Source organism: Armatimonadota bacterium (genome assembly GCA_037138755.1).
Classification (GTDB): domain Bacteria; phylum Armatimonadota; class Fimbriimonadia; order Fimbriimonadales; family Fimbriimonadaceae; genus Fimbriimonas.
Window position 1 is genome coordinate 286,208 of sequence record JBAXHT010000003.1, and the last position, 56,431, is coordinate 342,638.

Annotated in this window: 59 protein-coding genes (2 of these 59 cut by a window edge); 27 read left to right on the top strand and 32 right to left on the bottom strand. The window is 54.4% G+C overall.

Translation table 11 applies throughout. From position 1 onward, the window contains the following. Together WCK51_13660 and leuD are read right to left on the bottom strand one after the other, a co-directional pair. Positions 1-248, bottom strand: the 5' end (the start) of a protein-coding gene (locus WCK51_13660; protein MEI7577933.1) for a DUF192 domain-containing protein. The gene continues 301 nt to the left of window position 1, outside the view; the window shows 248 of its 549 coding nt (coding positions 1-248); it begins with the start codon at positions 246-248; its stop codon lies beyond the left edge, outside the window. Next, complete coding sequence (leuD, locus tag WCK51_13665) at positions 245-844, bottom strand: 3-isopropylmalate dehydratase small subunit (GenBank protein MEI7577934.1); 600 nt, start codon at positions 842-844, stop codon at positions 245-247. Before leuD ends, WCK51_13660 begins: the two co-directional genes overlap by 4 nt. Before the next feature lie 49 nt (positions 845-893). Between leuD and trpE the strand changes: the two genes are divergently transcribed. Next, positions 894-2,360 (top strand): anthranilate synthase component I, encoded by a 1,467-nt coding sequence (gene trpE, locus WCK51_13670; protein MEI7577935.1) that lies wholly within the window; start codon positions 894-896, stop codon positions 2,358-2,360. 50 nt (positions 2,361-2,410) lie between these two features. Here the strand turns inward: trpE and WCK51_13675 are convergent, their stop codons facing one another. After that, positions 2,411-3,895, bottom strand: coding sequence for a carboxypeptidase M32 (locus tag WCK51_13675; protein ID MEI7577936.1), 1,485 nt, complete (start codon positions 3,893-3,895; stop codon positions 2,411-2,413). Positions 3,896-3,992: 97 nt separating this feature from the next. Here WCK51_13675 and WCK51_13680 point away from each other — a divergent pair, with 97 nt between their 5' ends. Together WCK51_13680 and WCK51_13685 are read left to right on the top strand one after the other, a co-directional pair. Continuing rightward, positions 3,993-4,391 (top strand): DUF2089 domain-containing protein, encoded by a 399-nt coding sequence (locus tag WCK51_13680; GenBank protein ID MEI7577937.1) that lies wholly within the window; start codon positions 3,993-3,995, stop codon positions 4,389-4,391. Continuing rightward, positions 4,388-5,599 (top strand): DUF4097 family beta strand repeat-containing protein, encoded by a 1,212-nt coding sequence (locus tag WCK51_13685; protein MEI7577938.1) that lies wholly within the window; start codon positions 4,388-4,390, stop codon positions 5,597-5,599. Before WCK51_13680 ends, WCK51_13685 begins: the two co-directional genes overlap by 4 nt. Before the next feature lie 24 nt (positions 5,600-5,623). On the opposite strand, the gene WCK51_13690 is transcribed toward WCK51_13685, so the two are convergent. Then, complete coding sequence (locus WCK51_13690) at positions 5,624-6,286, bottom strand: RsmG family class I SAM-dependent methyltransferase (protein MEI7577939.1); 663 nt, start codon at positions 6,284-6,286, stop codon at positions 5,624-5,626. Positions 6,287-6,325: 39 nt separating this feature from the next. On the opposite strand from WCK51_13690, the gene WCK51_13695 reads away from it, so the two are divergent. Together WCK51_13695 and WCK51_13700 are read left to right on the top strand one after the other, a co-directional pair. Further along, on the top strand, positions 6,326-7,270 hold the full coding sequence (locus WCK51_13695) for a hypothetical protein (GenBank protein ID MEI7577940.1): 945 nt from the start codon (positions 6,326-6,328) through the stop codon (positions 7,268-7,270). A gap of 35 nt (positions 7,271-7,305) precedes the next feature. Continuing rightward, positions 7,306-7,746, top strand: a complete 441-nt coding sequence (locus WCK51_13700) for a hypothetical protein (protein MEI7577941.1) — start codon at positions 7,306-7,308, stop codon at positions 7,744-7,746. Between the two features lie 7 nt (positions 7,747-7,753). Here the strand turns inward: WCK51_13700 and WCK51_13705 are convergent, their stop codons facing one another. Then, positions 7,754-8,602, bottom strand: a complete 849-nt coding sequence (locus WCK51_13705) for an alpha/beta hydrolase (GenBank protein MEI7577942.1) — start codon at positions 8,600-8,602, stop codon at positions 7,754-7,756. 69 nt (positions 8,603-8,671) lie between these two features. Here WCK51_13705 and WCK51_13710 point away from each other — a divergent pair, with 69 nt between their 5' ends. The 13 genes from WCK51_13710 (at position 8,672) to WCK51_13770 (ending at position 19,411) form a co-directional block, all read left to right on the top strand. Further along, positions 8,672-9,007 carry a DUF5665 domain-containing protein gene (locus WCK51_13710; protein ID MEI7577943.1) on the top strand — a complete coding sequence of 112 codons (336 nt, stop codon included), beginning with the start codon at positions 8,672-8,674 and terminating at the stop codon, positions 9,005-9,007. Between the two features lie 22 nt (positions 9,008-9,029). Next, positions 9,030-9,521: an AtpZ/AtpI family protein gene (locus tag WCK51_13715; GenBank protein ID MEI7577944.1), complete on the top strand. Its 492-nt coding sequence runs from the start codon at positions 9,030-9,032 to the stop codon at positions 9,519-9,521. A 10-nt stretch (positions 9,522-9,531) separates the two neighbouring features. Continuing rightward, positions 9,532-9,825: a hypothetical protein gene (locus WCK51_13720; GenBank protein ID MEI7577945.1), complete on the top strand. Its 294-nt coding sequence runs from the start codon at positions 9,532-9,534 to the stop codon at positions 9,823-9,825. Further along, complete coding sequence (locus WCK51_13725; protein MEI7577946.1) at positions 9,822-10,547, top strand: F0F1 ATP synthase subunit A; 726 nt, start codon at positions 9,822-9,824, stop codon at positions 10,545-10,547. Before WCK51_13720 ends, WCK51_13725 begins: the two co-directional genes overlap by 4 nt. Before the next feature lie 52 nt (positions 10,548-10,599). Then, positions 10,600-10,800: an ATP synthase F0 subunit C gene (locus WCK51_13730; protein ID MEI7577947.1), complete on the top strand. Its 201-nt coding sequence runs from the start codon at positions 10,600-10,602 to the stop codon at positions 10,798-10,800. 60 nt (positions 10,801-10,860) lie between these two features. Beyond that, entirely contained in the window at positions 10,861-11,541 is a 681-nt protein-coding gene (gene atpF, locus WCK51_13735; GenBank protein ID MEI7577948.1) for a F0F1 ATP synthase subunit B, read from the top strand. Position 11,542: 1 nt separating this feature from the next. Beyond that, positions 11,543-12,097 carry an ATP synthase F1 subunit delta gene (atpH, locus tag WCK51_13740; GenBank protein MEI7577949.1) on the top strand — a complete coding sequence of 185 codons (555 nt, stop codon included), beginning with the start codon at positions 11,543-11,545 and terminating at the stop codon, positions 12,095-12,097. Positions 12,098-12,102: 5 nt separating this feature from the next. Further along, the gene (atpA, locus tag WCK51_13745; GenBank protein ID MEI7577950.1) at positions 12,103-13,629 is read left to right on the top strand and encodes a F0F1 ATP synthase subunit alpha; all 1,527 of its coding nucleotides are present in this window, start codon (positions 12,103-12,105) and stop codon (positions 13,627-13,629) included. Further along, a complete protein-coding gene (gene atpG, locus WCK51_13750) occupies positions 13,630-14,487 on the top strand; it encodes an ATP synthase F1 subunit gamma (protein MEI7577951.1) in 858 nt (285 codons plus the stop codon). A gap of 118 nt (positions 14,488-14,605) precedes the next feature. Beyond that, on the top strand, positions 14,606-17,440 hold the full coding sequence (locus tag WCK51_13755; GenBank protein ID MEI7577952.1) for a hypothetical protein: 2,835 nt from the start codon (positions 14,606-14,608) through the stop codon (positions 17,438-17,440). Between the two features lie 52 nt (positions 17,441-17,492). Then, positions 17,493-17,711 (top strand): hypothetical protein, encoded by a 219-nt coding sequence (locus WCK51_13760; GenBank protein ID MEI7577953.1) that lies wholly within the window; start codon positions 17,493-17,495, stop codon positions 17,709-17,711. After that, entirely contained in the window at positions 17,687-18,487 is an 801-nt protein-coding gene (locus WCK51_13765; GenBank protein ID MEI7577954.1) for a hypothetical protein, read from the top strand. The genes WCK51_13760 and WCK51_13765 overlap by 25 nt, the downstream gene beginning before the upstream one ends. Positions 18,488-18,529: 42 nt before the next feature. Beyond that, positions 18,530-19,411: a PEP-CTERM sorting domain-containing protein gene (locus WCK51_13770; GenBank protein ID MEI7577955.1), complete on the top strand. Its 882-nt coding sequence runs from the start codon at positions 18,530-18,532 to the stop codon at positions 19,409-19,411. Between the two features lie 66 nt (positions 19,412-19,477). On the opposite strand, the gene atpC is transcribed toward WCK51_13770, so the two are convergent. Both atpC and atpD read right to left on the bottom strand, forming a co-directional pair. Beyond that, the gene (gene atpC, locus WCK51_13775) at positions 19,478-19,888 is read right to left on the bottom strand and encodes an ATP synthase F1 subunit epsilon (GenBank protein MEI7577956.1); all 411 of its coding nucleotides are present in this window, start codon (positions 19,886-19,888) and stop codon (positions 19,478-19,480) included. Between the two features lie 8 nt (positions 19,889-19,896). Beyond that, positions 19,897-21,333 carry a F0F1 ATP synthase subunit beta gene (atpD, locus tag WCK51_13780; GenBank protein MEI7577957.1) on the bottom strand — a complete coding sequence of 479 codons (1,437 nt, stop codon included), beginning with the start codon at positions 21,331-21,333 and terminating at the stop codon, positions 19,897-19,899. Positions 21,334-21,457: 124 nt separating this feature from the next. Here atpD and WCK51_13785 point away from each other — a divergent pair, with 124 nt between their 5' ends. Further along, a complete protein-coding gene (locus tag WCK51_13785; GenBank protein MEI7577958.1) occupies positions 21,458-21,655 on the top strand; it encodes a hypothetical protein in 198 nt (65 codons plus the stop codon). Here the strand turns inward: WCK51_13785 and WCK51_13790 are convergent. From WCK51_13790 to WCK51_13805, 4 genes are all read right to left on the bottom strand, one after another. After that, positions 21,652-22,257 (bottom strand): hypothetical protein, encoded by a 606-nt coding sequence (locus WCK51_13790; protein ID MEI7577959.1) that lies wholly within the window; start codon positions 22,255-22,257, stop codon positions 21,652-21,654. The genes WCK51_13785 and WCK51_13790 overlap by 4 nt on opposite strands. A gap of 96 nt (positions 22,258-22,353) precedes the next feature. Next, complete coding sequence (locus WCK51_13795; protein ID MEI7577960.1) at positions 22,354-23,793, bottom strand: glutamine synthetase family protein; 1,440 nt, start codon at positions 23,791-23,793, stop codon at positions 22,354-22,356. 114 nt (positions 23,794-23,907) lie between these two features. Next, the gene (locus WCK51_13800) at positions 23,908-24,903 is read right to left on the bottom strand and encodes a pyruvate dehydrogenase complex E1 component subunit beta (protein ID MEI7577961.1); all 996 of its coding nucleotides are present in this window, start codon (positions 24,901-24,903) and stop codon (positions 23,908-23,910) included. Next, on the bottom strand, positions 24,903-25,919 hold the full coding sequence (locus tag WCK51_13805) for a thiamine pyrophosphate-dependent enzyme (GenBank protein ID MEI7577962.1): 1,017 nt from the start codon (positions 25,917-25,919) through the stop codon (positions 24,903-24,905). Before WCK51_13805 ends, WCK51_13800 begins: the two co-directional genes overlap by 1 nt. Before the next feature lie 188 nt (positions 25,920-26,107). On the opposite strand from WCK51_13805, the gene WCK51_13810 reads away from it, so the two are divergent. After that, positions 26,108-26,737: a hypothetical protein gene (locus tag WCK51_13810; protein MEI7577963.1), complete on the top strand. Its 630-nt coding sequence runs from the start codon at positions 26,108-26,110 to the stop codon at positions 26,735-26,737. A gap of 7 nt (positions 26,738-26,744) precedes the next feature. Here WCK51_13810 and WCK51_13815 read toward each other — a convergent pair whose 3' ends face one another. Together WCK51_13815 and purF are read right to left on the bottom strand one after the other, a co-directional pair. Next, positions 26,745-27,803: a hypothetical protein gene (locus WCK51_13815; protein ID MEI7577964.1), complete on the bottom strand. Its 1,059-nt coding sequence runs from the start codon at positions 27,801-27,803 to the stop codon at positions 26,745-26,747. 3 nt (positions 27,804-27,806) lie between these two features. Continuing rightward, the gene (gene purF / locus WCK51_13820; GenBank protein ID MEI7577965.1) at positions 27,807-29,276 is read right to left on the bottom strand and encodes an amidophosphoribosyltransferase; all 1,470 of its coding nucleotides are present in this window, start codon (positions 29,274-29,276) and stop codon (positions 27,807-27,809) included. 50 nt (positions 29,277-29,326) lie between these two features. Between purF and WCK51_13825 the strand changes: the two genes are divergently transcribed. The 3 genes from WCK51_13825 (at position 29,327) to WCK51_13835 (ending at position 33,477) form a co-directional block, all read left to right on the top strand. Beyond that, on the top strand, positions 29,327-31,813 hold the full coding sequence (locus WCK51_13825) for a hypothetical protein (GenBank protein MEI7577966.1): 2,487 nt from the start codon (positions 29,327-29,329) through the stop codon (positions 31,811-31,813). A 15-nt stretch (positions 31,814-31,828) separates the two neighbouring features. Then, a complete protein-coding gene (locus WCK51_13830) occupies positions 31,829-33,175 on the top strand; it encodes a hypothetical protein (GenBank protein MEI7577967.1) in 1,347 nt (448 codons plus the stop codon). A gap of 80 nt (positions 33,176-33,255) precedes the next feature. Continuing rightward, positions 33,256-33,477: a hypothetical protein gene (locus WCK51_13835; protein ID MEI7577968.1), complete on the top strand. Its 222-nt coding sequence runs from the start codon at positions 33,256-33,258 to the stop codon at positions 33,475-33,477. Positions 33,478-33,608: 131 nt separating this feature from the next. Here WCK51_13835 and WCK51_13840 read toward each other — a convergent pair whose 3' ends face one another. Beyond that, positions 33,609-33,881: a hypothetical protein gene (locus WCK51_13840; protein MEI7577969.1), complete on the bottom strand. Its 273-nt coding sequence runs from the start codon at positions 33,879-33,881 to the stop codon at positions 33,609-33,611. A 39-nt stretch (positions 33,882-33,920) separates the two neighbouring features. After that, entirely contained in the window at positions 33,921-34,772 is an 852-nt protein-coding gene (locus WCK51_13845) for a hypothetical protein (protein MEI7577970.1), read from the bottom strand. Between the two features lie 51 nt (positions 34,773-34,823). On the opposite strand from WCK51_13845, the gene dxr reads away from it, so the two are divergent. The 3 genes from dxr (at position 34,824) to ispH (ending at position 38,038) form a co-directional block, all read left to right on the top strand. After that, positions 34,824-35,918, top strand: a complete 1,095-nt coding sequence (gene dxr, locus WCK51_13850; protein MEI7577971.1) for a 1-deoxy-D-xylulose-5-phosphate reductoisomerase — start codon at positions 34,824-34,826, stop codon at positions 35,916-35,918. Beyond that, positions 35,915-37,033 carry a M50 family metallopeptidase gene (locus WCK51_13855; GenBank protein ID MEI7577972.1) on the top strand — a complete coding sequence of 373 codons (1,119 nt, stop codon included), beginning with the start codon at positions 35,915-35,917 and terminating at the stop codon, positions 37,031-37,033. The genes dxr and WCK51_13855 overlap by 4 nt, the downstream gene beginning before the upstream one ends. A 63-nt stretch (positions 37,034-37,096) precedes the next feature. Next, positions 37,097-38,038: a 4-hydroxy-3-methylbut-2-enyl diphosphate reductase gene (ispH, locus tag WCK51_13860; protein MEI7577973.1), complete on the top strand. Its 942-nt coding sequence runs from the start codon at positions 37,097-37,099 to the stop codon at positions 38,036-38,038. On the opposite strand, the gene ftsZ is transcribed toward ispH, so the two are convergent. The 17 genes from ftsZ to WCK51_13945 form a co-directional block, all read right to left on the bottom strand. Then, complete coding sequence (gene ftsZ / locus WCK51_13865) at positions 38,039-39,208, bottom strand: cell division protein FtsZ (protein ID MEI7577974.1); 1,170 nt, start codon at positions 39,206-39,208, stop codon at positions 38,039-38,041. It lies immediately after the preceding gene. Between the two features lie 70 nt (positions 39,209-39,278). Further along, a complete protein-coding gene (gene ftsA, locus WCK51_13870) occupies positions 39,279-40,490 on the bottom strand; it encodes a cell division protein FtsA (GenBank protein ID MEI7577975.1) in 1,212 nt (403 codons plus the stop codon). Beyond that, positions 40,487-40,894: a small basic family protein gene (locus tag WCK51_13875; protein MEI7577976.1), complete on the bottom strand. Its 408-nt coding sequence runs from the start codon at positions 40,892-40,894 to the stop codon at positions 40,487-40,489. Before WCK51_13875 ends, ftsA begins: the two co-directional genes overlap by 4 nt. Beyond that, the gene (locus WCK51_13880; GenBank protein ID MEI7577977.1) at positions 40,891-41,700 is read right to left on the bottom strand and encodes a DUF881 domain-containing protein; all 810 of its coding nucleotides are present in this window, start codon (positions 41,698-41,700) and stop codon (positions 40,891-40,893) included. Before WCK51_13880 ends, WCK51_13875 begins: the two co-directional genes overlap by 4 nt. Next, on the bottom strand, positions 41,609-42,349 hold the full coding sequence (locus tag WCK51_13885; protein ID MEI7577978.1) for a hypothetical protein: 741 nt from the start codon (positions 42,347-42,349) through the stop codon (positions 41,609-41,611). The genes WCK51_13880 and WCK51_13885 overlap by 92 nt, the downstream gene beginning before the upstream one ends. Further along, positions 42,333-44,687, bottom strand: coding sequence for a UDP-N-acetylmuramate--L-alanine ligase (gene murC / locus WCK51_13890; GenBank protein ID MEI7577979.1), 2,355 nt, complete (start codon positions 44,685-44,687; stop codon positions 42,333-42,335). The genes WCK51_13885 and murC overlap by 17 nt, the downstream gene beginning before the upstream one ends. Then, the gene (locus WCK51_13895) at positions 44,684-45,748 is read right to left on the bottom strand and encodes a UDP-N-acetylglucosamine--N-acetylmuramyl-(pentapeptide) pyrophosphoryl-undecaprenol N-acetylglucosamine transferase (protein ID MEI7577980.1); all 1,065 of its coding nucleotides are present in this window, start codon (positions 45,746-45,748) and stop codon (positions 44,684-44,686) included. The genes murC and WCK51_13895 overlap by 4 nt, the downstream gene beginning before the upstream one ends. Continuing rightward, positions 45,693-46,922 carry an FtsW/RodA/SpoVE family cell cycle protein gene (locus WCK51_13900; GenBank protein ID MEI7577981.1) on the bottom strand — a complete coding sequence of 410 codons (1,230 nt, stop codon included), beginning with the start codon at positions 46,920-46,922 and terminating at the stop codon, positions 45,693-45,695. Before WCK51_13900 ends, WCK51_13895 begins: the two co-directional genes overlap by 56 nt. Continuing rightward, a complete protein-coding gene (gene murD, locus WCK51_13905; GenBank protein MEI7577982.1) occupies positions 46,919-48,250 on the bottom strand; it encodes a UDP-N-acetylmuramoyl-L-alanine--D-glutamate ligase in 1,332 nt (443 codons plus the stop codon). Before murD ends, WCK51_13900 begins: the two co-directional genes overlap by 4 nt. Then, complete coding sequence (locus tag WCK51_13910) at positions 48,250-49,296, bottom strand: hypothetical protein (GenBank protein ID MEI7577983.1); 1,047 nt, start codon at positions 49,294-49,296, stop codon at positions 48,250-48,252. Before WCK51_13910 ends, murD begins: the two co-directional genes overlap by 1 nt. A 114-nt stretch (positions 49,297-49,410) precedes the next feature. Beyond that, complete coding sequence (gene murF / locus WCK51_13915) at positions 49,411-50,775, bottom strand: UDP-N-acetylmuramoyl-tripeptide--D-alanyl-D-alanine ligase (protein MEI7577984.1); 1,365 nt, start codon at positions 50,773-50,775, stop codon at positions 49,411-49,413. Further along, positions 50,756-52,228 carry a UDP-N-acetylmuramoyl-L-alanyl-D-glutamate--2,6-diaminopimelate ligase gene (locus WCK51_13920; GenBank protein ID MEI7577985.1) on the bottom strand — a complete coding sequence of 491 codons (1,473 nt, stop codon included), beginning with the start codon at positions 52,226-52,228 and terminating at the stop codon, positions 50,756-50,758. The genes murF and WCK51_13920 overlap by 20 nt, the downstream gene beginning before the upstream one ends. 3 nt (positions 52,229-52,231) lie before the next feature. Beyond that, positions 52,232-53,929 carry a penicillin-binding protein 2 gene (locus WCK51_13925; GenBank protein MEI7577986.1) on the bottom strand — a complete coding sequence of 566 codons (1,698 nt, stop codon included), beginning with the start codon at positions 53,927-53,929 and terminating at the stop codon, positions 52,232-52,234. Beyond that, positions 53,913-54,287, bottom strand: coding sequence for a hypothetical protein (locus WCK51_13930; protein ID MEI7577987.1), 375 nt, complete (start codon positions 54,285-54,287; stop codon positions 53,913-53,915). Before WCK51_13930 ends, WCK51_13925 begins: the two co-directional genes overlap by 17 nt. Beyond that, positions 54,284-55,186, bottom strand: coding sequence for a 16S rRNA (cytosine(1402)-N(4))-methyltransferase RsmH (rsmH, locus tag WCK51_13935; GenBank protein MEI7577988.1), 903 nt, complete (start codon positions 55,184-55,186; stop codon positions 54,284-54,286). The genes WCK51_13930 and rsmH overlap by 4 nt, the downstream gene beginning before the upstream one ends. Continuing rightward, positions 55,183-55,701 (bottom strand): hypothetical protein, encoded by a 519-nt coding sequence (locus WCK51_13940; GenBank protein MEI7577989.1) that lies wholly within the window; start codon positions 55,699-55,701, stop codon positions 55,183-55,185. Before WCK51_13940 ends, rsmH begins: the two co-directional genes overlap by 4 nt. Before the next feature lie 397 nt (positions 55,702-56,098). After that, entirely contained in the window at positions 56,099-56,230 is a 132-nt protein-coding gene (locus tag WCK51_13945) for a hypothetical protein (protein MEI7577990.1), read from the bottom strand. 59 nt (positions 56,231-56,289) lie between these two features. On the opposite strand from WCK51_13945, the gene WCK51_13950 reads away from it, so the two are divergent. After that, positions 56,290-56,431, top strand: partial view of a homocysteine S-methyltransferase family protein gene (locus tag WCK51_13950; protein MEI7577991.1) — the 5' end (the start) only. The gene runs 1,802 nt beyond the window's last position; only the first 142 of its 1,944 coding nucleotides appear in the window; the start codon lies at positions 56,290-56,292; the stop codon falls past the right edge of the window.

Here is a 56,431-nt window from a genome sequence, read left to right on the forward strand (position 1 = left end):
AGGAACATCATTCCCTCCTGTCGCTTGCTGGGGTTGTCCATGATCCAGAGCTTCATGGTCCCTTTAGGAACAGCGATTTCGACTTTTTTGAGATCTTTGAGCTGGTTGATTCGGTCGGGGTTTATGTCCGTCGGAGTTGAAGGGTTTGTTGGAGTTGAAGTTGACGGAGAAGAGTCGGGGGCGGTTTGACAACCAGAAAGGAGAACCGCGAGAAGAAGCGCGGACGCGCCCATCCGCCAGCCGTTCACGAGGCCCCCACCAGCGGAACGAAAGCGAGTTTGGTGGCCTCGTAGTCCGCGATCTGAGAATCGTACTGAAGGGTGGTTCCGATCAGGTCGAGACCCGCGATAAGCGCGAGCTTCGTGGCTTCATTGATGTCGAATCCAAGCGATTCACCTTTGCTTAGGACGGTTTGATCGGGAAGATTTACCGTGACTTCGGCTCCCGAGCCAGCGGAAACCAGCTTGGCATGATCTGTCGGGTTCAGCTCGATCAGCAGGAGCCCACAGTTGGCAGAGTTGCCACGAAAGATGTCGCTATAGCCGGGTGAATCCGCATCGCGCCGAGCGATCACGCAGGCGAAACCAGCCTGTTGGATCGCCCAAACCGCGTGCTCGCGGGAAGAACCGCAGCCGAAGTTTGTTCCGACGACTAGAACAGAAGCGCCCGCGGCTTCGGGCTGGTCGAGCGGGAAGTCAGCGCCGCGCACATCACTGAAAACCAGTTCGCCGTACCCAGCTTTCGAAACTCGCGAGAGGAATCGGGCCGGAATGATTCGGTCGGTGTCCACCTGATCCTGGTTCAAAACTGCAATCTTGCCCGTATGAGTGGTAAATCCTGGCACGATCCTAGTTTGTCACATCCTCGCTTCCCGGTAACATCGTTAGCTCACGATGCTGACCCCCGAACTTCCAGATTATCTGCGACTCGCCAAGCGCGGAAAGGCGATTCCGGTTTACCAAGACATCCTTGCTGATGTGGAGACTCCGGTGAGTGCGTACTGGAAGATATCACACGATCAGGTTCACTCGTTCCTGTTAGAGTCAGTGACTGGTGGCGAACAAGTGGGACGCTATTCAATTCTGGGCGTAAGGCCGCGGAAGATTATCCGCTCGAAGAACGGCGATTTGCGCGTGACGGATTCGGATGGAACGACGGTTTCGGCTCTGGAGTCTGGGGAGGACCCACTTCATGTTTTGAAGCGAGAGCTGGCGTCGGTTGATCCGCTGCCCTTACCGGGGATGAAGCACTTCCTTGGGGGTGCGGTGGGAATGATGGGCTACGACATCGTCCGTTACTTTGAAGTCCTGCCGGATACGTGCGTGGACGATCTTGGTGCTGAAGATCTGGCGATGATGATCTGCCAACTGGTCGTGGTTTTTGACCATGTGAAGCACATTATTCGAGTTCTTTATGTGGCGGATGGGTCCGAATCAGATTACGAAGTGGCTCAGGCTGAGATTGGATGGGTGATTGATCGCCTTCGAGCTCCGCTTCCTGAATTGCCGAGCGACACAAAGGCGGAGCCGGTGGTGACGCACAACCAGACACAGCAGGAGTTTGAGGACAAGGTGACGCGGATGAAGGAGTACATCGCGGCCGGCGATGCATTCCAGATGGTCCCCTCGCTTCGGTTCAATGTGACCGGAATCTCGCATCCTCTTTCCACCTATCGGGCTTTGCGGTCGATCAATCCTTCGCCTTACATGTTCCTACTTCGGTTCGAGGATTTTGAACTGATCGGGGCATCGCCAGAGATTCTGGTTTCGCTTCACGATGGAAAGGCAAGGGTTCGGCCGATTGCCGGGACTCGCTGGCGCGGACAGACAGAAGAAGAAGATCTGACCCTAGCACGCGATCTTCTAGCCGACGAGAAAGAGCGTGCGGAGCATATTATGCTCATCGATCTGGGACGAAATGACCTTGGGCGGGTGTGTAAATACGGCTCGGTGAAGGTGAATGACCTAATGGTCATCGAGAAGTACAGCCATGTCATGCACATTGTTTCGGATGTGACTGGCGATCTCGCTTTGGATAAAGATGGGTACGACCTGATTCGGGCGGCGTTTCCGGCAGGAACGGTTTCGGGCGCGCCAAAGGTTCGCGCGATGCAAGTGATCGATGAATTGGAGCCGACCCGGCGAGGAGCGTACGCGGGGTCGGTTGGAGTGATTGGCTTCGACGGGAATGTCGATTTGTGTATCGCCCTTCGGACCATCTACAAGAAAGGCGAGGTTGGTTACGTTCAAGCGGGCTGCGGCGTCGTGTTCGACAGCGACCCTTCGTATGAGTACACCGAGGCTTGCAACAAGGCTCGGGCCTGCTTGAACGCTTTGAAGCAAGCAAACGCTGGGCTTTGAGGTTGTGTCTTCAGTCGGTTTGAACCGACTGAAGACTAGTTGCTCTTGACTTACAGGCTGTACAGCTTTCGATACTTCGCGCCGAGGCCGTCCAAGTAGTACTTGGGGTTCATGTCCTCGCCAGTAGCAGCTTTGATGAGGTCCTTCGGTATGTACTTTCGTCCCTGGCTGTAGATGTTCTTCTGGAGCCAGGCGAGAATCGGCTCAAATTCGCCCTTTGCGATCAGCTCGAACGGCAGCGGAACTTCCTTTTCGAGTGCGTTCCAGATTTGGTAGCTCAGGATGTTGCCCATCGAATAAGTCGGGAAGTAGCCGATGGAACCCATTGACCAGTGGACATCTTGCAGACATCCTTGGGCGTTGTTTGGCGGGCGAATTCCGAGATACTCCTCATACTTCGCGTTCCAAGCTTCGGGAAGGTCCTTGATCTCCAGGGAGCCTTCGAGAACCGCACATTCGATCTCGAATCTCACGAGAACGTGGAGGTTGTAAGTCAACTCGTCAGCTTCCACTCGAATGAGTGACGGCTCGACCTTGTTGATCATTCGCATAAAGTCGCCGAGTTGAATGTCAGCGATCTGCGGGAATGACTCCGTGAGGTTCGGAAGGAAGTGTGACCAGAAGGCTTCGCTACGTCCAACGATGTTTTCCCAAGTGCGACTCTGACTTTCATGAAGCCCAAGTGAGACCCCTCCGGCGAGCGAAGTGAGATCCCACGCGGCAGGAGAGCCTTGCTCGTACATCCCGTGTCCTGCTTCGTGAAGCGAGCCGAAGATTGCCGAACCGAGGTATGGCTTGTAGCGGGTTGTGAGGCGAATATCGCCGACGGACCATCCGGTGCAGAACGGGTGCGGAGCGGTGTCCTGGCGTCCGCGGTTGAAGTCAAATCCAATTTTGGAAACGATCAATTCGGTGAACTGAGATTGCTTCTGTTTGTCCCACTCACCGTATAGACGAGAGTCATCAACCGGGCCTGTGGCCTGAATCGCTTTCACTAGTTCAACTTGAGGCCCTTTTATGGCCTCGAACATCTTCTTCCAATCGGCAGCAGTTGCACCTTCCTCGTACTGGTCGGTGACGGCGTCGTAGATGTGATCGGTGAACCCGAGATGGTGGGCTTCTTCCTTCACGATCTCGAACATTTGCTCTAGAGTCGGAGCAAAGCTCTCGAAATCATCTTGGGTTCGAGCACGGACCCACTCCTCGTGCGCGATCGCGGAGAGCTTAGTCTTGCGAGCGACCAGTTCAGAAGGGAGCTTGGTGGCGAGATCGAGGTCTCGCCCGATCACCCGTAGAAGCGCAAGGTCGTCTTCGCTTGACGCTTCCGCCTTCGCACCTTCGAGGGCTTTGCGAGTCTCGTCAGCGATAAAAATCTCGTGGTGCATCTTAGAAAGGCACTCCAAATGATTGGCTCGCGCCTCGGCTCCCCCTCGGGGCATATAGGTCTGTTGGTCCCAGTCCATTATCGCCATCGCCGCTCCGAGCGCGTTCACATCGCCCATTCGATCCTTCAAAATCTCAAGTGAAGATTTCATAATTCTTAGTCTACCAACCGAACTAATCAATAAAATCATCATCAAACAATCAAGTTGGGCGCAACGCATCCGACGATTAGAAAGTAAAAAGGCACATATGGAGCGAAATCGAATGCACAGAATTCCTCACAAGGATCCGGTGAGCGGCGGCGAGCTGTACATCAGTGAGCTGACCAGCGAGGAAACGGGAATCACGATCCGAGGGAACTTCGAAATTCCGCGTTACGCAAAGCTCGATACCGAGATGCTGGACTTTCTTGAAGTCTTCTTGCGATGCCGAGGAATGCTAAACGGCGTGGAGCGTGAGCTGGGAATCAGTTACCCAACCGCCCGAGCGAGGCTCGATACTCTCCTCGGTGCCCTGAACTTAAGCCCTATTGAGGCTCGAGAGCGCAGCGACAAGAACGCTGACAAGCGTAAGAAGATTTTGGAACAGCTTGAAAAAGGCGAAATCACCGCCGACGAAGCGAAAAAGAAACTGGGGGTTTTGAGTTGAAAGAGGAGATTAAACGCATTAACAAATTGGTCGCCGAGGGCAAGTTATCGCCTGAGGACGCCGCCGACCTGATCGACGCTTTCTACACGTCGGCATCCCAGGATGGAGAAGTTCCTCCTCCGCCGCCCCGTGAGGCATACGAGAGTGCTGGAGCGACAGAATACGCCACCGACTCACGGCCTCGCGATCCGTTCAAAAATATCATCGATTCGATTGAGAAGCTTGGCAAGGAAGTGACCGAGAAGATTGACTGGAACGAAGTATCAGAAGGAGCGCGGTCCTCGGCGAAGAAGGGCCTTGATGCTCTCAAGGCTGGACTGAAAGATGTCAGCAAGGGTCGATTTGATGTTGGGTGGCTCTTCAGCACTGCGACTCGCGAGCTTCGACTTCCCTTCTCGATTTCCGACGGACAGAGCCTCTCGGTGGAGAACGGTTGCGGTGATGTTTCGATCGTTGCCGATTCGGTTGAGTCCTATGTTGTCGCTAAAGCTAAAGTTCGAGGAGCGACGATTGAAGATGCAAAGGCAAAAGCTGATGTATACACTCTGGTGGTAGAGGGCTCGGATCACGGAGTCGTGATTCGACAGCCTCAAGTGAGTGGACTAGAGGTTGATCTAGAGATTCATGTCGCAGCAACGCCGGCGATTGACGTCAAATCGGACACCGGTGACGTCATTGTTCGAGACACCAAAAATGCTTGCCGCATCAAGAGCACGGACGGAACCGTGGATGTTCGCGGCGTGAACGGAGTTGTTGAAATTATCGTTTCGGCTGGTAATGTGTCGGTTGAGAATGGCGTTTCTCCTAACCTGTATGTCGAGAATAAGTCGGGAGATGTGAGTGTCCGCGAGTGCGACGCCAATATGAACCTGCGCTGCTCCAGCGGAAACATTGCGATCCTGAGTTCCAAGGGCAAAACGATTGCTGCTGAGGCCGTTTCCGGAAACGTGACCGTGGACCTGATTGAGCCAGTGAACGGAACTGTCAACGTTCGCACGGTGAGCGGTAACGCTCATGTGCAGGTTGCCGACGGCTCAGATGCTCGAGTTGCGCTAACTACTTTGCGCGGCGTGACTTCGACTGATATTGAGCTCACCGACCGAGCGCAGAACGATCAGCGAGTGACGGGGCGACTGGGTGATGGCACCGGAACAATCGATGTCAGCGCGGTGACGGGAAACGTGGAGTTGCAACTCCGGCGAGTCTGAAGGTAACCCCGGCGAGACCCGGGGTTAAGCTAACGGCTTTTTTCGAATGGTCGCCCAATCCCGAGGGAACTTCCTTGGGGTTGAGGCGACTTTTTTGTAGATCGGAAACACCCGTTCGATATCCGTTCCCGGCAACATTTGCGTTTCGAAGGAAACCAGCTCGAGCCCCAATTCTTTCAGAGAAGACAGCTCGAAGCCATCGTTCGGAGTCCGCATCGGAATCACGAGTCCACCGATTCGGACAACTGGAGCAGAGAGCTCGAGCTGGATTCCAAGTGGGGCAACTGCGCGTCCCGTGGCCACATCGAACTTCTCTCTCCGACCCCACGATTCTGCGCGATCATTGACAATCTCGAGATTCGACAATGGATGCCGAGCCAAAAACCCGAGCATTTTGCCGCTTGAATCGAGCGCAGTTACCTTCAGATCAGGTCGCGCGCAAGCGAGTGGCCACGAAGGGAATCCGGGGCCGCAACCGATGTCAACGACTCGCTGGCCGTCCCCAATCAAGGAAGACAGCAACAGCGAATCCAGAAAGTGGCGAATACCGCACTCTTCAGGCGAAACGCGGGTGAGGTTCATCACCTGATTCCGGTCGTACAGGTCCCCTTGAAAAACAGAGAACATCGAAATTTGCTCCGGCGAAAGACTCAAACCAAGCTCAGAAACCGCCGAAATCCAATCCACTCGCACAAGTTTAGCTTGCTACAAACCAACAATACCTTTATGATCCTTGCACTTCTCGTCCTGAAATCCGTGAAGGTCACTCAACTTCCTGCCTATCCGGCGACACCTCAGCCGCACCCTTACGCGCTGAGTGGAGATGGGCGGGTGGTGGTCGGTCAATTCGCGCCAGGCAATGCTTTCGTCTGGCGGGGAAGCGAGATTTCGAAGTTTAAACCAACTCTGGACCACTCTGTATTGGACATTTACGCCCAGGCGACCAGCCATGACGGCAACGTAATCGTTGGGAAGGCGGGGCAAGCGTATCGCTACAGCCGGGCCAGCGGATTTCAGCTTTTAGGAAAGCTCCCGGGCGACATTGATTCATTCGCTTACGACGTCAGCTCCGATGGAAACGTGATCGTTGGCTACAGCCAGGCGAGCAACTACAATCGGGCCTTCGTCTGGAGAACGGCGGATGGTATGGTTGAAATTCCCGCTCCAGGTGCAAACACGAGCAGCATTGCCCTTGCAGTTAGCGCAAATGGAAAGGTTGCGTGCGGGATCTCGACGGCCGATACCTCGGCGAAAGCGTTTTGGACAGATTTCCGAGTTTCCGAGCTTCTTCCCATGGGAAAGAACCATACAGATGCGGCAGCAAATGACGTGAACGGGGATGGTTCTATTATCGTTGGGACGGTCTCGGGAGAGGACTCGAGTAGCGCCGTCTACTGGAAAGGCAAGCAAATCTTCTTCTTGCCTAATTTGGGTCGCCGGGTAGCGGTCGCCAAGTGCATCTCGGCGGATGGCTCCTATATCGGCGGATACTCTGGTGACGATGCCGTCATTTGGCACGGCAAGGAGATCATCAAACTTGATTCGATAGCCTCTGGGTGGTCCTTTGAAAGCGTCAACGGGATCACACACGTGGGCAACAAGTTGATTGTCACGGGCTGGGGTAATCGAGCCGGAAAAGACGTTGGTTACTACCTCGTGATGAGCGAGTAGCAACGAATCTGCGCCAAAACGTGTATAACCTTGTCATGCCACGCATCCTCATTGCCTCTTCCTTTCTCGCTTTTGCCCTTGTCGGATGCGGAGGTCCGTCTCTTGTGGGCGACTGGACGGTGTCCAGCGATAAGATGCCCCAAGGTGCGACGGCAAACATCAACTTTACGTCCAACGCTTACAAGATGGATATCAAAGCCGGCCAGGCGGGCGTCAATCTTGCCATCACGATGGATGGTACATACACTCTGAAGGGCGAAGAAATGACGATGACGGCAGGCAACGTCACGATTGACGACAGCCAGATTCCTGCGGCGTTCAAAGCCATGATCGAGCCCGCGAAGAAGCAGCTCGAGGAAGGCAAAGGCAAGACGACCTCTGGCTCAGTGAAGATTGAAGGCGAGACCGCTACCTTCACGGGAAAGGATGACAAAGGTCAACCGGTAACGATGACCTTTACCAAAGTCAAGAAATAGCTCTTCTCTACTTCGGAGCCCATCCGTGCTGACGCAACCAGAAGATCAGGTTGCTTGCCCACGGGTGGGCATTTTTATAGGGTGCTTTGTCTGCGAGCCCGATCCCGTGCTTCCCCTTTTCGAAGATGTGATATTCACACTCTACTCCCGCTTTTCGCAGGGCAGCGGCGAAGAGTTCTGAGTTTTGTGGAGGGACCCCGTCATCCTCCTGAGTGTGCCAAAGAAAGGTTGGCGAGGTGTCCTTATTGATCTGTTTGGGAAGATTCATGAGGTCCATCAGCTTCCGATTCGGCTTGTCGCCGAGAAGCTGCTTGCCCGAAAACTCGTGGCCGTAAGGCTTGTCAAACGAAGTGACGGGATAGCAGAGGATGGCGAAGTCGGGTCGTGCTGAGAGGGAGTCGATGGCCGCAATCTTCGGACCCGCTTCGAGGTTGACTTCCTTGTCCGGCTCGTAAGTCTTCATCGCGTGGTGGACAGCCGCAGTTCCAGCCAGGTGTCCGCCCGCGGAGGAGCCCATGATTCCAACCGTTGTGTAACCCAATGAACGCACTTTTCGGATCGCTCGTTGGGCGTCAGCAAGCATAGCGGGGTGGCGGTATCCGTATTGACCAAGGCGGTAGCGGAGAACGTAGGCGGCAACTCCGTTCATGGCGAGGTACTCGGCATAGTCTTTACCTTCATGGTCGGCCAGAACCCAGTAGGCTCCGCCAGGGCAAACAACGACAGCAGTTTTGGACGACTTTTTCGGCAGGAACTCGGTTAAAGTCGGGATGTCGTTCTCGCCTTTGCCGGTTGCATAAGGGGCATCGCCCTCCCAGAGCCGGATAGTCACCGCCGCTATTGCTGCTGTAAGCATTTTCTGATCTTACTCGGATTGGGTAAGGCGTTCTGCAACCAACGCCGAGCTGACTTCGTCCCTTAGTCAGTGGACGAGCAGAAAACGGAACTTCAAGAAGCGATTGAGCGGCTAACCACTCAGGTTGAGGCTCAGAACAAGTTGCTGAAGGAGTTTGTCGACAGTCAGACCCACTTTGGAAAAAGGCTGGTTGCGGGGCTGTGGACCGGTCTTGGCACTGTGCTCGGTGCGACCGTTGTCGTGTCGCTACTCGTCGTCATGCTGAAGCCTTTAGCTGAAGTCGATTGGGTTGGACCGATTGTGAACCGAGTCATCGACTCCTTAGATCGCCGCCGCCCAGTCAGCGAGCCTCCGCCAGCCGCGCAAAAGACGGAGCTGAAGCAGGTTCCAACACAGAACCCCTAGCTCGGGCTACACTTCTTTGTATATGGTCGAAGACAACGACGTTTCGGAAGTTCCTTCGGACGATGACATTCAGGCAAGGTTTGATGCGATCAAAGCCAAGCTCGAGCCAATTGCTGAGAATCCAGAGCTGGATGCTCGCGTTGAAGCCTTCCTCGGCCAAGAACCAATTGCGAAGGTTCCCACCGAGATAGAACTCGAGGCAGAGCGCGTTGCCGCCAAACTGAACGGACTCGATGAACGGCTTAACTCCGCCAAGCAGACCTATCAGAACACTAAGCCTAAACCTAATTCCGTCTCGGGGGGGCTTGACCAGAAAACTGCACTCGGAATGGGCCTTGGACTCTCGATGGCGTACACCATCATCGGTGCCCCACTGGTCGGCTATGGCTTAGGGTTGCTCATCAACAAACTCACTGGCAATCCCGGATGGCATATCTGGACGACTCTGATTTTCAGTGTGATTGCGATTGCCTGGGTTGCGATGATCGGGGCAAAAACTAACGATCGTCTATGAGGGTAGGGCATTGCTAGCAACTTTCGCAATCGTTGCAGTTACAACGGCTCTCTTCGTGGGCGGATCAGTTTGCTTGGTACGATGCCTCGGATTGGCGAATGATGGAAAAGTGCTTCCAGCAGCTCTTTTTGGAGTTTTTGGGTTGTCGCTTAAGTTCCCTGCCGTGATTGCCGCGTTAAAAATTGCAAAAACCGGAACGGAGAGCGAGAGGGGTGGCGCAATGGCGGCGGTCACGTTGGTATACTTCGTTTCCGTTGTTGGAGCATCCATCTATGGATTCCGACAGAACCGCAAAGACCAATGACGGACCTTAGCCAACTCAGTGGGATCTCCATCGCGAACACTCAAGTGTCGTTCCTAGGATGGGCGGTTTACTTCACAATTGTCTTGCTCGTCATCGGGTTTTTCGTCCAGAGCGCACTGAAAGGTTACAACGGTCGAGTCTTCAAAACCGGACCGGCCCGAATGGCTGAGCAGCTTTATCTCTTCCTAGAGAACATGGCGGTTGGGGCGATTGGTTCCCACGGTCGCAAGTATCTTCCAATGCTCGCAACATTTTGGATGATCATCTTTGTGAGCAACGTGGTTGCTCTCTTCATGCCAGCTTCTCCGACGACCGTTCTCGGTTTCAACTTCGGCCTTGCGCTCTGTTCGATTGGCTATGTTCAGTACGAAGGCATCAAGGCTAACGGGCTGATTGGACACGTTTCTCACTTTGCTGGTCCAAAGCTTGGACTCGCACTTCTGCCGATCACCCTCATGATCTTCCTCATCGAGATTTTCTCGGAGATCATGAAGAACATTTCGCTTTCGATCCGTATCTTCGCAAACATGAGTGGGGGCCACGCGGCGGTTGAGTCGATGAACAAGCTTGGCGAACCCGCTTTCCTTCCTCTCGGCGAATTCCTCCTTCCGCTCAAGGTTCTCACCTGCCTTGTCCAAGCCCTGATCTTTACGCTTCTCACCTGCGTTTATCTCGGGCTGGTCACGCATCACGACCACGGGGACGAAGCTCACGCGCACTAAACAATTTCTATCCGCAAACAACAAACAAAACTAGGAGAAACACGAAAAACAAATGAGTATGATCGGTCTCGGTCTCGCGATCCTGGGCGTCGGCCTGGGCCTCGGCATGATTGGTAATGGTGCGCTACAAGGTATGTCGCGACAACCAGAAGCAATTGGTAAGCTGCAGGTTCAGATGCTGATCGCTCTGGCATTCGTCGAGCTAATGGGCTTCTTGACCATCTTCGCTACCAGCGGATTTGTCGGCAAGTAAAGACCTCAACTATTTTCGTGCCTGCGCTCAACCCGCAGGCACCATGACCAATACCAACTAATGGCTGAACAGCAATCATCATCGAAAGGAAGCGCCCTGCCGGGAATCATCATTGGAGCAATCCTGATGGTTGGCGGTGTGTACCTCGATAAAGTTCTGCACGTCGCTCACGAAGCAGGCGCGGCTGAGCATGCTGGTGGCGAGCACGCTGGGCAGTGGACGGTTCCGTTCCTGAACAAGCTTGACGAGATGGGTCTACCGCTGAACCCGGGGATCACCCTGGCGACCATCGGTGTTCTCCTTATCGTTATGCCCGCGATCAAGTACTTCTACACCAACCCGCTTAAAAACGCCATCGACGAGCGAAATCACAACCTCGAATCTACATTTAACGAAGTCGAGACTCTCCGAAACGAGATGACTTCGATGAAGGGCGACTACGAGAAGCGGATCGCTACGACCGAGGCAGAAGCTCGCGAGAAGATCAACGCACAGATCAAGGAAGCTCAATCGCTTCGACAGAGCCTGATGGCAGAGGCGGCGGCGAAATCCGACGCACTCGTCAAGCAAGCTCAAGAAGAGATTTCATCCGAGAAGGCAAAAGTTCTCGGCGAACTGCGAAACCATGTCACCGACCTCTCGCTAACCGCAGCTGAGAAAGTCGTTGGCGCAAACATGGACACCGCAGCCAACCGAAAGCTCGTCGCTGATTTCATCGCCGACCTCGAGGTGAAGGCTTAACGTGGCTGGAGATCGCGTCGCAAAACGGTACGCCCAAGCAGCTTTTGAAGCTGCGAAAAATGCGAAGTCCGTCGAAATCGTCGGCGCCGATCTGGCTGGCCTGCAGGCCGCCCTCACCGGAAACGGTGACCTCCGTGCTTTCCTTCTTAGCCCCAACCGGGGTCGAGACGAAAAGATCGCCCTCTTCGAGCAAGCACTTGGCGAAAAAGTGACCGCTCTGACGAGCAACCTTGTCAAGCTGATGCTTGAAAAGCGACGCGAAGAAGAGCTACTTACCATCGGCGACGAGTTCTTGACGCTTCGAAGAGCCCACGAAGGCATCGTTCACATCACTGTGACCAGTGCCATCGAGCTAACGGACAGCGAGAAGAAGCAGATCGTCGAGAAAGTGAGCGCAAAACTCGGGCGCAAGTCCGAAGCAGAATTTGCCGTTGATCCCACCCTTGTTGGTGGTGTGAAAGTGGCATACGACAATTTCGTCATTGACGGCAGCGTCAAGGGATCGCTTAAGCGACTCCGAGAATCGCTCCGACAAGACAACCTGAAACAGGCATAAAGAACATGGCCATCCGACCAGAAGAGATTACAGACATCCTCCGCAAGCAACTTGAGTCATTCGACAAGTCTGCGAAGACCGACCACGTTGGCACCGTTATCCAAGTTGGAGACGGTATCGCTCGCGTTCATGGCCTTCCGGACTGCCAAATGGGTGAGCTCCTTGAGTTCCCTAACGGCGTCGTTGGCCTTGCGCTCAACCTCGAAGAGGATTCGGTTGGAGCCGTTCTTATCGGCGACGACACCTCGATCATGGAAGGCGACCCCGTTAAGGAAACCGGAAAGATCATCCAGGTTCCGACCGGAAAGGCTCTCCTTGGTCGCGTTGTGAACGCGCTTGGTCAACCGATCGATAACAAGGGACCAATCGTTACCGACACCTATCAGCGACTTGAGACCATGGCTCCGGGCGTTGTTGATCGACAGCCCGTTACCGAGCCTCTCCAGACCGGTATCAAAGCTATCGATGCGATGATCCCAGTTGGACGAGGTCAGCGAGAACTCGTTATCGGTGACCGACAGACCGGTAAAACCGCGATCTGTATCGACACGATCATCAACCAGAAGTCGACTCACGAGCCAGGCGGCTCGCCGGTCTACTGCATCTACGTTGCTTGTGGACAGAAGGCTTCTAACGTCGCCCGAGTTGTCAAGACCCTCGAAGAGAACGGCGCGCTGGAGTACACCACCATCGTTCTTGCTTCCGCTTCCGACTCGAACGCTGAGCAGTATCTTGCTCCGTTCGCTGGTGCAGCAATCGGCGAGTTCTACCGAGACAACGGCATGCACGCTCTGGTTATCTACGATGACCTTACCAAGCAGGCACAGGCTTACCGCGCTGTTTCGCTCCTTCTCCGTCGCCCGCCAGGACGAGAAGCTTATCCGGGAGACGTTTTCTACCTTCACTCACGCCTTCTGGAGCGAGCGGCTAAGGTGTCCGACGCTCGTGGCGGCGGATCGCTGACGGCTCTACCAATCATCGAAACCCAAAGCGGCGACGTTTCGGCTTACATTCCGACCAACGTTATCTCGATCACTGACGGTCAGATCTACCTTGAGCCCGACCTCTTCTTTGCTGGCGTTCGCCCGGCAATTAACGTTGGTATCTCTGTTAGCCGTGTTGGTGGAAACGCGCAAATCAAGGCGATGAAGTCGGTTGCTGGAAAGCTGAAGCTCGAAATGGCTCAGTACCGCGACGTTGCTGCCTTCGCGCAGTTCGCTTCGGACCTTGACCGATCAACCCAGCTTCAGCTCATCCGAGGCCAGCGCCTTACCGAGCTGCTCAAGCAGGATCTCGTTTCGCCAGTTGACGTTGTTGATCAGATCATCGCGATCTTCGCTGGTTCGCAGGGCGTTCTTGACGAACTGACCAACGAGCAGGTCAAGCCGTTCGAAGCCGGACTTCTCAAGTTCATGCACGAGAAGTACAGTCAGGTTGTTGAGTCAATCCGAACTTCCAAGGCGATCAGCAAGGAAGCCGAGGATCAGCTCAAGGCCGGAATCGCAGAATACGCAGCATCTTTCGGAAAATAAATGGCAACGCTCAAGCAGATTCGTCAGCGCATCCGCGCCGCTAAGAACATCCAGCAAATCACGAAAGCGATGAAGCTGGTTGCCGCCGCGCGCCTCAAGAAGGCGACGGATCGGGTTTTGGAAGCTCGACCTTACGCCGACAAGCTCAAGGACATCATGACCAGCATGTCGGCGTCGGGCGCTTTGCCTCCGCACTCATTGCTGACCAACCGCGAAGTCCAGAACATTCTCGTCATCGTCATGACCTCCGACCGAGGCCTGGCGGGTGGCTTCAACACCTCGATTCTTCGAAAAGGAACCGAGTTTGCGAAGCAGAATGAGGGCAAGGGCGTTAAGATTCTTGGCTACGGTAAGAAGGCTAACATCTTCTTCGCAAAGCGCGGCTATGACATGGTCGAAACCTTCTCGGCTCCTTCGGCCGGAGCTCGACTTGAGGACGCTATTGCGATCACCAAGAAGGCTCGGACGATGTTCGAGTCGGGCGAGGTTGATGCGGTTTGGGTCATTTACTCCAAGTTTGTCTCTGCTGTAAAGCAGATTCCAACTGTCGTTCAGTTGCTTCCAATCGAAGCTCCTTCGGACGTTGAGACGTCTGGCGGTGAAGTAGCTTTCGAACCATCTGCGGATGTCGTCCTTGACATCCTCCTTCCCCGCTACTTCCAGACCTTGGTTTGGCAGTCGATGCTCGAGTCCACGGCCTCAGAATTCGGTGCTCGAATGAGCGCGATGACCGCCGCCACCGACTCGGCCGGAAAGATGATCCACACTCTCACCCTCAAAGCCAACCGCGAGCGCCAAGCCGCGATCACCAAGGAAATCTTGGAAGTTGTTGGTGGTGCCGAAGCTCTAAACGGCTAAGATCCACAATCACAGAATCAAGCTCTTGCATTATTGCAGGAGCTTTTTTATTAAGCGATTCTCTTGAATCGAATCAAATCTCTACCTCTCTTTGTATCCGAGGCATTAGAATGTGTGGATGTTATCTACCATCGCTGCCACGTTTTTGATGAGCCGCGCCGAGCTTATCCCCGGAAGAGAACTAGCGGCGAAGTTGAACAAACTGGACTCTCCGGATTTCTCAAATGTAGAAGGTGTATACAAAGAATATCAGCAGTTAGAGCGTAGGGTGGCATCATTCCCATCCCGGCAGGGCAACCTGGAGCCAAACGCGGCGGCTGAAGAGTGGATAGGCTTGCTTAACAAATCACTGACTTTGAAGGGGTATTCGGACAACTCCCTTCCCGAGAAGCTTGTTGGCTTGCTTCCAAGACCTGAAGCTTGGCCCCGACTCAGTGAGTTATTGCGAAAGCACTTTGGTTCGAGGACTACCCCGAGGGCAGTTGGACTCAGTGTTCTTGCCGAGCTACTTTCGGGGACGCCTCAAACACAAAAAGCAGCTTTAGCGAAACTTGCTCCGATAGGAAAGGGCTCTGGCAGCCAGTACTTGAATTCCACCCTCACAACTTTGAAGCAAGCGCTTGCGGCTCGGAATGGTGATCACGCCACAGCACTGCGCCTCATGCTCGAACTCGCCGATGCCGGAACATCCTATGTTTATGTCGATGATCGTGTTTGGGATGCGGCTGCTCCAAACCAAGAATCACTCATCAAGAACCTTCTGATGAAGTCCAAGACGCCAGTCATGTTCGGGCTCATCGATCCAAAGCGGAATTCCGAGGTGAGTCGGTGGGCTCTTGAAACGGCTCCAAAGCACCGGGTTGCGCAATGGGGTTTGGTACACCAGGTTGATCAAGGCTCTCTATATAAAGCGATTGCTGCTAGATTTAGTCCGTTTTCAAATGATTCGACACGAGTCAATTCTTCGGGACTCGCGGCTCGATCGCTCTATATCCTTGGACTTGCTGATCGAGGAGCAAAGAAGGAGGCATTTCAGGGTGCGGGCGATGGTTCAAGCCTGATGTTTGATCCAGCTCGATTGGAGGGATTAGGCGTCAAGAACGTAGCGGCCGTCCGAGAATTTGTACGCGAACTAGCTCTCGCCCACCCCTCGAAGAAATTGCTGTCTTACTATTCACAGCTTGCGAGGGGCGAGGAAGCTAACAGTCAGTTTGATACAGATGTTCGGTCGCTGCGGGGAAAGAAGGGGATCTCGGTTCAGGTGAAATCAGAAGCGGATCAACTATACATCAAGAGTTTGATGCGTAGAGACGAACTTGAAAAGGCCGCCACCGAGCTAAAACGATTCGCGGGGTCCATCAAAAAAGCTGATCAGCCGACTCAGCAATTCATTGAATCGACAGCCACGATTCTCGCCACACAGCTAGGCAAGCCTCAACTTCTATCTCTCGTGAAGTCGACGAAGGACTTGGAGCGGATCTCAAGCGGATACCCAAAGAGCGACCTGTTGATCAAGCAGAAGAAGTTTCCTGAGGCTCAAGCTGCTGCGCTTACAGAATTCGCGGCTCTTCAGCAACGGGGTGACTGGGGACGTGATCAACTCATCGTTACACTCATCAAAATCTACGAGGCCTCTGGAAGGTACGCCGATCTGGTCACGTTTGCTCAGGCGGTTGAATGGAGTAACGCGGAGAGTTTTCTCGGCACCTATGGCGACTTCTTTTATCAAGGTAGGCCAATGGATTCCTCACCCGATTCACCGCTGAGATTCGGGGAATTCTGCTTAAAGGCGGGTCGGCTCGACCTGGCCGCGATAATAGCCAAACATTCATTGCGTTCAGAGGTAGCGGATGACGGTGCTTACTCATTGCTCACTAGAGCGGAGAAAGCGAGCTCAATCCCGTTCTTGGAAAAACTTGCCGAGACTTTTCCTTACGAAGAACGACCCGTCATCTGGAAAGCAAAAGTCTTGTTCGAGGCAGGAAAACTCGATGAAGCTCTCGCCACCATCCAGTCAGCCATCGACATTGATCCTTCGGACGGGGAGACCGGGCCTGGAAAGCGCATGTACGGATACTCAGTCTTTGCCGACATCCTTGAGGCAAAAGGCGACAAAGAGAAGGCAGAGTTCTTCCGTGGAGCCGTCAAGGCAATCCGATTGAGCGAACAGGCTGACGCGCTCTTGAGAGATGGTCTAGAGACTCGAGCTCTTCGCAAGTACGAGGCGGCATTGGAACTCTTCTCCGGCGCTTATTGCATCCAAAGCCGTCTTGCAGTGCGCCTCGCCGAAGCAGGAAAGATGGATGAGGCGAAGGAGCACTACCGTGCGGCCTATGAGCTGATGTCGAGCAGTTTTGGTTACGTAGAAACGCACTGCTTTGGGTGCGAGCATGTTTTTGAGGGTGAGACGCAACAGGCTCTTGCAGAAGAGATTTTCCAGCGCCAACTAGACACCAACCCTGCCCGCCCGCAGAATCACTATTTACTGGGCTATTTGCGTGAAGAGCAAGGTCGCATTCCGGAGGCAATTTCATCCTATCGAACCGCGATCAAACTTGCACCTAAGTATCTTAACGCGATACTTAGGCTTGCGAATCTGCTGAAACCAGCCCCGGAGAATCGAGCAGAATTAGAATCGCTCGCCTCAGCGATCGCGAAACTGCAACCAGCTACGAAGATGAGCTACAACTCCGAAACCCCAGATTACGCGGAGCTTTACAGGCAGGTGGACAAGATCTACAGTCTTTTTGGATCGACTGGCACCATCGCTGAAGCATTGGGATTCAAGAGTCGATCCCCGGAAGATCGGTATTTCTATACTAGTTACGTAAACTATGTCCTCGCTCCGGGAGCTGCTATCGCCCAGACACGAACCTTTCAAGCACTGGGAAGCTTCATCCAGGCCGGCGCGTACGCACGGGGCACGACTTTCCTCGACTACTCGTCGAGATAAAGAAATGGTGAGCAGAGATCGGTCACAGCCCACCGCCATGTAAACTTAACGAATGAGCACACGGCTGAACCCTGAAGGAATTCCTCGGAATCAGTTGTTGTATGCCCTCGGAAACCGGGAGATGGTGGCTTTTCGGCGGAAGATGGACTCTTGCTTTCTGTGTTGCCGGCCGGATGTGAATGAGGCGGGACTCTGTCGCTACTGCTACTCGGCGCTGGATACGCCGGAGATTCAGGCGGCGGTTCGGTGGACGAGCGGAGTTGGACCTTGAGCCCGGCGGGGTTCTTCGTCACCGCGGTTTTCGTCGCGCTGGGATTCGTCGTCTCTCGATACCTCAGCAGCCGCAAAGGCAAGTACCTCGCCCATGTCGAATACTGGGTTCTGAGCCCGATAACGAAGCTCCCCGATCTGACCGAGACGATGGCGGCGGTGATGCAAAGCCCGGGAATTAGCCCGGCTGAAGGGCTTCTGTTCTCAGACATCAGATTCAAAATCGGACTGATTTTGGCGAACAAGAACAAGAATGCCGAGTTGTTGACTCGGATTGACTACCGAGATGCGTTTGCCAGATCGGGGAGCGCGATTCGGATTCAGTACAGTAGCGAGACGAAGTTGGACGCAAAGAAACACTTGCAGTTTTGCGTTCATGTTGCTGGTGCGCTCGCCACTCAGGTCGGGGCTCTGAGCATCCTAGATGTGGTGGCGGATCGGCTCTGGTCGACACCAGAGTTTCAGCAATTCCTGGGAAAGCGGAATCAGGCAACGGATTTTGAAGACCACGTTAGGATCGAGGAAGCGAGCGATTCTACATTCATAGTTCGTGGTCTTCAAAAGGTTGGAGTCCCTGATCTTCACACTTACCCTGTAGAAAAAGACAAGCTCTTGCTAGCTAAGAATATCCTTGATCGCTACGCCCGGGCCTCATGGGAGAAAATGGAACCTTTGACTGAGCCGATCGAGGAATACGGAGACGAGTTCATCCTTCTCAGAACGCCGCAAAAACCTGGTAGCGAATCGGCCCGCCTTCTACGCCGCCAATCGAAGTAGGCTGTGCTAAAATGAAACCTCAAGTAGATTGAAAGGTTTTCCATGTCTAGGCTTCACACAACTCTCTCCATCGCGGCATTAGGTCTTCTCTCTTCGATTGCGAGCGCACAGTTCGCGGCCTCCGCCTCCGGACCGATCAACTCGTTCGGATATCTGGGAAATCCTGCGAACGGTAGCTTCACCCGGACCTATTCTGGACCAAGCACAATTTTCACGTCTTTGGCCTTTTCGGGAAGGTTGACCAGTGTTGCAGGGGCGACTTGGGAGAGCGACTCGTTGTGGAACGTTACCGGAACCGGAGTAGGTCCAGGCTACCAGCTCATGCCGTCTGGAAACGGCCCCTATTCGGCACCAGTTGATATTAATGTCTCAACCAAGGGCTTGTTCTGGTTCCAGGGTGGAGCATCAGTGAACTTCGGCGCATTTCAAGACAGCAATGCACCGAATACCGTCCAGGCGAGCTGGACCAACGTTTCTTTCAACTATAGCAACTCCATCTCTCATGTCGCCAGCCTTGGTACGTTTGTAAATCCGAGCTCTCTTACGTTCGATACCAATGGAAGTACAGGGATTTCGGACACGCACATCGCCCTCTACACTGCTTCGGGAACCAAACTTTTTGAAGACGACGATAGCGGTACTGATCTGCTGAGTTCGATTTCAACGACGAATCTGGCTCATGACAACTACATCCTCGTCATTGGGAGCTTCCAAAGTACGTTTGCGGATGGCTTTGCAATTCCTGGAGTCGATTCGCTGAACTATGGTGCTTACAATCTTAACGTCAATGGTTCCAGCGTCGGCACCGGGACAATCGCTGCGGGAGAGTTTAAGACGTATTCCTTCCAAGTGGTACCAGAGCCAGGAACAATGGCTGTTGTTGGGCTCGGGGTAGCGGCACTCCTCCGACGCCGACGCAAATAATGCGACTGTCTAGCAACAACAAAGCGAGTTCGACGAACTCGCTTTGTTGTTGCTTCTGGAGAGTCGTTACTTCCCTGCTTTCGCGGCACGAATCCGAGCGGTTGCTCGCTCGATTTCGGTGATCGCGTCTTCGGACGCAATTGTGGAATCTTCGCCTCGAAGAGCCTTTCGGGCTTCTTCAAGGGTCTTTTCTGCTTCGCTGACATCAAGGTCTGAAGCAAGTCGTGCTTCATCGGCAAGAACAGTCACCTTGGAAGAGTCGACTTGAACGAACCCACCGCCAACGTAGACATGGTTTCGGTTACCGTTCTCATCAAGAAACTCGAGAATTCCGGGCTTCAACGCAGAGACGACTGGAACGTGACCAGCCCAGACGCCAAAGTAGCCGTCCACGCCGGGCGCGATGACCGACGTGGATTGAGCCGCGACCACTTCGCGGTCTGGAGCTACGACTGACAGTTCAAATGTGCTTGCCATGAGGGTACTTAGCTAGCGGCCATGAGCTTCTTCGCTTTCTCGTGAACGTCGTCGAGGCCACCACAGTACAGGAATGCCTGCTCTGGGTAGTGGTCGAGGTTTCCGTCAACGATTTCCTTGAATGAAGCAACGGTCTCTTGGATCGAAACGTAGCGTCCGGCGTTTCCGGTGAACTGCTCGGCAACGAAGAACGGCTGCGAGAGGAATCGCTCGAGCTTTCGGGCTCGACCAACGAGCTGTTTGTCGTCGTCCGAAAGTTCGTCGATACCAAGAATCGCGATGATGTCCTGTAGTTCCTTGTATCGTTGAAGAGTTCGCTGAACTCGCTGAGCGACTTCGTAGTGCTCTTCGCCAACGACTCGTGGGTCGAGGTTCTTCGAAGTCGAAGCCAGAGGGTCAACCGCCGGGAAGAGACCCTTCGAAGCGATCGATCGCTCGAGGTAGACGTAAGCGTCAAGGTGCGAGAAGGTGGTTGCCGGAGCAGGGTCAGAGGGGTCGTCTGCAGGAACGTAGACTGCCTGAACCGATGTAACCGATCCCTTCGTGGTCGAGGTAATGCGCTCTTGAAGAAGTCCCATTTCGGTAGCCAGCGTAGGCTGATAACCAACCGCAGAAGGCATTCGGCCGAGAAGTGCCGAAACCTCGGAACCCGCCTGGACGAACCTAAAAATGTTATCAACGAAGATCAGAACGTCGGATCCCACTTCGTCTCGGAAGTACTCCGCCATGGTGAGAGCGGTCAGAGCGACACGGAGACGTGCTCCAGGTGGCTCGTTCATCTGACCGAAGACCATTGCGGTCTTATCAAGAACGGACTTTTCCGTGCCGTCCTTGTCCTTAAACTTGGCTTCTTTCATTTCGAGCCAAAGGTCGTTTCCTTCACGAGTTCGCTCGCCAACGCCAGCGAACATCGAAACGCCCGAAGCTTCAACAGCGATGTTTCGGATGAGTTCTTGGATGGTAACCGTCTTTCCGAGACCAGCACCACCGAAGAGACCGATCTTCCCGCCCTTGTTAAAGGGGATCAGAAGGTCAACAACTTTGAGTCCGGTAGGAAGAAGTTCGATTTTGGTCGACTGCTCTTCAAAGGTTGGCGGCTTGCGGTGAATTGGGAGACGAGGAGCATTGTCAACCGGAGCGCCGTTATCGATCGGCTTACCAAGGAGGTTGAAGACTCGACCGAGGGTGTCATTTCCAACAGGAACCTGGATCGCGGCGCCGGTGTCAACGACTTCCATTCCGCGGACAAGCCCGTCCGTGGAGGCGAGAGCGATGGTTCTCACAAGGTCATCGCCAAGGTGCTGGGCGACTTCGCAGGTGATGTCCACACCACGGGCGGCGTCGGTGATCGTGACGGCGTTGTAAATCTTCGGGAGTTGTCCTGAAGAGAATCGACAGTCCACAACCGGACCTAAAACTTGGATGACTTTTCCTGTGCCAGGCATTCGCTCTTGGTTCCTTGTCAAAAATGACAACTTGGCGTTATCCGCCGAGCGAGAAGTATACCTTTCATGTGATTGCCCTTGGCTCACGAAACCAACGTAATTTCGACAACGTAAAAGCGTGTTGATGAAGTACACATACAAGATCGAAATGATGGAACGTTCGGGAATCTTCCAGAGCGTTGGAGACCTGCTCGCCGAAGCTGAGCAAAGACTGAACGCAATGGCGGCGATGGGCTGGGAACTTGACAAATTGATGCCGCTGGAACCGAACGGTTATACCAGCGGCGCAATTGTTGTGTATAGAAAGCCGAGCGGACTCTAGGCCTTTACAATTGCTCCTTTGAGTTTCTTCAAAGTTTCAATTTGATCGGGCGAAAGAACCTTTTCAATCGCTTCCATCGCGTTAGCTCGCAACTTTCCGCGCTTCACCGTGAGTTCCTCGGGGCTGGTGACTCCGGCTTGTTGAAGGTCGCCCATCTGGTCAAGAAATTCTTGATGGTAGGTCTTGATTTGAGTCTTCTGTTCGGAAGTGAGCTTAAGCTCGGCAGCGTAGGCTTCGTTAAGGATCGTGATGGGGGGGCCAAATTGTAGGTCAAGCTCCCTCAGACGCTGCTTCTGCTCGGCCGTAAGAGCGGCGTCAACTTGCTTAGTGAGCTTCGAGCTTTCGGCATCAACCTGCGCCTGCAGGTCTTCGATCGACCCTCCCGAGAATCCGCCCCCCATCATCCCATTGATGGTCGCTCGGTAGTCCTGATCAACTCTCTTGACCATTGCGACCTGTTCATCGGTGAGCTTCAGCTCCTTTTGTACGACCTTCATCGAAAGAATCCCCACTGGACTCTTGGCATGGATTCGCATTTGTGCGTTTGCGACAACGGCTACCCCGAGGAGCGCGGCGGCAACGGCGAGTTTGAGAAGTTTCATCTCTTGTACTGAGCGACCAGTACCTTCAAAGGTTGAGCAAAAAAGAGCCTCGCACAATTCGGGCGAGGCTCTTCGGAAGCGGACGTCCGCCTTTGGTTAGAACTTGCCCCAGAGGTACTGGTTGGTGACCTCGTGGTGATAGATGATCTCGCCCGTCTTTACTCGGGTCCCGAGCTCTTTCGGGCTGCGCTCAGCCGCGGCGAGCTTGCGGTCGATATACTTCTCCTTATTGTCTTCGCCCAAAAGCTCTGACATGAACACCGACTGCTTCATATGCCGGATGGCATCGTAGATGTTGTCTGGGAGGAAGCGAGTTCGTGTTCGGCGTGTCTCGCTGGTGATCTTCTCGGTCATCGGACCTTCGAGTCCGGTTCGGAGAAGGGTGTAGAACGCGAGGTACGCGTTCGCATCGGGAGCAACCGTTCGGCACTCGACACGAGCCGACTTGGCGTTGCCAAGCGGAATTCGGATCATGCTGGTTCGGTCGACTGCGCTCGACTTGATCTGGTTCGGAGCTTCGTAGTGAGGATCTAACCGTCGATACGAATTAACGCTGGCGTTCAGGATCAAGCAGATGTCGTTCGCACTGTTAAGGATTCGGTCGACGAAGTCGATTGCCATTGGGCTAAGCCCGTCCTCACCCTTGGCGTCATGGAACAGGTTCTTGCCGCTCTTGTCCGAGATCGACATGTTTGTGTGCATTCCGCTTCCGTTGATACCGACCATTGGCTTTGGCAAGAAGCTAGCCGTGAGGCCCATTGTGCTTGCAATCTGCCGTGCGGTTAGCTTGTAGAGCTGGATTTGGTCAGCGGCGATGACAGCATCGCTGTACTTGTAGTTCAGCTCAAACTGGCTTGGTGCCACTTCGGGGTGGTCTTTCTCGTTTTCGAAACCAAGGGCGCGCTGAGCTTCAGCGAGTCGGTCGATAAATGTCCTCAACTTGTCATTGGGAAGCGAGTGGTAGTAGCCACCGCTTGAGACGACCTGGAATCCTGCTGCACTTGAGAAGTTTTGCTCGGCGTTAAGGCCCTCAAAAAGAAACCCTTCGACCTCGACGGCAATGTTGAAGTGCCAGCCGTTCTTCTTCACTTGGTCGTCGGCGTACTCCTTCAAGAGTCCTCGGAAGTCGGAGCCGTAAGGCTTCCCTTCTCGGTCTTGAATCAAACCGAAAACGATAACCTTTCCTGGTCCGAAAACGTCGGACGGAAGCCAGCGGAACGAGCCCCAGTCGATGGCAAGCCGAAGATCGGACTCGCTCACGACGCTAAAACCTCGGATCGAGGAGCCATCAAAGGTGAGATTGTCGTGGCTCGAAAGGAGGAACTTCTTATCGTAGTCCAGCATGTGGAAGCGGCCTTCGAGGTCGCTAAAGCAGACGGTGACCGCCTTGATCGCCTTCTCCTTTTCGAGATAAGCAAGGTAGTGCTTCTCAAGATCCGCTACGGGCACGCGGTCGAGTTGCTTCTTCTTGGCTTCTAGGTTGAGCTCTTCGAGCTGGTCGTAAGGAATTTCGAGAAATGTTCGGAGTTCCGCCATTGCACCTACATTTTAGCGTTAATTTGTCCGAATTAACAATAATCTCAAAAACATAAACAATAAACCCGTACATCACTGATGCGACGCACGGGTTTTCAATCCAAGATCGCGGAGTTACCGAATCTTGTGAACCGCTGCGATCACGTCTTCTTCTGACGGGATGCAGAGCAGCTCAAGGTTCCGAGCATACGGCATCGGAACGTTGAGTCCACCAACTCGGATAACTGGGGCATCAAGGTCATCGAAGCAATCCTCTTGGATTCGCGAAACAATTTCGCCACCGAAGCCACCGCTTCGCCAGTCTTCGTAAGTCACAACCGCACGATGGGTCTTTCGAACAGATTTATAGATCGTCTCAGTGTCCAATGGCAACAACGAACGCACGTCGACGACTTCGCAGTCGATTCCGTCTTTCGCCAGCATCTCCGCCGCCGCAAGGTGAACCTGGGTCATTCGCGAGTAGCCGATGAGGGAGATGTCCTTTCCTTCTCGGAGGATTTGCCCCTTTCCGATTGGGACCGAATAGTTGATGTCCTCCGGAATCTCACCTTTGACGGTGTAGAGACCTGGGTTCTCGTAGAAGATGACCGGGTTGTCGTCGGCGATGGCCGACTTCATCATTCCGTAGGCATCCGCAACCGTCGCCGGGCAAACGACCTTGAGACCTGGAACGTGGGCGTACCATCCGTCCATGCTGTGGGAGTGTTGCGCCGAAAGCTGCTTCGCCGCGCCACCCGGGCCTCGGAAGACGATCGGACACTTTACTTCGCCGTTGGTCATGTAATGAACCTTCGCGGCGTGGTTGATGATCTGGTCAAGAGCAAGAATCGAGAACGACATGGTCATGAACTCGACGATTGGTCGAAGTCCAGCCATCGCTGCGCCGATTCCGATTCCGGTGAAACCGCACTCGGTGATCGGAGTATCGAGGATTCGATAGTTATAGTTTGCGGATCGCGAACCGAACTTCTCGACGAATCCACGGGTGACTTTAAAGGTTCCCTGGTACCGTCCTATGTCCTCACCCATGATGAAGACCTCGGGGTTCTTCTGCATTTCCTCTTCGATGCTCTTTGCCAGAGCCTCTCGGTAGGTCATTTCAAGTGCCATTAGTGTCCCTTCTCCGGCGTCATATCGCTGTAAATGTTGTCGTAGACCTCATCGGGGTCTGGGAATGGCGAGGCATCGCAGATTTCGTAGATGCGCTCGACCTCGTTATTGAGTTCTTCCTCAATTGCCTCGTACTTCTCATCGGTCATGTAGCCGAGAGCAGTCATCTGCTTTCGCAGTCGAGCGATTGGGTCGCGGGTCCAAGCCAGTTCTTCCTCTTCCTTGGTTCGGTAAAGCTGGCGATCGTTATCGGCAGCACCGTGTCCCGAATATCGGTAGGTCATGATCTCGATCCAGGCTGGGCGCTGTTCCTTACGGCACCACTCGACGATTTCGGTCGCCTGTCGCTTCATCTGAATCACGTCCATTCCGTCAAGCCGCTCCGAGCGGATGTCGAACGGCAGTCCGCGCTTCCACAACTCCTTGTCAGCAGCGTGGTACTCAAGCCGAGTTCCCATTGCGAACTCGTTGTTCTCGATGACGAACACGCATGGCAGGTCGTAAAGTGACGCCATGTTCAGGGTCTCGAAGACGACGCCCTGGTTGGCGGCGCCGTCGCCCATGAAGTTGATACAAACTTTGTCTTCGCCTCGATAGCGAGCGGCGAAGGCCAGACCTGCTCCGAGCGGGATGTGCCCACCGACGATTCCCCAGCCTCCGTAGAAGCCGTTCTTCGGATCGTAGATGTGCATCGAACCGCCTTTTCCTCCGGCAGTTCCGATCTTGCGACCCATCACTTCGCCGAGGACAGCCTCGGGCGGAGTTCCTAGTAGGAGGGCGTGTGCGTGGTCTCGATAGGCGGTGATGACATAGTCCTCACCCTTGCGAATGGCCTTCATCCATCCGACCGCGAGGGCCTCCATGCCGATGTAAACGTGCATGTAACCACCCGCTTTGCCCTCTCGGTAAACGCGGTTGCACTTCTCTTCGAAGAGCCTGATGAAAAGCATATCACGCAGGTGCTCTTCGAGCTCGGCTGCGCTTTCGGTGATCTTGTATTCGGCCTGTTTTGCCACTGGTGATCCTCTGGTTGTCCCGCGTGTTCTACGAGGGCGTTTGCTCGGACATCAGCGTCCGCGACCGGGAAGAGGATACCAGAAGGCAGGGTGGTTGATCTTGATTGCAAACCCGAGGTGGATTTCGATCACGTTTATCGCTGAATGTACCAACGGTACTTGGAAAGTCCTACGTAGCATGATGTGATATGACGCTAAGGTTCTTCACCCCGGCCGCCTTAACACTCCTGTCCACTTGCGCTCTCGCTCAGTTTGGGGCGCCTTCACGCTTGGAAATGATCTCCAAGAACGACAAAGAACGCGGACTTTTCGTGAGTCTCAATCTTGGATCAAGCTCGTTCTCGTCAACAAGCTTTGGCTCAACCTCTACGGTAAGCCAACCGACGAACGGACTTGGAGCGGAGTTCGTCCTCAACCGGGGCTCGCAAAACCCAATCGCCATCGGATACGGGACGTTTCAATTCCAGTCGACGAACAACTTGAACAGTTCAAACATGCGCGATCTCTACGCAAAGGGCTACTTCTCCAACATCTGGGGAGCCAGTTTTGGTGAACTCAACTTAGATGGCAATCGAGCTACCTATTTCACTCTCTTTGCCGATCTTTGGCCACGGGGTGACAACAACTGGAGCACTCAGATAGGCTTCGGAAGTTACTCAGGCTCAGGTGATCGCGGAAGCGTCGCAACCACGCGAATCTCATTCCGGCTGAATGAAGGGCTCTTTTTGGACCTCACGACGAGATCAATGATGAGTTCCGACTCTGGATCGAATCTAGATTTCACGACATCGTTCTTCGGCATTACAAAGCGATTCTGAAAACGAGTTAACCCAATGCCCGGCGAACCAACTCATGAATCTGCTCGCCGGGTAGTCGAGGTTCGTCCAGAGACCTTTCGTCCAACGGAAAAACTGACTCGGTAGGGGTTGCCGAGAAAGTCGTCCCGAGGCCGGCGGAGCCACCCAGCAGCACGAGCCGAAGTTCGAGTCTGTTCTCCAGAACGTGGTCAAGCAGGCGACCGATCAAGTGCTTTCCGCACTTCGCGGCAAGATACTCCGCTTCCTCAAACTCTTCCCTCTCGCGCATCTTCAACCAAGGGTCAAGGTGGACGATTGTCCCCGAGTCATACGGAATTCTCTGGAAGTCAGTTTGGAGCCCCGTCCCGAATCGACCAATTTCGCTGTGCTTGAACCCGGCCAGGCGAACCAGACCCGCAAGGCGGAACGAAGACGACTCATAGCGATAGGGGTAGCCGTAGCGGAGCGCAAGGTTTGGCACGGATAGGCGATAGCCGTGCCCCCAGGGCCACACAAGATTGATCGGATCAACACCATTATCGATTCGCCGAAGATTGAACTCTTCGTCATGCAAGATGTTGACGGAATCGTCGATAAATCGTCGAAGCTCGTTGTCACCGTCTCCTTCAGGAAGGCTCTCATTCAACGAAACAATCTCAGCTGGAGCCAAGGTTTTGATCTCTGCCATTCGCTCCCACACCAGGCCGTGGTCAAACTGTTGTCCCACGAGAGTGGTCAATCTCTTCGTGTTGAGTACCGCTAGCTTTGATTTAACAATTGTGAACTCATCGGTGGTGAGCAGCTGTTTCGGAACCCGCACGGAGTCTGTCAAAGAGAGCAGCGACAGGTGGAAATGGAGTGATCTCTCCGGCGGATCCCAGCCAAGTGCAGACACTGTCAACGGGCCTTGCCTCAATTGCCCTTCCTCCGGTGCTAGGCCAATGAGCATTGCTTCTGGCGTTTCACATTCGGGAATCGTTAGCCGAGTGAGCGAGGAAACCTCGCCGAGACGCTGAAAACCTTCGACCTTCCGAACTAGAGAATCGGATTCTGGTGAGCCGAGAATTCCGTCGAGGATGATGAGCATGCTCTAGTCCGCAATCAGAACGCCCTGGCCGGAAGACACGGTTTCGAGTTCTCCGACGGGGTCACCAAAGGCGTTTTTTTGGAGTCCTTCCGGAATCTCCAGTGGATACTCTCCTGTAAAACAGGCCGTACAGAACCCTTCTGTTGAGTCATTCACGGCCAGTCTCGCGCCATCAACGCTGAGGTAACCCAATGACGTCGCCCCAATATGCTCCTTTAGCTCATCAAGGGTCATGACCGCCGCCGCAAGCTCGCTCTTACTTGCCATGTCGATGCCATAGAAGCACGGATGCTTGATCGGGGGCGCCGTTATTCGCACATGAACCTCGGTCGCACCTGAGTCGAACATCATCTTGACAAGCTGTTTCGTGGTCGTTCCTCGAACGATGGAATCATCGACCAAAACAACCCGCTTACCCCTGAGGTGATCTTCCAAAGGCGTCAGCTTCATCCGAACACCGATCTCGCGCATTCGCTGGTCAGGCTGAATAAACGTTCGGTGGATGTACCGACTCTTCATCATGCCTTCACGGAACGGAATTCCTGACGCTTTGCTAAATCCCAGGGCCGCGGGGATTCCGCTATCGGGAACGGGAACAATAATGTCGGCTTCGACCGGATGCTCTTCGCTCAGCCGTTCGCCCATCCTCACTCGGGCCGAATAGAGCCCGGTTCCAAACATTCTCGAATCAGGACGCGCGAAGTAAATGAACTCGAACAAGCACATCGCTTCTTTGGGCGACTCGACACCTTGGACAATTCGCAAACCATCCTTGTCGATCACGGCAATCTCCGCCGGCTTCAATTCGCGCTCAACGGTTCCGCCAATCGGACCAAATGCACAGCTTTCGGACGCCATCATGAAGCCACACTCTCCGAGCCGGCCGACCGAGAGCGGACGAATCCCATACGGATCGCGGAACCCGATGATCGTGGTCGGAGTTTGGACAACCACCGAGAAGGCACCTTTGCAAAGCCGCATCACTTCCCGAACCGCTTCTTCCACTCCGTTTTTCAGGTTGCGAACGATGATTCGAGCCATCACCTCGGTATCGGAGGTCGACGCAAAAACTTCCCCTTCCGCCTCCATCTCAGTGCGTAGTTGGACGGCATTGATCAGGTTCCCGTTGTGAGCAACCGCAAGCTCACCAATTTGGGTCTGGCAAAATATCGGCTGTGCATTTCGCAGGGCACTGGCCCCGGTCGTCGAATACCGGGTGTGTCCAACCGCCATTGATCCCGGAAGCGTATCGAGGATTTCGGGAACGAAAACCTGGTTGACCAAGCCCATGCCCTTGTGCATCCGAACCCGCTTCCCGTCCGAAACCGCCATTCCCGCCGACTCTTGTCCTCGGTGTTGCAGGGCAAAAAGTCCGAAAAAGCAAGTGCTCGCGACATCCTCGCCCGGCAGATAAACCCCGATGACCCCACACTCTTCCTTCAGAGTTTCGCCATCAACCTCGGGAATGAACATTAACTATGAGGATACCGATTTGAGGCGTGGAAACGAATACAATCGAAGGAATGAGATTGCCCGAAGGAGAAGTCGTTTTTCTGATGACCGATATCGTGGGCAGCTCGGCTTTAGCGGAGCAGGATCCGAGTCTCTACATCGAAACTCTGGGAACGCACGACGAAGTTGTCAACAGCGCGGTGAAGGAGTGCGACGGACATCTTTTGAAGCATCGCGGCGAAGGAGATTCGACGTTCAGCGTTTTTCGCTCGGCGGACGCCGCGCTTGACTGCGCGAAGCGAATCCATCGCGAGCTTTCGGCGCGAAACACGATTGTTCGATCTGGTCTGAACCGGGGGATTGCTCACTTCGCAGAAAATGACTACTTGGGCGACGTCGTCAACCGTTGCGCGCGCATTCGTGGTCTTGCGAATCCCGGCCAAATTCTGTTGAGCGAAACAGTCAAAAACGCAGCTGAACGCGAACATGACCTGATCTATCACGGACTTCAAACGTTGAGGGGCATGATCAACGGCGCGCAAATCTATGAGTTGCGAGTAGATGAATCAGCGACAAGCCCGGACTTGACCACAGATAGCCGTCGTCCGCTGCCAAAGCTTTACGATCGCTTCGTCGGACGGGATGCCGATTTGGCGCTCGCGAAACAAAAGCTCGGCTCGTACCGAGTGTTGACTCTACATGGCCCCGGCGGCGTTGGCAAAACTCGACTTTCAATAGAAGTAGCTAGCCAAATGGCCGGACAGTTCCCAGGCGGTATCGAGTTTTTTGACCTCTCCCAATCAGACTCCGCTAGCTTTTTGTCAGTGCTACCTTCAATCGAAGCCATTTCAAAGCCGAACGCTCAATGCCAACTGTTGGTTCTTGATAACTGCGAACAGATCGTCGAGCAAGTCGCAGCCTGGATCTCCCAAGTAGTTCAGGCATCTTCGACCGTAAAGGTTCTTGCTACGAGTCAAATCGCCCTCGAAGTCGTGGGAGAGTATGTTCAACGCTTAGAGCCTTTGAATGCTAGTACAGCAACATCTCATGCAACGGAGCTATTGATTTGCCGGGCCATGGAAAAAGGCACGCCGGCTTCGGTCATCGAACCCCAGCGATCCGTGATCGCCGAGATCGCCTCTCGATTGGGTGGCATGCCTTTGGCGATTGAATTGGTGGCCGGAAAACTCAAGTCGGTTCCTGCCAGCCGAATCTTGTCATCGCTAGATGGCCTCCTCGCCAGGGACTTCGGGGAGAATTCAACGTCTCGATGGGGCAGCCTTTCTGAGCTTTGCCGCTACAGCCTCAGCTTGCTAAGCCCTGCCGACTACCGCCTTGCTCAAGCGGCAAGCGTTCTTGGAACGACGTTTTGCTACGACGCCATCTCATCGCTTCCAACTGAGTTCGTTAAAGACGAATTTGAAGCGAGCGAATCTCTCGATCGTCTGGTAAGACACTCAATCATCTCGGCAGTCTGGGCGCGCGCGGGAGTTGTTTACAAAATGTCCGACCTGTTTCGCAAGGAGCTTTCGCAGACCGTAGCTCCTGAACAGCAGGCGGAAATCGTGGAGGCTCATGCAGAATGGGCACTTTTAACTGCGGGGACTGCACTCGAGTCCGAAGTCGCTTACCATGAGATCCGGCCCTTCCTTGACGATATGGTGTTCGCTATCAACAAATCGCTTGAGATTGGAAACCGATCGAGAGCCTTTGAGCTGTTTCGCGCCGCTCGAAAAAGCTGGATCGCGGACGAGGTTTCGGCACCAGCTGCAAAAATGACGGATCAGTTGCTGCTTCTGTATCCGGAACTCTGTGAAGAGCGCGCAGAGTTGCTAAATGTCAAAGGCATCTTCCTAATCCATCAGGATGCTACAGCGCAGGGCAAGCTTGCGTACCAGGAATCCATGGACGCCTATGCGAGTCTCGGGAACCGATACAGAGTGGCGGTCATTAGGCATAACCTGGGAATCCTTCACTACTATGCGGACGAGTTTGCCCTCGCCGAGCAGATGCTGTCTGCATGCCTCCTAGAAGCAAATGCTTTGGAGGATGAGGGACTCGCTGTATCCTCACTTGTCCACCTGATCTTTGTTCGCTACGGTGCTGGTGATGAGGCGACTGCGATCCAATATGAAGACAACCTCAAAGAGCTGGCACCAAAGCTTACACCTCTGCTGAATGGGGTCTGGATGAACGCTAAAATTCACTTCTTACTGATCAACAGGAGGGTCGACGAAGCCATTCCGGTCTTGCGTCGCATGATCGTTGAAGGAGCTGGACTAAAGGATATCGCAATGCTCGCGCGAGCAATCCTGTTCCTTAGCGCTGTCCATGACGCGAAAGGCGGAAAAGACGAGGCTACCGAGCTCTTATCCCTGTGTAGGGCATTTATCCGAGATCGATCCGTCCATTTCTTCATCCAGGATCACTCCCTGATGCAGATGCTGATCCAGTCACTCGGAGAGAGCCAAACGACCGGTTCGGTGTTACCAGGACTCGAAGAAGTGATTTACCAAAAACTCTCTCAGTGGGCCGTAGAAAATGCCGTGAAAGTCTGATAGTATTCAGGCTTGATGCAAACACGTCGCTTTAATTCGAGCTTAGTTTTCGCTCTCACGATCCTGGGGGCGAGTGCGTTTGCTAATCCCTTCCTCCAAGGAGCCCGGCCCATTGACGGAGAGCTAGGCATCAATAACGAAGGCAAGGTAACCGGTTTACTCAGAGCGGAATCAGAAGCGAATACCGGGCTGAGAGTGAGTATTGCGATCGCAATCGGTAGCTACGCGACGGAAGCTGAAGAAGATGCTGCCATCGCTCAAGGAACAAATGGCAGCCGAGGCTTTAAAGTCATCTCTCTGCCTGGTACGCAGGTTATCACTGACTTGTCTGCGCCATGGGAAGCCGGCGTTTCGCTCCCCTTGTGTGACAAGGCGACGTTAGTCGTGAGATCTGTCGAGCTGAGAACCAATACGGTGAGAATTACTCGAAATATGATGCAAAAGGGGATGACGACCGTTCTTCAAGCTAAGGTGCGGCTCCCAGATATAATGAAGAATGATCCTCAGCCTACATTTGCTTCGGAGCGTCCAGTACTGATTCCCAAAAGTCGCTCTCTACCGATTGATGGCTTGGTCGGAATGGATGCAGCCGGACGTCTTACAGGATACGTTGCGCCCCGAGGTGATCATTTCAGCTTGGCAGTAGCTTTCGTTCCAGGGAACGGACTCACCCTGGACGAAGGACTCCGATTGCTTTCCAACAGCTCGACCCCGGATGCAATTCCGTTCACCGGCTTTGAAGCTTCGACAAATCTGCGTGACTTGACGCCAAACGGGTCAAGTGCGGGTGGTGTCATCCAGCAACTTGCTGGCTTGATCATCGTCCGGGAGACCGAGGCGGGTAGCACAACGGCTAACTATAGCTTCGTCCAAGTCTCAGCTGGGGCGCCCACGAAATGGGTCCCAACTAGAAATCCACAGGTGAGAGCTTCGGCTAACAAAGCCATTGGGATTTCCTTAACAGATATCCTTTCCCGTTCACTCCCAATCGACGGCAACGTCACCCTCTCACCTGGCTCCGGAACCGTCGAAGGCAACATTATCGTTGGTCCTCCAGTCGGCTTAAGAAGCTACTCAACTATTGACATTGCTTCCGTCGGGCTGAACATGGGGAACAGCCAGGACTCAGCAGAAGAGTTGCTAAAGCAGCTGAAACGCAAAGATCCCGACTTGAAGGAATCGTTCAAGACCATTAAATTTGGGACTTCCTACGAGCTTGTTCGCAACAAGCCGGTTGGCAATCAATTACAACTTGCCAAAGGGGCCAAGGTAGCGATGCTTTTCCGATTTGATGGACCTTACGGTCGAGAGTATTCTGTTTCGGTCATCGAACGAAACGGCAAACCTCCCCATGGGCGCTGAAACTGATCCCGTTTAGGCAAGTTCGGTTTTCTGACACCCTTACCAGGAGTTCTGACCCTCTGGTAAGGAAAAGTGTTTGCGTGAAGGTAACGAGTAGCAGTATCCTCCCAACCACCAACGGGGCCAGTCAGCCGATTGGCATCACGCCTCCTCCAGGGGCGGGTACCCAACCTATCGGTGGAACTCAACCCATCGGACGAAAAGGAAACGGAAACGCGAACGGCGCCGACAATGGCAACGTGGACGGAAACGGAAACGCCAATGGGAATGGGAAAGGCGGAAGCCTAGACATCAGCGCTTAACTACTCCAAACCTTAGGGCTTGGCAAAGTAGGAATTGCGAACGACCGTCCCGACCTCCTCAGGTCGGGGCACAACAAAAAACGAGCAGAGGCAATGGCACCCTGCTCGTTGTTGTTTATGAAGGTCGGGGTTTAGACGTTGTAAGAAGGCTTTTTCAGCCAAGCCTTTGGAATTGGCTTGAGGCCGCATGCCACTTCGGCGAACATCGGCGACTTGAGAACGTCGGTTGCAACCACGAGCTTCACCATGGTGCCGCCGTTCTTGAGGTGAACAACCTGGAGGTTCGGGTGCTGGGTGCGCTGCTTGTGCGGTGCTTTATACTTCCAACCCTGCGAGTGAGTGTTGCGGATGTACTTCGCAGTCGTGTTTCCTTTCTTACCGCTAACCTGACAAATCTTGGCCATTGCTCAAATCCTTTGGCGTCGCAAAGACGCGAATAGACACTATACCTCAGGAGTCTCGGCCTGGGCAACCATGGCTCGTGATCTTTGCAACTGCCGCATCCCCCCGACCGCCACCCACAACAGAAACAGCCCACCCAGACTCGCAACCCAACCGGCCACACTCCCTCGCGGCGGCGCCAAGAAATTCTGAACAGCAAGCCAGAAAAACATCGCGCTGGCAACTCGGATGTCCGACCGCGACCAAAGCATCAACAACAGCATTCGGGCCGAGAGGAGCACAGCCGAGAGCAGTGAGGTCAACAACGGATAACGAAAAAGTTGGGTTAACATCGAGTTCTCCCAAAGAGGATCATCGCGCACCAGCCAACTACAAAGGGCCGAAACCAAGTCCGAGCCAGCCTGAAACAGAATGAAAAGCCCCACGAACCACTTCCAATTTGCCTGGTCGCTGAGCCACTTTGCCTGAGCCGGATGTAAGCAAATCGCCGTTAGGATCGACATTCCAAGAGCCGCCAGTGAGAAGCCGCTGAACCCAAGTGTATGCATTTGGTGAAACAGCAGTTTGTATCCCTGCGGATATTCAATCGCAGACACAATTCCGGAAACCAGAGCCGGGATCATCGGCACTGCCCACCAACGGTAATCACTGATCCGCCGTTCCTGCTTCAAGGCGTCGAAAAACGAGAACTCGCCCTTCCAAATCAGAACGCAAAATAGGGGCACAAAGCCCACAGCAAACCCAAGAAACTGCCCTCCTTGGTAGCGGCGATGCTCCGGGTGAACCATTGAATACAGATCATAGAAGCTGATCACCGCCCCCAAACTGATCGTCAACAGCATAAACCCAAGCCGCAGCCACCCCCGCCTACTGAAATCCGGAAACTCGATCACTTCTGACCATTGTACGACGCCCACCCAGGATCGGTGTCACAATTTCTACAGATGAAGCGAGTCGTTGTCTTAGGTTCAACCGGGAGCATTGGCACCCAAACCCTCGACATCATCCGGCAGTTCCCCAACGACCTCAAAGTCATCGGTCTCGCCGCCGCCCGAAACGCTTCCCTTCTCGCCGAGCAAGCCGGTTTATTTGGAGTCAAGGAAACCGTCATCTACGAGCGCGACGGAATGGACGCCCTTGTCCGCCTCGCCACACTCGAAGAAGCCGACATCGTCGTCGTCAGCGTCGCTGGAGTCATTGGCCTGCTCCCCACCTTCGAAGCCATCAAAGCCGGAAAGCAGATCGCCCTTGCCTCTAAAGAAGTCCTTGTCGCCGCCGGAGAAATCGTGATGCCGCTCTGCCAAAAGCACGGAGTCACCATGACCCCCATCGACAGCGAGCACAGCGCGATTTTTCAGTGTCTCCAAGGCTATCGGTCTGACCAGGTCAGTGAGCTTATCCTCACCGCCAGCGGCGGCCCGTTCCGAGGTCGTAACCGCGATGATCTGCAACAAATCACCGTCGAACAAGCCCTCAATCACCCAACCTGGAACATGGGCGGAAAGATCACCATCGACTCTGCCACCCTCATGAACAAGGGGCTTGAAATGATCGAGGCCAAGTGGCTCTTTGGAGTCGAAATCGACCAGGTGAAGGTCTGCGTTCACCCCCAATCGATCATCCACAGCATGGTCAAATTCACTGACGGCTCCGTACTTGGCCAACTCGGCTGGCCGAATATGCGGCTTCCGATCGCCTACGCCCTACTCTATCCCGAAAGGCCACCCAACGATCTCAAAAACTGGGATCCGACCGATTCACCGCAGCTCACATTTGAGAAACCTGACGAAGAAACTTTCCGCTGCCTCGCCCTTGCCCGCGAAGCAGCACGAATCGGAGGCACAATGCCCGCCGCAATGAACGCCGCTAACGAGGCCGTCGTGGCTGCATTCCTCGATGGAAAATGCGGATTCCTACAGATTGCCGATCACGTCGAAGCCGCAATGCAGGAACATCACAGCAAGGCAGCGACGTTAGAAGATATATTGGAAGCAGACACATCTGCCCGACATTTCATTAGCGCGCGTTTGAACTCATGACAATCCTCCTTTCCATCTTCACCTTTATTGTCATGTTCGCGATCCTGGTCGCGGTTCATGAGTGGGGGCATTATCTCGCCGCTCGCCACTTCCGAATGGCGGTTTCTGAGTTTTCGATTGGATTTGGCCCCAAGGTGAAGACGTGGCGCCAAAAGCTTACGCGCATGCCGAACGAGGATCAAATCACTACGGACTTCAACGTGCGCTCGGTACCGCTTGGCGGTTTCGTGAAAATCGAAGGTATGGAACCACAGCCGGACGGTAGCGAAACCAAGATCATGCATGGCTTCTACAGCAAGCCGCCGACTCAGCGCATCGCCGTTTTGTTCGCCGGACCGCTATTCAGCATCATCTTTGGCGTACTCGTGATCTTCTTCACCGTTGTGGCCTTTGGAATCGACAAACCGTCCAACTTGGTCGAGCAGCTGAAGCTGAAGTATCCCGCTGTAGAAGCTGGAATTAAGCCCGGAGATCGCATTCTCAAAGTCAACGGCGAGCCAACTACCGAGCCCTTCGCCGCCACTGTAGCGATTCGAAAATCGACAAGTGGATCGGTTCAGCTTGAGGTAGATCGGTCAGGCACTGCCATGAAGTTCAGTGTCCCAACAAAGCTGAGTGAAGAGGCCGTGGACCTACTTGATGCCGACGGACTTCCGACCGGGGTAAAGGCGAAGGTGCCCCAGCTCGGGATCGTGTTTGGCGCAGAAAAGGTTCGGATGCCAGTTGGAGAGGCTCTCTCAACCGCCGTCGAGATCCCCATCATTTCAGTTCAACGACTTCTATACCGTCTCACTCAACCTGCAAAGATTATCGAAGAAACCACCGGCGTTGTGGGGATGGCTGCCGTGACAAACAAGGCGGTAGAAAGCGGTCTTGACAGCGTGCTAACCATTTGCGGCATGATTTCAATCTCGCTCGGGATTACCAATCTTCTGCCGATCGGAATGCTTGACGGTGGGCAAATTCTTCTCGCAATCGTAGAGCTCTTCAACCGTGGAAAGAGACTGAGCTACAAACTTCAGACGACCTTCCTCACCGCTGGAATGGCCTTCATGCTCGTCCTGTTCCTGCTGATCACTAGGCAAGACATCATCCGCTGGGTTCTGCCTAAGTGATTTGAGGTTTCAGTTTCGTTCCGCGAAATGCTAACTGCCAACTGCTGACTGTAAACTATCATCGTGGAGAAAATTCTTCTCGCCGCCCCACGAGGCTTCTGTGCCGGAGTCGCGTTTGCCATCGAGGTCGTCGATCTCGCGCTCAAGGCATACGGTGCGCCACTGTATGTGCGGCACGCCATCGTGCACAACGAATGGGTCGTCAAGTCGTTCGAGGCACGCGGAGTGATCTTCGTGGAAGATGTTAATGAGATCCCAGACGGAATGCCCGTCGTCTTCTCTGCCCATGGCGTCTCGCCGGAGGTAAGGCGTGTCGCCGCCGAGCGAAACCTGACCATTGTCGATGCAACTTGCCCACTGGTCACCAAGGTCCACAACGAGGCGAAGCACTACGCCAAGAAGGACTTCTTCATGATCTACATCGGTCACGAAGGCCACGTCGAAGCCGAAGGCACAATGGGCGAGGCCCCCGACCGAATGGTCTTGGTCGAGACTCCGGAAGACGCCGAAAAACTTGAGCTTCCCCATTATGAGAATCTCGCGGTTCTATCTCAAACCACGCTCAGCGTTGACGAAGTGTTGGCAACGATGGCCGTCCTCGAGCGCCGCTTCCCGCACATCCAGAGTCCTCCCAAAGGCGACATCTGCTACGCGACAACCAACCGCCAAGCCGCAATCCGAGCCATGGCCGCCGAGTGCGATCTCTTCCTGGTCGTCGGCTCAGTCACGTCCTCCAACTCCAACCGCCTGCGCGAAGTTGCCGAGCAATTCGGAGCCGAAGCCCACCTCCTGATGTCACCCGACCAGATCAAGCCCGAGTGGAGAACAGACTACAAATGCGTCGGGATCTCTAGCGGTGCCTCAACCCCAGAAGTTCTGGTCGAAGACATCATTGGTTCACTGCTAGACGGCAGAGCCATTCCCGTAGAAGTTGTCGAAACGGTCAAAGAAGACATCAACTTTAAGCCGAACCGAGACCTGATCGAGTTAGCGCAAGCGCGCTAACTAACCACCGCTCTGCCGATTCCGGTGCTCACGGATGAAAGCCGGAATATCCAGATCGGATTCTTCGATGAGGTCAGGAGTTTCTTCGATCTTCTTGTCGAACATCTTCGCTCGTGCCTCAGCGACGACATCTGCGCTGGTGACCGAAGGAATCACAGGGTTAACCGTATGCCGCACTTGAGCGACTGGCTGAGCGGATGACTCGATGCGGGCACGGCTGGAAACTGCGGAGATCGGATCGAACCCAGTCGCAAGAACCGAGATTCGGACAGTGCCTTCCATGGAAGGATCGATCACGGAGCCGAAGATGATGTTGACCTCGTCCTGGTCGCACAGCGACTGGATGTAGATCATTGCCTCACTCGTCTCGGCCAAGGTCAGATCGTCGCCGCTCGTGATGTTGACGAGAACGCCTTTCGCGCCGTCAATCCGTTGCTCTAACAATGCGGAAGAGGTCGCCGCCTGAGCAGCTTGAACAGCGCGGTTATCGCCCACGCCGTAGCCGATTCCCATAATCGCTGGGCCAGCATCCTTCATGATCGTGCGAACGTCAGCGAAGTCGACGTTGATCTGCCCAGGGATCGTAATGATGTCGGAAATCCCCTGAACCCCTTGGCGAAGAACATCATCGGCGACACGGAAAGCGTCGTGGAAAGTCGTCTTCTTCTCGACCACGCCAAGGAGCTTTTCGTTGGGGATCGTAATGATGGTGTCTACCTTTCCGGTGAGACCCAGCACGCCCTCGTCGGCGAGGCGCTCACGCTTCGGACCTTCGAATCGGAATGGCCGGGTAACAACGGCGACAGTTAGCGCGCCCATTTCTTGCGCGACATCGGCGACGACTTGCGCGGCTCCGGTGCCGGTTCCGCCGCCCATACCGGCGGTGATGAAGACCATGTCGGCGCCCTCAAGGACTTTTCGGATATCGGCTTTGCTTTCTTCGGCAGCGTTGCGCCCGACTTCCGGGTTTCCGCCAGCACCGAGTCCTCGAGTGAGGTTAACGCCAAGTTGAACCTTTTTGGTTGCCGGTGAAAGATCAAGAACTTGGACGTCGGTGTTCATTGCAATGAACTCGACGCCTTTGATTCCGCTTTCGATCATGCGTTGGACTGCGTTACTTCCGCCTCCGCCAACACCGACTACCTTGATTACCGCTGTATTCGCCACCAGAAAAACCCCTAAGCTACGAAGTTTATCACTCCTGTGATGGGGATAAGGTGTGGATAAGTGGGGATAAGTCCTACTTACCGCTTAGAATCGACCAAAACCCACGCACTTTATCCTGCCAGCTCTCGCCGCCGCTGATTGTGCTGAGGTCATCGTGAGCTTGCAGAATGAACTGTGCCGCACCAAGCGAGGCCGCCATTCCGCTCGCATCTTTGCCTCCGAGCAGCCGAGGTTCAGCCGCCCTAACTGGAAGCTCTTGGAAGATCTGACCAAAGAGCTCTTCAATGCCTTTGAGCTTCGCCCCGCCGCCGGTGAGCACGACTCCGCCGGGAACTGACTTGAGATAACCGGCCTTTTCGACGTGTACTTTGGCAATCCGCCCGATTTCTCGCATCCGGCTCTCGATGATCTCGCAGAGTACGCGGCGTTGCATTGGGCGTGGATTGGGTTGACCTTGCTGCTGAACTTCGATCGCATCGCGCTCTGAGATTGGAGCGGCAAGGGCTTGGCCCTCTTGGACCTTGAGCCTCTCGGATTCTTCTAACGAAGCGTTCAGTAGTTGGCTGAGATCGCTCGTGACATTGTCTCCTCCGGCGGGAATGCTACAGGCGAATGCGAGCGAGCCGCCGGCAAAGATGGCGAGGTCAGTCTTGGTTGCACCGATGTCGATGCAGATGGCCCCTTTTGCGATTTCATCAGCGGTGAGAATCCCTAAACCAGATGCGAGAGGTCCAAAGATGAATTGATCAACCTTTCGGTGATTCAATGTGAGTGCCCGCTCGAAGAGCTGGACATGCGCACCTTGACCGGTGATGAGGTAGCTATTTACTTCAAGTTTTGAACCTGGAAGCCCAACGGGATCCATCACCATCTTTCCGTCATCAACACGGAAACCACGCGGGACGGTCTGAACCTGCAGCCGTTCCGAAGGAAGGAAGCCCGCTTTGGAGTGGTTCACAACTTCCATCACGTCTTGCGAGGTTATCGTACGGTTACGCGGGATGATTGGCTTGAAGCCTTGTACTGTCACTCCTTCGACCTGGGCACCAGAGATGGTCACAACGGCGGCATCAATGGACTCGCGTCCGAGGTCGTTTGCCAAGTGCCGCAGTGCAGTATCGACAGTCCGTGCGACTCCGTCGAGATCGACGATTCCGCCTTTTTTCATCCCCCGGCTATCTACCCGAATCATGCCGCTGATCTCCAGCTTTCCTTCGCCCGACGATTTCGCCGCGAGGGCAACAGTTTTTGATCCTCCGAGATCAATGACGACACATTCTTTCATTCAGTCACACCTTCCATGGATTGTTCAAGTTGCTTTTCGCGCTCCTTCTTCCGCTTTGCGATCCAGTCCGTGGCCCGCACCAACAGGTAGCGACGAAGGAGGCTCAAATTGGTGAAAATCCTCATTCCCATCACTAGTGCAACCACCATATAGAGGTTGATACCGATCTTGTCGCCCAACCAGGCAATAAAGAAGGCGATGAGGACGTTAGCGAAAAAACCGCTGAGGAAAACGTCGGTTTGAAACTTGCTCTCGTAGGCAGAGCGCATTCCACCCAGAACAGTATCCAATCCGGCTAGACACGCGACCGCAAGATACTGGGCTGTACTATCACCAACGCGCACCTTGAGTGCCAGTGCCAGAGTGGCACCAAGCAGAAGGGCGATGATGGGGACGAGAATCACTTCGTAGCCTTTGGAACAGATGCGTGTTTCAGCGCAGTTGCACCCAAGTATGCCGGAATTCGGATCGACTTTTCACGCTGAATCTGGATCATCGTTGGGCTGGCCCCCGTGATCTCGGTCATGATTCCCCCCGAAATGGTGAACCCGTTGTATAGTGTGTCGACCTCGCCGATGGCGAGAATCGTATAGGGAGCTGCCAGCGGCACCCAGTTCACGAGGATGGTTGTACCTGCGCACCGAATCGGAGAAGTGCTCACCAATCTCTGTCCGTTGACAGAGACGGCCTCAGCCCCGGAAGCAAAAAGCTCATTTGTCACCCTAAGAACGTCTATGTCGTGAATCAAATCCTGCTCGCCTGGTAAACCTCCCGCCCTAGCGTTGTCTTTCAATGTCACTTTGACGCCAGCACCTTCGACTTCGGTTACTCCGGCAAACAACTTGCTTGACTGAAGCTGATCATTCAAAGTCGCCGATCCACGCCCATTTTCTGAAAGAGCCTTTTCCAACGATGTCGCCCGTTTCTGAAGCCTTTCAACTTCTTCTTTCATCCCGACGTAGCTGGCGAATCCGACTTCGTTAATGAAGCCGCGCTGGTTCTGATCCGGCGTGAGAAACCTTGATCTACCCATCCTGTTGCCTTCATTCAGCCAAGAAACCACCAACATGAACCCAAGTAGCGCACTCAGGCCACTGACGGGGATCACCCACTTTTCGTTATGGATTCGGCTGAAAGGGTTTGTCATCTTGATTCGGAGTTTTGATAGGTCGTACAGAAGGATGATCGGGAACCATGAGGTTGAGTTCATGGACACTCTTTAACAACGTCGGGCGATCGCGCAGGAGTCCCAGAAGAATATCGATTTTCTCCGGTAACTTGTCTGGCTTTCCAAGGACGACTTTTCCGCCTTCAATATCCAACCGGACGGTTCCCGTTTCCAAAACTTCCACTTTGGCGTTCGGAAGTTTCTCACCAACGATTTCGCACGCTCCTGCGATGCTCCGGAAGTCCGTAACCCCCATGAGCGTAGCGGAAGTGACCTTGAGCAGCGGAGCCAACGTGAGTGAAACGAGCTTTTCGCCCTGCTCTGGATCCGAGAAGAACTCGCCGTCAGCATCTAGCAATGCCCCGCCACCCACTGACGCGACAGCCTTTCGGTAAGTCAGTTCAAGCCTCGCACTACCGAAGATGTTTCGGCTAAACTGACACTTCTTAATCCTGGACTGCCCGAGAAAAATTTGCTCGACTTCCGCAGTTTCGAGTTGCATCGCGGGAATTCCCTTCACAAGCTCTTGGACTCTTTGCAGCCTCAATCGCTCGCTTTTACGCACGCCGCTCAGATTGATATTTCTCACTGCAGTTAATGGGCTCTTGTAGCTCGCAACAACCAGATTCACAAGCAATGCCGTGATCAGGATCGCGGCCCAGTTGATAACGGTTTTACGCCGTTTTCGCATGGCGGTTTAGAGCATCCTCCACGATGCGTGTGCAAAGTTCCTCAAAGGTAATCCCCGCGGCTCGGGCAGAATTCGGGAGAAGTGAGGTCGCGGTCATCCCGGGCAGTGTATTAACTTCAAGGACGAAGATGTCGTTCCCCCGAACGATCATGTCGGTTCGGGTAGCCCCTTCGCACCCAAGGGTTGTATGGGCTAAGACGGCGATTCGTTGGGCTTCTGCCAATAACCCGTCCGAAAGTCTGGCAGGGACAATCTCTTCGGTGGCACCAGGCGTGTACTTGTTGGCGAAGTCATAACCGCCGCTTGCTGGGCAGATTTCGACCGGCGGAAGTGGGACACCACAGAGCACGGGAACCGAAATCTCCATCCCGCGAATCCACTCTTCGACCAAACAGCCTCCTGGGTATTGGAGGGCCATCCGGACTCCTTCAGAAATCTGATCCGATGTGTCTGCAAACGTCAGTCCAACCGTCGAACCCTCCCGATTGGGCTTCACGATAGCTGGAGCTTGGACGGTAATCGTTTCGCTTAGATCGTTGATCCATTGGCCCTGTGGGCACCTGATGCCAACGGTGGCGAGAATCTGCTTAGTGCGGTTTTTGTCCATCGCAACCGCACTGGAGTAGATTCCGGAACCCGTGTAAGGCACGTGCATCAGCTCAAAAAAGCCTTGTATCGCGCCGTCTTCGGCGTGGTTACCGTGGACCGCCAGAAACGCAACATCCGGGCGAATTGAGCCAGTAAAGTCGATGACATTCCCTTTTCGCAAAAGGCACTCGGTGACGTCGATTAGTTCTGCATCGAATCCTGCGGCATTCAAAGCTTTCGCAATTGCGTTGCCCGAGAGAATCGAGACTTCCCTTTCCGAGCTATCCCCACCGTACACAACGGCGACCTTTCTGCTAGGATTTGCTTCGCGCTCGATCTCGCGAATGAGGTCTGGAGCGAACTCGCCAATCGTTCCGGCACCCATTCCAACCACCACATCACCTGGTTCCAGAATCCGCTTAACTTGCCTCGGCAGCAGGTGGCGCGACGGAATGTAGCGCATGGGTTTTGTAACCCCCTCTGCGATTCTCGCACTCGAAACGCCGGGTATCGGTGCTTCCCGAGCCGGGTAGATATCGGTGAGGACGACAAAGTCGGCGGCGTTGAGCGCAGATGGGAAATCCGCGATGTGCTCAAGCGTTCGGGAGTACATGTGCGGTTGGTAAACAACGACGAGCCTACGTCCTGGATAGCGTTGCCGGACGGCCTGGATTGAGGCTGCGATCTCGCTTGGGTGGTGAGCATAGTCATCGATCACCGTAATTGGACCCTCGAGCAGAACCTGCAACCGCCGCTCTGCGCCGCCGAACCGGGCGATTCCCATTTCGACGGCGTCTAGGTCAACAACCGTCTCTTCATCGTTGAGCAAGCTAGCGGCCGCCAGTGCTCCGGTTGCATTCATCCGGTTGTGGTCACCCGGCAAGTTGAGCTTTAGAAGCTTGCCAGCATCGCTCTCGCTGGCGTTGATACCGAACCCAAATTTGTTAAAAGTCTGCTGGAGCCACGCTTCGGAAAGGCCATAGGCGAGGCACTTCACGTCGGTCAGTTCGGCAATCTCGGACGCTCCTCGATCATCGGCGCAGTAGACCAGTCCTCCGCTTGGCGGAATCTTGGAGACGAACTTCACCATGCTGTCCCGCAAGTTTTCATACGAACCGTGGTAGTCGAGATGATCCGGCTCCAAGTTGGTCAGCAGAACGATGTGGGGGTTGATATCCGCGTAGGCTTCGTAGGCTTCGCAAGCCTCAACAACCGCGTACTCACCTTTTCCTTCCCGAATCGGCCCTTCCCAATCCAGAATCGCGGCCCCAACGACGACGAGCGGGTCAAGTCCAGCGGCGATCAGACCAGCTCCCAGGAGTCCGGTAGTGGTGGTTTTTCCGTGAGTTCCGGTGACGGCAATGACTTTGTACGGCCGAAGTAGCCAGCCCAAAGCTTGTGAACGACGCACGATTGGCAATCCCTTTTTGCGAGCTTCCGTAACTTCGGGAGACTTGTTAAGGTCAACCGCATCGGTGACAATCAAGGCACAGTCATGGTAGCCGCTGACAAACTCCCGCAGAGCGGTTGCGGAGTGACCGACATGAACCTCGATTCCTTCGTCCCGGAGTCTTTCGACTTCTATTGATGCTGCCGCATCTGAACCGGCGACGCCAAACTTTCTATGCTTGAGCATCCTTGCAAGAGCCGACATGCCCGCGCCGCCGATTCCGACCATGTAGAACGAGCGACAAGCATTGAGCGCATCAGTCGGTGCGAACTCAGCTTCAATCTCCGTTCTTTTTCTCATCTCGTCGCCGCGCGTTTGATTTCATCCCAAATCTGAACCGTCGCACCAGGAACATCCCATTCAGCAAGTACCCGCTCGGCATCCCCGGGTTCATCAGCAAACCACTTCAGAATTTCTCTCGCGATGGTGTCCGGAGTGGCTTGAATTTCGCCTACCCGCTCATCCTGGGTCAGCACGGATGCTCCCCCAAACGATTCAAACTCCTTTGCATTATGGAACTGATGATCGTCGGCTGACGACGGTAGCGGGACCAAAATCGAAGGAATTCGCGCCATGGCGTATTCGCTGATACCGCTTCCGCTCCGCGCAATAATGAGCGAAGCCCGGCGATAAGCGTCAGCGAGGACGTCCGCCTCGAGGTACGGGCGCATATCGTAACCGGCGATTCCTTCGGCAAGATGCTTGAACTGGTCGTACTGAGTCTTGCCAGCCGAGTGAATGATCTTTGCTCCGTCAAGTTTCGGTGCAACCAACGGCATCACCTCGTTCAGAAACTTCGCGCCACCTGAGCCCCCAAGGACCAAGACATACTTTTCTTCCGGCTGTCGTTTTGCGACAGCCTCCCTCAGCTCTTGGCGGATCGGGTGGCCGGTTCGTACGACTTTGCAGCCAGGAAGAGCTCCCGAAGTCCAATGAAAGGTACTCGTAACCACCCGAGCGTCCTTCGCAAACATCCGAAGCGACCGCCCTGGAATCGTATCGCATGCATGGATGGCAAGAGGAATCCCGAGTTGCTTGGACGCCCGCATCACGGGCGCACTTGAGTATCCACCTGTCGAGAAAACCACATCCGGCTTCCACTGTTGTAGCTTCTTCTTAGCCACGAGTGATGCCCGAAACAGACCGATAAGCGCCTTGATCCCGGCAGAAGAAAAAGGAGAATACACGGGGCCAGAATCTAACCCGACGAACTGAATTCCCCGCTCTTCGCAGGCCCTGCCTTCCATGCCCCGGTTAGAGCCAATATAGAGGAGATCGGCTTCTTCTTGGGCAATCCGGCAGACCTCAAGTGCTGGATAAACGTGTCCGCCGGTTCCCCCGCCGGTTACGACGACGCGCATTGGCGACCTCCTTTTCTGCTGCTTCAGCGGCGGTTGACCAGCTCAGTCGATCGCTGATCGCGATCGCAATCCACAGCGCGAGCAAACTCGACCCGCCCGCGCTAACGAATGGGAACGGAATTCCAATTGCCGGAATCGTAGCGTTTGCCATCAACATGTTCGTACATGCTTGCACACCGATCCACCACGCGACTCCGCTCATAAACAACTTTTTGAACTTGTCCTCCGTCTTCTGAGCAAGTTGAAGCAGGCGCATACTGATTGCGCCAACTATTCCGAGGCAGAGCCAAGGACCCCAGACGCCGCACTCTTCGGCGACGGTTGCCATAATGAAGTCGCTAGTCGTCGCGGGAATCAAATGCTTCGCTCGTCCAGTCCCGATTCCAGTCCCAACGATGCCCCCGCTCGCCATCGCGAGTTCGGAGTGAATGGTTTGGAAGCTCTCATCATTAATGTGCTCGCGCAGCCAGCGATTGGGGTGAACCATGAAGCGAGAAACTCGGTACGGCTCCTTCACAACCGCGCCGAGCAGACAAACGCCGAGGAGGGCTGGAACGATGACTTTGGATTTAGTCGTCATTGGTGCCGAGAAGAACATAGCCATTGCCGTAACCAGCACAATACAGGCAGTTCCAATATCCTTTTCGTGCTCGATCATTGCGACTGCCAAGAGGATGAGGAAACCGGGCAGTAGTCGTCTGATCTTAGGGATCACGACTGCCGCCTCCAGAGTCTTCTCTTTCTTACGTTGCTCCCATGTCTCGTCCCATTCCTTCTTCTTGGCCAAGACGCCTGCCAGGTATAGCACGGAGGCTACCTTCATGAACTCGGCGGGCTGAATTTGAAGTGGACCGATACGGAGCCAGCGAGTTGCCTCGTTGGTGGTTGTTCCCATTTTCTCAACCAGGATGAGGAGGAAGAAAGCGGTTCCGATTCCCCACGGGGCAAACTTTTTCCAGCCCCCTGGAGAGACATTTCGGAGCACGAAAAACGCTCCAACGGAAGCGATAAGGGCGAAGATTTGCTGGATAAATGGCTTAGGCAGTATCCCGGCTCCAATGCGCATGCTTTGGGCGTAACCAGCATCGAGAATGTAAAAGAGCCCGATGACACTGATGGTCATCGCCAACCAGAAAAGGGTGGTGTCGCCTCGTTTTGCAGTCCTTGCTCTCATTGCGTCAAATCCCTGACGTCCTGGCAAAAAACGTCGCCTCGGTGGCGGAAATCTCGGAACTGATCCATGCTCGCACATCCTGGTGCAAGCATCACGATCTCACCATCCTTGGCTTCCTTCGCGGCGGCGTCAAACGCCTCCTTCATTGTATCGTAAACCTGCCACTTTTGCGAGAGTTCTTGGTTGATTTGGCTTGCATCTCTCCCGAAGAGATAGATTTGGTGCGGCTTATCTTGGAGGTAGTCATTCAGCGGGGCGAATGGGAGGTCTTTGTTGACTCCGCCGACGAGGACATGGACTCGCTCGGTTCCCAGACTTTCGATCGAGGCGACCACTGCAGCCGGGTTCGTGCACATCGAGTTATTGATGTACTTCACCTTTTTTACCTCCTCGACAAATTGCATCCGATGCGCCAGTCCGGGAAACTCTCGGAGAGCTTCGAGCGCCTCTTTGGGGAGGACGGGCTGGTTTCTATTTGCTTCCCTCTCCGTTCGGTACACCCGAATCGCGTCCGAATCAGGTCGATTGGTGCTGAGCCATTCCAGAGCGGCGATCGTGAGTGCGGCGGCGGTTTCGGCGTTTCGGAGGTTATGCGTGCCGATCACCCGGAATCCAGCAGGATTTCCCCAGTCTTGATTCAATGGTCCTGCAATCAGCTGACCTTCGATGCGACCATCGACTTTGACGTTTGCATGTTCAAAAATTCGCTCCTTCGTTGCGGCGTAGTCGTCGAACGAGTCGTACCGATCCAGGTGGTCGGGAGTGATCGTCGTGATCGCCGCCGCAATCGGTGCGAAGTCTCGCACCCATTCAAGCTGGAACGATGAGATTTCGGCAACGAGCACCTGATCGGGAGTTGATTGATCGGCAGCATCGGTGAGGGGCATCTCTGCGAGACCGGAGCCAAAGATGTTTCCGCAAAGCACGGCTGCAACTCCTGCTGCCCGGAGCGCGACAACCGTCATTGCCGTCGTCGTGCTCTTGCCGTTGGTGCCAGTGATGGCAATGATCGGGGCCTTGGAAATTCGATAAGCGAACTCGACCTCACCGATCACTTTCTCCTTTTGAGATTGGAGGGCGGCGTGGCGGTGGTCGATAGCGGGGTTGACAACGATGAGGCTCTCGGGAGTTAAAGTCGGAAATGGAGCACCGAGGCTGAGGGCCGCGCCGAGGGTTTCCGCCTCCTCGGCAAGCTCGGGTTTGCCAAGCTTCTCGCGAGGAGTTTCGTCGTATACGGTAACTCTTGCCCCCCGCGAGATCGCCGCCCGGGCGACGGCGAGTCCACTTCGACCCAGCCCGAAAACCGCGATGGATTTGCCCTTGAACATCACTTATTGACACTGAAGTAGGCAACCGTGATCGCCAGCATCGAGCACAGAAGCTGGAAAATGGCGAAGGTGAAAACAATCCGAGTCTCAGGCCAATGCGCCCAGCGCGGACTGGTTCGCTTGCGCACGATGTAGCTTTCAGACCCCTCGGTTTCGCCCGCCTTCAACTTGATCTCCTCGAAGGCGTGGTGGATAGGCGTGAATGGGAAGAGCTTCTTCTTGAAGACCTTGACCGAGAAGACTTGGAGCGGAACCGGAACGAGCTCGCAAATCATAGGGATCGACCAAATCAGTACGGGGACAACCAAACGCAAAGGCTCATACGGGCCAGAACCATCCCTGACTCGTACTGACGTGAATAGGAACCAAACTGCTCCAAGCATGGCACCAATCGGCAAGGATCCGACGTCACCCATGAACACTCTTGCTTTCGGGGCGTTCCAGTAGAGAAAAACAAGTAGCCCGCCTAGCATTCCGAAAAACGGGACGAGGGGAAAACTCGCCCTCATCCCTTGGACACTAGTAATGCCTATCAACCCAATCAACTGTCCGAGCAAGATCGTGCCAGCCAGCCCGTCCAGCCCGTCCGTAAAGTTGAAAGCATTCGCACAGAAAAGAATCCAAAAGATAGACAGCCCCAGTATCAGAGGATCCGCCCCGGCAAGAGCCATCGGGACTCCTGCGGCCAAAAGCTGCATAGCAATTTTCTGTTTCCAGCCGAGTCCTCGTTTCCCGGGCATCATTCTCGGCACGACATAGTCATCAAAGAATCCAATCAAGGCGAAAAGTGCCCCGATAAGCAGCAGCAAACCGTACATGAACGGGGCCTCTCCGAAAAGAGAAGCGATGAACATCCCTACCAGGATGATAAACCCGCCCATTGTCGGTGTTCCCTGCTTGGTCGCGTGACCTTCGAGGTGGCTAGAAACCGTCTGGCGAGACTTGGCTTTGATGAGCAGATTCAGTATCGGTTTGCTGAGAAGTGCGCTGACGACGAAGGCGATCCAGAATGCTTTGAGGTCTTCAGGGTGGATTGGGATGTTCATGCGTGGGCACCTTGCTGGAATCGCACGAGTCCCGCTGGCGAGGAGTTTTTCGGTTCCGCCGGAAGTTTGTTTTGTCGGAAAGCTAAAGCGCGGCTTGCACCTCGCACTCCAAAACTACTCGAACACTCGTTCGAGTTCGAGTGCCCTACTTCCCTTAACCAAAATCGTATCGCCTTCTCCAAAACCACTCAGTTCCCCACGAACCGCGCCGAGCGATTCAACCTTTACAAGACGATCCGAGGCCCCGCCACGGCGCAGGAATTCTTCTTGGATCAGTTCGGTTTCGTCGCCGAAGACGATTATCCGGTCGATCTTTGCCTTCGAAAGCCGTCGACCGATTGAGCGATGCGACTCCTCGCTCTCCTCGCCGAGTTCGCGCATGGTACCGATTACCGCCACTCGGCGACCGGCGCACGGGACTTCTTCGAGCGTCTGCAAAGCTCCCAAGACGGCGGGGGGATTTGAGTTGTAGTTGTCCATCACCAAGGTTGCGCCTTGGAAGCCCTTAATCTCCATCCGCAGAGGCGGAAGGACGGCGTTTGCGAGTCCGTTGCAGGCATCCGTCAAAGATGCGCCGGCTTCGGTCGCCGCCAGAATTGCTGCAGCCGCATTGTTAGCAAGGTGTCGACCAACGGTCGGCATCACGGCTTCCCATTTGGCTCCATCCAAGACCCCGCCGATCCGCGCTGAAGTCCAGTTTAGGGCCTGATATTCTGTGACTTGGCAGTCGGCGTTTCCGCCTTGTCCGAAGAGCCGAATCCGTCGATCTCCGGCAAGTGCGATCAAGTTCCCGAGATACTCGTCTTCTGAATACAGAATCGCAGTTCCATCCTCCGGAAGGGCTTCGATGAGCTCGCCTTTTGCTTTTGCAATTCCCTCACGAGATCCGACCATTTCGAGGTGCGCGTAGCCGATGTTGGTGATCACCGCGATGTTTGGAAGATTGAACGACGCGAGATGGGCGATTTGACCGAACCCGCGCATGCCCATCTCGGTAATCGCGACCTTAGTCATTGGGGTCATTTCTGGCCAAAGCAGTGGTCCGGTGAACTCGCTATTTCGGTTGCCTTGGGTTTTTAGGACTTCACCAAGTGAGGCGCAGGCGGCGGCGCAGAATTCTTTGGTCGTGGTCTTTCCCGCGCTTCCAGTGATGCCAATGACCGGTCCGGCGAACTCTTGGCGAAAAGAGCGAGCCATATTGGCGAGGGCTTCGACAACATTGGGAACCGCAATGGTAGCCCCGGCATCCAGGCGGGGCTCCCAAGAATCTTCGACCAGGGCAGCAACGGCACCCCGCGAAAATGCGTCCTCGACGTATGCGTGTCCGTCAACCCGCTCTCCCTTGATCGCAATGAAGAGATCGCCTGGTTTGACTTCACGGTTGTCTGTGGCGAACCCTGTAATTAGAGGCTCGGAATCCGCCTGGAAGGCGGGGTTACCTTGAAAGCGCAGGGCCAGATCACTTAGCGAGTAGTTCACTCAGAGCCTCCCGAGCGAGTTCGCGGTCGTCCATGTGAATCTTTTCGTGCCCAATGATCTGATAATCCTCATGTCCTTTTCCGGCGATCGCGACGGTATCGCCGCGTTTTGCGCTCTGAATCGCTCGTTTGATCGCGGCTGGCCGATCAGCAATTCGCTCATAAGTAAACCCGTCTGGTAGCCCGTTACAGACTTGATCCAGGATGGAATCTGGCTCCTCGGTGCGCGGATTGTCGCTGGTAACGATTACAACGTCTGAGTTTAGGGCAGCGGCAGCGGCCATGAGCGGACGTTTTGTAGCGTCCCGGTCTCCGCCGCAACCGAATACCGTAATCAGCCGTCCCGTCGTTACTTCCCGGGCGGCCGAAAGTAGCTTTTCTATGGCATCTGGAGTGTGGGCATAATCGACGATGACGCCGATTCCATGAGGGTTCTTGATCCCCTCAAACCGTCCGGGAACGGGGGTGACGGACGGGATGCACGCGGCAATCTCACTCACCGAATATCCGAGTGCGAGCACAGCTGAGATTGCGGAAAGAAGGTTTTCTACGTTGTACGACCCGCCAAGTTGGCTGTGGATCAGCACAGAGTCTCCTCGGAAACGGAGTTCCATCTCAATCCCGTCTACCCGAACCTCAATCGGAACTCCGACCAGATCGGTTTCGAGTCCAAAGTGAGTTCGGTAGCCAATTTTTGGCTCAGGAAGCTTCCTTGCCCACTCCGACCCGGTTTGATCGTCCAGATTGAGGCACTTGGTCAATGATTTGGTTGAAGGTAAATCCCCAAATAGCCGAAACTTTGCTCTCTCATACTCTTCCATCGAGCCATGAAAGTCGAGGTGATCTTGCGTCAGGTTTGTAAAGACCGCCACATCAAACTCAAACCCCTCAACTCGCTTTTGGGCGAGCGCGTGAGATGAGACTTCCATCACGGCCGCCTCGCACCCCGCGATCTGAGCGTCAATCAGCAGGTTGTAGGACTCAATCACAAAGGGCGTCGTGTTCGCCAACGGGCGAAGCTCGGAGCCAATTTTGAACCCGAGTGTGCCGATATAGGCACTAGGAAGACCAAGGGAATCGAGGAGTTGCTGAACGATCCATGCCGTCGTCGTCTTACCGTTCGTTCCAGTGATCCCGACCATTTTGAGGTCGCGAGTCGGGTGCCCGTAGAGGACATCGCAAAGTCGCCAGAGCGAATCCTCATAGTCTCTAAGCAGTACCGAGCAGGGCGCCAAATCGAGCCCCGTATCGGAAAAGACAACCACCCCTGTGGCCCCTGCCGCCAGAACATCCGCGATGAACTGGTAGGTGTCCGTTCGATCAGAAGGCATGGCTACGAAGAGATCACCCGGACGGATTTTGCGAGAATCCATGCTGAGTCTCGCAACGTCAGCGTCGCCTCGAAGCTCGTAGCCTTGGATCCCCGCAAGCGAAAGAAGCTCCGAAACAAGCATGGCTTACTGCTCTCGCGGGATGTTGAGGCGAGTGATGACTGACTTCGCAACATCCTTAAACACCGGACCCGCGACATCCGCCCCGTAAATCTTGCCCGCTTTCGGGTCGTCGATCATAACCAGAATCACTGCCTGGGGATTTCGTGCGGGAATCATGCCGACGAAGTTCGAGACATAACCCCGATTCTGACCCTTGGAGAACTTTTGTGCCGTACCTGTCTTGCCTCCGAGGCGATAGCCAGGAATCCGAAGGGTCGAACCGGTCCCAACGGAGGACATCACTCGCTCCATGCACTCCAGGGTGTAATCACATGACTGCTTCGAGAGAATCTGCTTGCCGCCGCGGATGGGTCGTTCGATACCATTCACACTTTTCACAAGGCGCAGAGGAACACGATTCCCATCGTTTCCGATTGCTCCGAACGCACCAGCGAGGGCAATCGGGGTGACACTCATCGCCTGACCGAATCCGAGGTTTGCAAGCTGAAGCGCCGGGTTGCCTTTGTCTCGATTGGCTCGAGACCGAATTTCGCCTTGAAGATCAAGACCCGTAGGGCTCTGAAGGCCCAGCTCCTGAATGTACTCAAAGAATCCGTCAACACCGATGGACTGCGACCAAGTCGCTGCGGCGACGTTACAGCTCTTTGCAATTGCCAAGGCGGGATCAACCGTTCCATGAGCTCGATTGCCGTGGTGCTCATCGCACCGAATTCGCGCTCTTGAGCCGATCATCAGTTGGCCGGAACAGTTCACCAGTTGTCCTTCCGAAATTGTTCCGTCGCTCACCGCTTTCGTCAAGGTGAGGATTTTGAAGGTTGAACCTGGCTCCAGAAGGTTTGTATAAGCGGGGTTCTTGCCATCAATCGGCGATAACCCCTGCTCGTTGGGATCCACGGCCGGCCACGACGCCACCGCCAGCACATCTCCGGTCTTGGGATCGGTTACGACCGCAACGCCGCTCGTCGCACGGTTTCTCTCCACAGCTCGCCGAACCGATAGCGAAGCGGCAGCTTGAATCTCACTGTCGATCGTAGTCACGACCTTCGCTCCGTCCTGTTTCACCACTTCCGGGGATTCGGAGCGCATTGGCAAAAACTCCCCGTTCTTATCTTGCAAGCCGGTCTGCTTGCCGTCGCGGCCGCCAAGAATGTTATTCAAAGAGGCTTCCAACCCGAAGCGCTGAACATTTTCACCTTCCTTGCCGCTGACGTGCTGCCGACCGACAAGGCCACTGGCCAACGCGCTAAGTGGATAGTTTCTGGCAGCAAGCTCGGTCAGAGTGATTCCAGCTGCGTCGAAGTCCTTTTTGACTTGTGCGACCTTCGACATTTGGAACTCGCTAAGCGTAATCGACCAGTCGCGTCCACCTTTCTGTTGATCTGCGAATTCGTGGGCGGGGATTCCGGATGCTTCCGAGAGGGCAATTGCGAAGCCAGGGGTATGAGGCACCTTCCCAAGGTCAACCTGGAGTCGCCACTGTTTCCAGTCTTGGGCCAGAGGCTTCCCGTCCGCCGTTTGGATCGTCCCTCGTTTCGCACGTGTTGTCTTCGTGACTTCGTATTTGCGAACGTCATTTGCCAGGTCTATCGTCTTCTGCTTCTCGAAAACTTGAAGTTTGACCTGCGACAGCGCAGTTCCCCCGAATAGGATCAGCATCCCGACGGGGGCGATATTGACTTTTTTCTTAGCGGCTCGCGACATAGGTCTTCTTCAAATCGAGTTGAGACCAGCCTCGTGATCGCGCCCAGTCCATCACGTTTTTCATCGATCCATCAACCGCGCTGGCGGTTCGATGCTCAAGCTCGCTCTCTCGCACCTGAGTAAGGACGGGTGAGAGCGCCTTGACGGATGCTCTTTGTGACTCCATCATCACGTGACCCGAGATCGCTCCAATGACGTAGGTGGCGACGAAGACCAAACCGAATACCCATGAACCTTGAACAGTCATGTTAAGAATCCGGTTCTGCGTTCTTGCCGAGACCTGTACTTTCGACTTTGCGATAGATTTTGCTCGTGGGCTAACTTCCTGTCGGCCCCTTGCGATTGTTGTTGCACTCATGATTTCACTTCCCTGCGAATCACTCGGAGCTTGGCGGACCTACTCCGGGCGTTACGACCAATTTCTGCCTCGGATGGAATCCTTGGCTTTTTGTCCACTAGGACAAAACCTTCTTGCGCGAGCTCCTGATAGGCTCGCTTGACGATGCGACCTTCGCCACTGTGGTAGCTCAAGATCGCTAGATTTCCGTTTTCGGCAAGCATCGAAGCCGCGTCCAAAATAGCTTCGCGCAGCCCGTCGAACTCGGCATTTGTCAGAATCCTGATCGCCTGAAAAGTTCTCGTCGCCGGGTGAATCCGCTTTTCTCTGGCGTTCACTGGGATGGCGGCCAGCACACACTCAATCAGGTCGTTTGTCGTGCGGAGTGGCTGCTCTTTCCTTCTCAGCAAAATTTTCTGCGCGATTCGGTGCGCCCACTTCTCATCCCCAAAGTCTTCCAAGGCATCTTGGATAGCTTGCGGCGACATCCGGTTGAGTAGCGCCGCAGCCGGCTCGCCTTTGGAGCGATCCATTCTCATGTCAAGCGGACCATCTTCCTTAAAAGTGATCCCTCTCGCAGGATCTTCGATCTGCGCAGAGTTCAAACCGAGATCAAGAAGGATTCCGTTTGGCCGAATTCCGTATTCGATCAACACTTCCTTCATGTCCCGAAAATCTGAGTGAACCAGGTGAACAGTGACCCCTTCTGGCTTGCCTACCCGCTGCTTCGCAATCGCGAGCATCGACTCATCCCAATCCAGACCGACCAAGATTCCGCCAGGGCGGATCGCATCGATAAATCGCATCGAGTGACCAGCGAGCCCAAGTGTTCCGTCGACCACGACATCGCCCGATTTGAGCGCGAGGGCAGCAAGAATCTCGTCGACCATCACGGGATCGTGAGCATAGGTGGCGGTCATCGCGTCACCCCGCTCTTGAGATCACGAATTGTCCGCTCCTCGTCGTAAGCGTCTTTTCTGAGCGAGTTCAGTTCAGCAGCCTCTTCGGCCCGGAACTTTGAAGGAGACTTCTGCCAAAGCTCGTAGTCGCTAGGCGACATGATCAAGAACTCTTCGCCGTTCGCGATCATCACGCACTTCCCGACGATTCCGCTCCATGAGCGAAAGTCAGCAGGGATCAGCAATCGACCAGCAGCGTCAACTTTTGCATCTCTCGCGTTCGACAAAAACGCCATTCGATACTTGGAAGCAGAGCGATTCCCTCGCGAGAAAGTCTGGCGAATGTCCGCCTCTTCCTCTTCAAATACTTCCTTGGTATAGACCCGGATGAACTTTTGGATATCTTGAACCAGCTTCACTTCGCCAGTGAATGCTTCCTTGAGTTCCTTCGTGAGGAGAACTCGACCTTTGGTGTCGACACTGCAGGGTTCGTTAAGGTTGATTGATGAGCGCAAGGGCGCAGGTTTTTTGCTCATCGTGTCTCCCTTCACATCGAGTTTCTTGGGGATAAGGAAGAGCCGCTCTGCATCCATGCATCGCGGCTCTAATTCTTCAGATTGGCACCCCAGCCTTTCCTGCCCCTGCGCCATTCCTTGGCTTCGGTGTGAATAGTATAGACACTACCTCTCCACTTTGCAACCACTTTTAACCACATTTTTTTAAAAGTTTTCCACACGTTATCCAATAAGTCGAAATGAGGGTATTTGTCTACTCTTAAATAGGAAGTTTAAGTAGACATATGTGCATCTTAATTGAAATCTTCTTTCAAAACCGCTGTCCTTAGAAACGACGATGGGCACCATTGTGAGTTCAATGATGCCGCATTTTGAGTTCTGATTTCGTATGGGTGGGAGAATTTCCCAAAAACACTCTCTAGACGAGGTGTTTTCGCTCTCGGAGGTGTTGATTGACCAAAATCGCGACGGACCAAACTCCAGCCGAGATGATGGCTAATGTTGCAAGGAGGGTCACAATCGTAGGCATATCAAGCTCCACTCTGGTCATTCCTTTGGGTCACGCCGGGGAACCTGGTAGCTTCCCCAGAAATCCGCCACAATAGAGATGTGAAGTCATTGCTACTCGACTGTCTTGCCGATCGCGTTCTCGTCTATGACGGAGCGATGGGTACGCAGTTGCAAGCAGCCGGGCTGTCGCCCGACGATTTCGTCCTGAATCCAGCCTTGTTGGGCACGAGTTCTGAGACAA

Excerpts from the sequence above, each read along its gene's own strand:
- trpE (MEI7577935.1), top strand. The coding sequence starts at position 894 with ATGCTGACCCCCGAACTTCCAGATTATCTGCGACTCGCCAAGCGCGGA.
- WCK51_13675 (MEI7577936.1), bottom strand. The coding sequence starts at position 3,895 with ATGAAATCTTCACTTGAGATTTTGAAGGATCGAATGGGCGATGTGAAC.
- WCK51_13680 (MEI7577937.1), top strand. The coding sequence starts at position 3,993 with ATGGAGCGAAATCGAATGCACAGAATTCCTCACAAGGATCCGGTGAGC.
- WCK51_13695 (MEI7577940.1), top strand. The coding sequence starts at position 6,326 with ATGATCCTTGCACTTCTCGTCCTGAAATCCGTGAAGGTCACTCAACTT.
- WCK51_13700 (MEI7577941.1), top strand. The coding sequence starts at position 7,306 with ATGCCACGCATCCTCATTGCCTCTTCCTTTCTCGCTTTTGCCCTTGTC.
- WCK51_13705 (MEI7577942.1), bottom strand. The coding sequence starts at position 8,602 with ATGCTTACAGCAGCAATAGCGGCGGTGACTATCCGGCTCTGGGAGGGC.
- WCK51_13715 (MEI7577944.1), top strand. The coding sequence starts at position 9,030 with ATGGTCGAAGACAACGACGTTTCGGAAGTTCCTTCGGACGATGACATT.
- WCK51_13725 (MEI7577946.1), top strand. The coding sequence starts at position 9,822 with ATGACGGACCTTAGCCAACTCAGTGGGATCTCCATCGCGAACACTCAA.
- WCK51_13730 (MEI7577947.1), top strand. The coding sequence starts at position 10,600 with ATGAGTATGATCGGTCTCGGTCTCGCGATCCTGGGCGTCGGCCTGGGC.
- atpF (MEI7577948.1), top strand. The coding sequence starts at position 10,861 with ATGGCTGAACAGCAATCATCATCGAAAGGAAGCGCCCTGCCGGGAATC.
- atpA (MEI7577950.1), top strand. The coding sequence starts at position 12,103 with ATGGCCATCCGACCAGAAGAGATTACAGACATCCTCCGCAAGCAACTT.
- atpG (MEI7577951.1), top strand. The coding sequence starts at position 13,630 with ATGGCAACGCTCAAGCAGATTCGTCAGCGCATCCGCGCCGCTAAGAAC.
- WCK51_13755 (MEI7577952.1), top strand. The coding sequence starts at position 14,606 with ATGTTATCTACCATCGCTGCCACGTTTTTGATGAGCCGCGCCGAGCTT.
- WCK51_13760 (MEI7577953.1), top strand. The coding sequence starts at position 17,493 with ATGAGCACACGGCTGAACCCTGAAGGAATTCCTCGGAATCAGTTGTTG.
- WCK51_13770 (MEI7577955.1), top strand. The coding sequence starts at position 18,530 with ATGTCTAGGCTTCACACAACTCTCTCCATCGCGGCATTAGGTCTTCTC.
- atpC (MEI7577956.1), bottom strand. The coding sequence starts at position 19,888 with ATGGCAAGCACATTTGAACTGTCAGTCGTAGCTCCAGACCGCGAAGTG.
- atpD (MEI7577957.1), bottom strand. The coding sequence starts at position 21,333 with ATGCCTGGCACAGGAAAAGTCATCCAAGTTTTAGGTCCGGTTGTGGAC.
- WCK51_13785 (MEI7577958.1), top strand. The coding sequence starts at position 21,458 with ATGAAGTACACATACAAGATCGAAATGATGGAACGTTCGGGAATCTTC.
- WCK51_13790 (MEI7577959.1), bottom strand. The coding sequence starts at position 22,257 with ATGAAACTTCTCAAACTCGCCGTTGCCGCCGCGCTCCTCGGGGTAGCC.
- WCK51_13795 (MEI7577960.1), bottom strand. The coding sequence starts at position 23,793 with ATGGCGGAACTCCGAACATTTCTCGAAATTCCTTACGACCAGCTCGAA.
- WCK51_13800 (MEI7577961.1), bottom strand. The coding sequence starts at position 24,903 with ATGGCACTTGAAATGACCTACCGAGAGGCTCTGGCAAAGAGCATCGAA.
- WCK51_13810 (MEI7577963.1), top strand. The coding sequence starts at position 26,108 with ATGACGCTAAGGTTCTTCACCCCGGCCGCCTTAACACTCCTGTCCACT.
- WCK51_13815 (MEI7577964.1), bottom strand. The coding sequence starts at position 27,803 with ATGCTCATCATCCTCGACGGAATTCTCGGCTCACCAGAATCCGATTCT.
- purF (MEI7577965.1), bottom strand. The coding sequence starts at position 29,276 with ATGTTCATTCCCGAGGTTGATGGCGAAACTCTGAAGGAAGAGTGTGGG.
- WCK51_13825 (MEI7577966.1), top strand. The coding sequence starts at position 29,327 with ATGAGATTGCCCGAAGGAGAAGTCGTTTTTCTGATGACCGATATCGTG.
- WCK51_13830 (MEI7577967.1), top strand. The coding sequence starts at position 31,829 with ATGCAAACACGTCGCTTTAATTCGAGCTTAGTTTTCGCTCTCACGATC.
- WCK51_13840 (MEI7577969.1), bottom strand. The coding sequence starts at position 33,881 with ATGGCCAAGATTTGTCAGGTTAGCGGTAAGAAAGGAAACACGACTGCG.
- dxr (MEI7577971.1), top strand. The coding sequence starts at position 34,824 with ATGAAGCGAGTCGTTGTCTTAGGTTCAACCGGGAGCATTGGCACCCAA.
- WCK51_13855 (MEI7577972.1), top strand. The coding sequence starts at position 35,915 with ATGACAATCCTCCTTTCCATCTTCACCTTTATTGTCATGTTCGCGATC.
- ftsA (MEI7577975.1), bottom strand. The coding sequence starts at position 40,490 with ATGAAAGAATGTGTCGTCATTGATCTCGGAGGATCAAAAACTGTTGCC.
- WCK51_13880 (MEI7577977.1), bottom strand. The coding sequence starts at position 41,700 with ATGAACTCAACCTCATGGTTCCCGATCATCCTTCTGTACGACCTATCA.
- WCK51_13885 (MEI7577978.1), bottom strand. The coding sequence starts at position 42,349 with ATGCGAAAACGGCGTAAAACCGTTATCAACTGGGCCGCGATCCTGATC.
- murC (MEI7577979.1), bottom strand. The coding sequence starts at position 44,687 with ATGAGAAAAAGAACGGAGATTGAAGCTGAGTTCGCACCGACTGATGCG.
- WCK51_13895 (MEI7577980.1), bottom strand. The coding sequence starts at position 45,748 with ATGCGCGTCGTCGTAACCGGCGGGGGAACCGGCGGACACGTTTATCCA.
- WCK51_13900 (MEI7577981.1), bottom strand. The coding sequence starts at position 46,922 with ATGAGAGCAAGGACTGCAAAACGAGGCGACACCACCCTTTTCTGGTTG.
- murD (MEI7577982.1), bottom strand. The coding sequence starts at position 48,250 with ATGTTCAAGGGCAAATCCATCGCGGTTTTCGGGCTGGGTCGAAGTGGA.
- WCK51_13910 (MEI7577983.1), bottom strand. The coding sequence starts at position 49,296 with ATGAACATCCCAATCCACCCTGAAGACCTCAAAGCATTCTGGATCGCC.
- WCK51_13920 (MEI7577985.1), bottom strand. The coding sequence starts at position 52,228 with ATGCTTGTTTCGGAGCTTCTTTCGCTTGCGGGGATCCAAGGCTACGAG.
- WCK51_13925 (MEI7577986.1), bottom strand. The coding sequence starts at position 53,929 with ATGTCGCGAGCCGCTAAGAAAAAAGTCAATATCGCCCCCGTCGGGATG.
- WCK51_13930 (MEI7577987.1), bottom strand. The coding sequence starts at position 54,287 with ATGAGTGCAACAACAATCGCAAGGGGCCGACAGGAAGTTAGCCCACGA.
- rsmH (MEI7577988.1), bottom strand. The coding sequence starts at position 55,186 with ATGACCGCCACCTATGCTCACGATCCCGTGATGGTCGACGAGATTCTT.
- WCK51_13940 (MEI7577989.1), bottom strand. The coding sequence starts at position 55,701 with ATGAGCAAAAAACCTGCGCCCTTGCGCTCATCAATCAACCTTAACGAA.
- WCK51_13945 (MEI7577990.1), bottom strand. The coding sequence starts at position 56,230 with ATGACCAGAGTGGAGCTTGATATGCCTACGATTGTGACCCTCCTTGCA.